The sequence below is a fragment of the Roseococcus sp. SDR genome (assembly GCF_019083995.1).
Taxonomy (GTDB): Bacteria; Pseudomonadota; Alphaproteobacteria; order Acetobacterales; family Acetobacteraceae; genus Roseococcus.
The window spans coordinates 55,333-110,295 of sequence record NZ_JAHRCU010000006.1 but is presented as its reverse complement, the minus strand read 5'-3'; the positions used below and the strand labels follow the sequence as shown (position 1 = coordinate 110,295).

Sequence of the window (54,963 nt, the reverse complement as noted above, 5' to 3'; positions counted from 1 at the left end):
GAGGATCGAGACTGTCCTTGACCACGCTCATGCCCTGAAATGGCGTCAGGGGGAGAATCCTGCCCGCTGGCGGGGGCATCTATCCGAGTTGCTGCCCAACCCCTCGAAGCTCGCCCCAGTACAGCGTCAGCCCGCCCTCCCCTGGCCCCAGGTCCCCGAGTTCCTAGTGGCGTTGAGGGGGCGGCGTGGCATGGCAGCCTTGGCGCTGGAGTTTGCCATCCTCACGGCAGCGCGCACCGGGGAGGTCCGGGGTGCGACCTGGGGTGAAATCGACATGGCGGCCCGCGTCTGGACGGTGCCAGCGGCGCGCATGAAGGCGGGGGAGATGCACCGCGTACCGCTGTCCGACGCTGCCATGGATGTGCTGAACAGGGCGACTGTCGAGAAGCCGCGCGCGAAAGACGTGATCTTTCCGAACACCCAGAATAATCCCTTGTCCGACATGGCGCTGACGATGCTGGTGCGCGGCATGGCGACGGATGGGCTGGATGAGGACGAACCGCCTCGCTGGCGCGACCTGGCGGGGCGGGTGATCGTCCCCCATGGCTTTCGTAGCGCGTTCCGCGACTGGTGCGGCGAGACCCGCCCGGAGGGGCGAGAGGTGGCCGAGCGCGCATTGGCACATGTCGTCCGTGGCGTCGAAGCCGCCTACGCGCGCTCTGACCTGCTGGAGCGTCGCCGGCCGTTGATGCAAGCTTGGGGAGCGTTCTGCGCCGCGCCCGCCGCTGACATTGTGAGCCTGGACCAAGCCCGCTCCCGGCAGGCAGGCTGAGGCATCTTCGGTGGGGCAGGGCGTACCAGGAGTCACGGTGGCCGCAAACTGCTGGCCCGCGCGCTTTTTTGCGATGCGTTGGGGGGAGGCGCGATCAGATGAACGAAGCCATTCCGAGTTGGGTGTCTCTGCCAAAGGCTATGAACCTGCTACGCGAACTCCTGGGAGGCCCCGATTTTCCCCGCGAGGGATTGGATAGTATCTGCCGGCAGCTTCAATACGCCGTTGAACGCCATGCGGTGGTACACCGCATTGCCGGTTGGAACATGAGGCGGAGCCGGTGGGACTTCCTGGGCATCCCCGCGTCATCTGCTGACCCTGCTAAAAGGCGATTTCCGGCGAGCATGGAAGAGCGTGGCGGCCGCGTCTCCGTTCACGATTGGGTTCTAGCCAAGGTCGATTGGACGGACGGAACCGTCATGAATATTGGCGGCCATCGCAGCGCCATTGAGGTTCGTTGGGGCGAGGTTGAACGATGGGCACAGAAAGCAATACGCGGCCTCCCGGAGCACTTGCGCACAACCCAACAGGAAGCTGTCGCCACTGGCGGGCCAACTACCCCAACCGCGAATCCTGCGCTCGCCCCATCCGATATCGCCGGCATTCCCCAACAGGCATCTGAGCAAAAGGAAACGCCTGTCGAGCACAGCGCTTCGACCCTCCCTTCGCGTCCTGGGGCACAACTCGGCGCGGAGCCTAGGCCCGAGCCGACTGAGCGGAACGTGCGGGCTTGGTTCAAGCTACGCGAGGGCACATGGCCCGGTGACGCAAAGACTCCGAGCGAGGCTGTAGACCTCAAAGCTGCGCGGGAACATTTCGCAGGAGAAATCTCGCGAGACAAGCTCCGCAAAATCCGTCGAGAGGCCACATCGAAAAAATGGCACAGGCGCGGGGCAAAGCGAGAGCCGCGCATTGCGCCGACCGCGAAATAGACCGCGAAATAGACCGCGAATTTCTGATGGCTCCTTTTGAGGGTACGCGGCGCAGGGTGCGTCGCGGTCCTTCAAGCGCTCCCAGCAGGGGGCAGGAGCATCCGCCATGCAAGCCAACCCCGCGAAGAATCGCGGCAATAAACCGGAAAAGCGACCGGCCGAGCCGCCCACCAACGCTTTGGCCTACTCCTGGGCGCAAGGTGCGCATATCACCGGCCTGAGCGTTTCCTCCCTTCGCCGCCGCGCGAACGAGGGCAAACTCAAGGTGGTCCGTATCGCCGGCCGTACGCTGATCCCCGCCGCCGATCTTAAGCGCCTCGTCGGCGCGGAGGCCGCGCAATGAGCAAGATCACCGCTCCGCGCCCCGCGCCCCGTCCCGTGGACAACTACCCGGACGATCTCCCGTTCCCCGTCTGCCACGACTGCGGCGCGCTCGACCCGGTCATGTCGGGCCGCACGACCGAGTGCTTGATGTGCGGCTACGTGCCGGGTGTCGGCCACGTCTCGTCGAAGCCCGATGTTACTAGCGCCGAGACCGAGCCGAAGTCGCGCATCGAGGTGCCGGGCCGCATTCCGCCCTGGAAGCGCGACCGCGCCTAAACAAAACGCCGGAGCCTTGCGGCCCCGGCGGAAAGCATCGCGGTCTAGTAGTTGGTGTTGTTGACACCCGCCTTCTACCAGACCTGCCGCGCTGAACGCTACGGCCAATCGCTCCGGCTCCATCTCATTGGAGTCGGAAAATGAATAACACTGTTGTCCCCACGCCGGGGTCGAATTTTGACATCGAGGCGCGTGATCTGGCGGGCGCCACCGTGGCGGCCTGCTGGCTTGGCATGGCGCCCGAGTGCTCCTTTGACTATGACCATGAGGACGCTGGCTGGGTCGGGCGCCTGCGCTTGCCCGCCCAGCGCAGCCCGGCCCGCAGCGTGCTGAATGCTGCGGCGGTGCTGGCGGGCTTTATGGCTCGCCCTGCCCTGCCGGCGGGGCACTTCTGGCTCCGCGAGCGCGATGTGCACGCCCTGGCGAATGCGCGGGCGGATGTGCTCAAAGCGACGCAGGCGGCAGCCGGCGATGCCACGGCGGCAGTGGCCATGCACGACCGCTTGCTGGCCGAGGTGACGATCCTGACGACGAAGGAGAGTGATCGCATCGCCGCCGTCGCCGCGCGGCTTTTCCGCGAGGGCCACCTCGCGCAGCGCGACCTGCGCCCGCTTATGCGCGGGTTGCGCCGGACCTCGCCCCAAGGGCTGTTCGACAGCCTTCGCCGCGGGCTCCCGCTTGGCCCGCTGCCTCCCGCTTTCCGCGAGGATTAGCGGTGATGGACATGCAGGGTGGCGCCTCGCCCTCCGAGCATCCGGACGTCGCGAGCACGATGAATGCCGTGGCGCCCCTTGCCGTTGATAGCGCTGAGATTGCGCACTTTGTGGACGCGCTGTTTCGCTATGCCGACTCTGGGACCTTCGTCTCCCTGCGGGCATTCCGTGACGATGTCGGCGGGGTGTTCGAGATCAGCGCTCACTCGATCAACCCGCATCTCAACACCCTGATCCAGGCCGCAACCCAGGCCGCTCACCGAGCGGCGAATGCGCCTTTTCCGGTGACCTTCTGCCCGCCCCCGGCCACCTTCAACAACCCTGACAAGGCGGATGAGGCCAGCCTCGCCAACGGCCTCGTGCTCTCCGTCGAATGCGATTCCAACCCGCGGGTAGCGCGCACCCGGCTGGAAGGCCTGCTGGGTCCGGCAACGTTGGTGGTGGCGAGTGGAGGCGAGTGGCTCGATCCCGAGAAGGGCGAGATGCAGCCCAAGCTGCACCTCCACTGGCGGCTGACAGAACCGACGCGCGAAGCGGCGGATCACGGGCGGCTGAAGCAGGCGAGGCAGGTGGCGCAACGGCTGGTGGGCGCGGATGCCTCGAACACGCCGATTGTTCATCCGCTCCGGTGGCCTGGTAGCTGGCACCGAAAAGGCTCGCCCCGCCTTGCGCGCATCGTTGCCATGGACGACGCCCGGGAGATCGAGCTTCAGGACGCGCTGGACAGGCTCCAGGAGGCCGCTGCTGCCGCTGGGCTGCACGATCACCCCAAGAGCGGTGAAGGGGCCTCTATGGGCGCGGGAGAGGAGCGGGAAACCGACGAGCTGATCCGGGTCGTGCTGACGGCGGAGGACTATCACGCGCCGCTGGCTGCGCTGGCTATGCGGTATCTGAAGGGCGGCATGGCCGATGCCCAGGCAGTCCTGACCCTGCGTGGACTCATGAATGCCGTCCCGCCCGAAAGCCGCGACCTGAAGGACGGCAGTTTCCAGGCGGGCCGCTGGCAGGCCCGCTATGATGATATCCCGCGCGCTGTCTCCAGTGCTCGAGCAAAGCTTGGGGAGCGCACTGAGGCAAGCGCCGCTGCTCCCGGCGGGGATTGGCCTGACCCGGTCGACTTCCTCGGCGATACCGAGTTAACCGGCGCGCCCGTGCTGCGGCCGCATCATTTGCCCGACGCCCTCGCGCCTTTCGTCTTCGACACCGCTGCGCGCATGGGCGTTGACCCGGCAGCGGTGGCTCTCTGCGCCGTGGTGGCCGCCGCCTCCGTCATCCCCGATGACTGGCGCATTCAGCCCCGCGTGCATGACGACACCTGGATGGAAAGCCCCCGGCTGTGGGGCGCGGTGGTGGGTGATCCGTCCATCATGAAGACCCCCGTTCTCAAGACCGCCACCTCGCCCATTGAGCGCCTGGACGCCGAGGCGCGGGATCGGCACGCCGAAGCTATGCGGAAGTGGCGGGAGGAAATGGCCGCAATCAAGGCGGACAGGGCCCCGCCAGGTATCGGGCCGCTGCCGCCGAAGCTGGACCGGTACCTGATCGAGGGCACGACCGTTGAAGCGCTGACGGAAGTGCTCCGCCGAGACGACGACGCGAAGCAGCGCGCCCCCTCGGGCAAGGTGCTGTGCCGCCAGGATGAGATGAGCGGTTGGCTGGCCGGCATGGATCAATACAAGGCCGGGGGCAAAGGCGGCGCGGATCGAGCGCACTATCTCACGCTCTTCAACGGTGGCCGCTACGTGGTGGATCGCATCGGGCGTGGAACCTTCGCCATCCCGAACTGGTCCGCCTGCGTTCTCGGCGGCATCCAGCCTGAGCCCATCCAGCGCATCGCGAAGGATGCGGCGGATGACGGGCTGCTGCAACGCTTCCTCTACTGCCTGCCGTGCGGACAAGGCGACGGGGAGGACCGACGCCCCGACGCGGCGGCCCTCGCGCGGTATCGCGACCTGTTCCCTGCGCTGGCCACCCTGAGGCCCTCCACAGGCTTCGTCGAACTCGCGCCCGAGGTGAAGCATCGACCGGTGGTCTTCCACGCCGAAGCGCATCGGCATCGGGAAGACATCAACGCCTTGCTCAAAGCGCAAGGCGCCATGCCGGATAGCTCGGCCCGACTCAAGGCTGCGCTGGCGAAGTGGCCCGGCACCTTCGCCCGACTGGCATTGACCTTCCACCTGATCAACATCGCGGATGCCAATGCGCGAGGCGAGCACCCGCCCGTCGCGGCGGTGCTGAGCGAGGACACCGCGCGCCGCGCCGCCGCCTACATGCGTGAGGTGCTGCTGCCCCATCTGCTGCGGGCCGATGCCCTGCTGTTCCTGACGCGGCAGACGGGGCACGCGCGATGGATCGCGGGATTCATCCTCGCGAGCGACGAAGCCCGCGAAAAGGGCCGGGTCACGCTCCGGGATATCATGCGTGCATATCAACCCTTGCGGGCGACCGAGCATCGGCGAGAACTGGTTGAAGTGCTGACAACGCTTGAACTGATGGGCTGGCTTCGCGCGGAGCCGGTGAAGAATGCCGCCAAGCATCCGTCCGGCTGGCACGTGAACCCGAAGCTGCACACCACCTTTGCGATGGCAGCACAGGCCGAACGGGAACGGCGGCAGCGCGCGCAGGAAGAAATGCGCGAAGCGATCCTCCGCTACCGCGCCGAGCGCGGGCAGTGAGGGCGCACATGTCACCAATGTCGCTACGCGCGCGTGAGACATCGAAGCCATTCTCAGATGATTTTTCATATATCCCGAGCAAGGCTTCTTCGCGCGCGCGCGCGTGTAGCGACAATGGTGACAAAGTCGGCCCGCCCCCGCCCATCGCTTCCCGGAGCGGCCTCCATCCACCGGCCGCCCAGCTCCGCGCGGCGCGGCTGCTGCCGAAGGCGGTGGACGTTTGATAGCGACGCCCCCTTTCCGCTTGCTTCGCGCGCCGAGGCGCGTTTCTATCGGGCGGCGCTCCCGGCGCCCGTCTCCATCGCCCGCCTTCCAAGCGGGGAGGATCGAGGCGAGCATCGGAGCCAACTGATGCCGGAGGACACAGCCCCAGCCTTCCACGCTGGATCGCTCCCGCCTCCAGCAGGCCGGGCGCCATCTCCTTCACCTGCCTTCCAAGCAGGACCGTTGGAGGTGGCACCCCGCCCTTTCCTACTGCTATCCGGAACAGGCTTCTGCGGCCGTTCTGTATAGGCACTCACCCGCCGCGCATGAGTGCGGTCCAGTCCGATCGATCCGGAGGGACCCCACGATGGCGCAGCGCAAGACAACGAAGCCGATCAAGGACCGCACCAAGCAGCAGGCAGCGCGCGAGCGCCGCCCGATAGGGCGCCCGCCCGTCAAGCCTTCACCCGATGATCCCCAGGCCGTCGATCGGCTGTGCCAGCTTCTCATTGGCGGGATGAGCATGACCGAGGCGTGCGCGCAGGATGACTGCCCCGCCCGCACAGCGGTCTATGCAAAGATGGCCGCGGACGAGGGGTTCCGAGCGACTATCGCGCGCGCGCGCGAAGCCCAGCAGCACGCGATGATTGATGAGACCATCGAGATGGCCGACGCCGCCACGCCGGAGAACTGGCAGGTGGTGAAGCTGCGCATTTGGGCGCGGCAATGGCGAGCGGCAAAGCTGGCGCCGAGGGTCTATGGGGAGAAGGTCGAGGTCGGAGGCAGCGCCGAGAACCCGCTGACCTTGCTCATCCAAGAAGTGCAGGGTCGCGCCCTGAAGCCCGTGCAGATCGTGGACGGGGAGGCGGAGGAAGCGCGATAGAGATCTGCGGGAGCGCCTCGTCTTCGGTCTTCCGTAGCCTTGATTCGAATCCCTTTTCCCCCGCCAGTTTCAATACGAGACGTGCTCTCCGCCCCACGGCGCGCCGCGCTGAGTGGCAGGTTTCCTGGGGTTTTCGAGGCGGACCTGTTGACTGACCTGGCCTGGGGATGCCCGAATTTCGCTCTCCGGAGGCCAATTCTCTCCGGACCTCCTGACTTGGCCGATTTAGTACGGATCTCGGAAGTCCGGCTAAAAGGCCGGCTTCTGCGCGAGCGGGACTTCCTCTGGTTCGCATATCACTCGCCCGAAATCCGTACCTTTTGGGCGAAATGATCAATCTCGTAAGTGCGGATCGCCTCAATAACCGAGGACATTTGCCATCTGGCCATCACCAGCCCTGTCTCATCCACTCGTCGATGTCTCGCGAGGATAGGACTTTTTCCGTGTACTCCCAGTCCAACCCCTGATCGTCAGCCACGTCCCGAAGGTATCTCAGTTCCATCGGGGGCTTCGTCGTCTCGATTCGCTGCGAGAAGTTCTGCAGCGCAGATCTGTCGCGGAGCACCGCCGCGATCCAATCGTCCTCGAAGGCATCAGGCAGCTGGCCGAGGACAGAGAAGATGTCGCCGAAACGCTGCGACAGCGCCGCATACACCTGGTCCTCCACGGTCCCAGCGTATCGGAGATTGAGGACGTGGACGTTGTCGCGGATCTGCCCGATGCGCTGGACGCGCCCCTTCCGCTGCTCAAGCCGTGACGGATTCCAGGGCATGTCGACGTTCACCTGAGCGCCTAATCGCTGCAGGTTCAGCCCCTCGCAGGCGGCGTCGGTCGCGCAGACGAGGCGTATCTCACCGTCCTGGATCCGCTTCTTGATCTGTTCGCGGGCGGCGGTCCGTCGCTCCTGCCCGCGCTGCACGAAGGACGCCGCCCCGCCTGCGTAGAGCGCCACGGGCTCGTCTGGGAACGCCTCGCAAAGCGCCTCGAGGACCCACTCCGCGGTGGTGCGGTACTGGCTGAAGATGATGGCGCCATTGTCTTCCAGCCACCGCCGCTCGCGCAGAAAGTGAAGGACGACCTGCACCTTCGGATCCACATCCGAGCCCGCCACCACGGCCGCCAGGTTTCGCTCCACCTCGCGGAGGAACTGGATCTCCTGCGGGTCGGGAGGGAGGACGGCGCTGGGGATGTTCTCGTCCCCCGCCTCATCCTCGGGCACCAACGGCGTGTCCAAACGCCCCAGGAGATGTCGGGCTGTCTCAAGGCCGGCCCTGGCAGACGAGCCGATCCGCCGTAGCAGGATCGTCTTCAAGAAGCCGGCTGCCGGGAAGCGCTGCGCATAGAGCCGACTGAAGGCCTCCGCTGCCTCATACGCCGCCTTGAAGGCGAGGCTCATCTCCAAGCCTTCACCACTAAACAGCGACCCAGGGAGCCCGTCATCGGGACGCGCATGCGTCACCACGCCGATCCGCTTCAGGAGCCCGCGCTCTTCCAGCATCGGCCTGGTCCGGCGAATGACCCGGCGTACGATCGGGTTGTGGCGTTCGGCCAGCACCTCGAAATCGCCGAGGAAGTCGTTGCGGATGTCGGAGCTCAGGTCGTCATACCGTGGGCCCAAGACGATACGTGAGGCGAGCCCCGCGTCGTTTCGGATATCTCGGAACACCGGATGCTCTGCGGCGGGGGGCAAGGGGTTCCGAAACAGGCCCCATCGGTTGGTCTCGTTCCGCGGCCAGGCCTTCTCGCCGGTCAGATACTGGATCGACTCTTCGCGCATCCATTCGCCGCCGTCGAACGGTCGCCCAAGCACCTGGTCGGCTCCCTGACCAAGAGCGTGCAGAAGGTCCCAGAGCTCCACGGCGTCGAGCTGGATCGGCGTCGCCGTCCCGAGGATCACGTTGGTGGCCTTGCTCGCCGCACCGCGTAGGAAGCGCAGAAGCTGATTAGGTTCCGGCATCTGCCGGCCACTCTGCCCGCGTGAAGCGCGCGCCTTATGCGCCTCGTCGAGGACGATCACCCCGAAGGACTTCTTCGCCAGCGCCCCACGCTCGGCAGCATCATCACCATTGACGATCAGGCCGGTGGACATGATGCCGATGCGCCACGGGCACTTCGCCACCAGCGTCGGGTCGCCCTTCTGCGTCAGGGGCCGCCGCTCGCCATCCAGCCAGCACTTCTTCTGCGTGGACCAGACGGCCGCGGGGACGCCAAGCTTGTCCTCCAGCTCCTCCTGCCACTGCCAGATGAGGGTTGCCGGCGCCAGGATCAGCACCGGCTTGTCGTCCAGCAGCGACAGGACGAGGGCGGCGGCGGCCATGGACAGCGTCTTGCCGAGGCCGACATCGTCCGCGATCAGGAACCGCGCCGATCCATGCAGACGGCGGTCCTCGACGCAGGTCTGCACGAATCGCTTCTGCCAGGAGCGCAGGATCTGGCCGCCCTTGTAGATGGGCCGCTCCGCCAGGACGGATTCGGTCGGGACGCCCCCTTCCGCGTCTCGCGCATCTTCGATCGAGCGATACTCGATCCGCTGCGCCATGGCCGCGACGTGCTTCACCACCGCGTCCGGCAGGTCCACGCCCTGCCGCCAGAAATGCTCGAACTCGTCGCGCACCCATGTCGCGGCGCCCGGATCCTCATCGCCCCACAGGATCTCGTAGGCGTGGCGGAAGCCGGATGCGCTGTCGTTCACGCTGCCTACGAAGGAATAGACGCGGCCATCGGCATGCTCGATCACGCCGGCCTTGCCGTGCACGAATACGTTGTTCGTGTCGCGCGGTACCACGCGGACCTTGAGGCGCCCTGAGACCAGGAACTCGTGCAGGCGACGGTAGCGTTCCCGCGCCAGCAGCAGGTCGAGCCCGTCCTCGGTCGCCTGCCAGGAGGAGACGAGGGTGCGTGCCAGCGCGGCCTGGCCGTCCCGCGCGGCGCGAGCGACCTTCACGTCATGAGGGTCCAGGTCTCCGTTGCAGACGACGCGGATCTCGCCGACCGTCTCCAGCGCCTCGCCAACCACTTCCAGCAGCGACGATCGAAAGTAGCCGGCGATGCGGAGATAGCGTGAAGCCCCGGTGAGCCTCGCCGTCAGGACGGGACCGAGCGCTTCACGGCGCGACGAGAAGCGCTCTACAGCCATCCTGCCTGCCCCCTTCGCCGGCCGCGCCCTACACCCTGTCGAGCTTCAGCGCTTCCGCGAGCTCCTGCGCGGCCGCGCTCTCGTCCGGACGGGTTCGCGCCGTCTTCTTCTCGACATACTCGGCGAGCGCGATGAGCTTCTGCCGGCGCTGCCAGTAGTCGGCGGTGTACTCCGCCTTCAGCAGGGTCACGCCGCGCTTCGGGTCGCGCTCCTTCCCCTCCATGGTTTTCCAGATCGCGAAGAGGACCTGGCGGAGCGGCGTCGCGGCGAAGCCGTCGCCGTCCAGCATGCGGCCCTTGAGGTCCGAGGCGCCGGCGAGCGAGGCGGCATTGGCCGTGGTGGAGGCCATGAGCTCCGCGTAATCAGCGAAGGCAAAGCTCTTCGCGAAGTTCTGGAAGTCGGCGACCTTGGCGGAGCCTTTCGCTTCCATGTCCAGCATGCGGACATAGAAGCGCTCCGGTGCGGTCAGGTCGCGCCACATCTCGCGGGGGAAGCCTTCGGGGACGAGCAGACTGTTCGCCACCTGGGCGGCGTAGTCCACCAAGTCCCGCAGCATCGTGCGCTCGCCCTTGCCGAGCTTGCGGTAGAGGTCGCGGTCGAGGGGTTGGCGGTCGATGCTGGAATAGGCCGTGACGACCTGCAGCGCGGCGGCATAGGCCGCCAGGGTGAGATCGCCGTCGGTGTACAGGGTCTCGGCGTTGGCGCGCTCATGCCAGGCATCGTCGAGGGCATTCAGGCGCGCGAGCTGCGCCGCCACGGCCTCCTCGATCTCGGCTTCGATCTCCATGCGACGGGCATTGGTGGCGCCGAGGCGTTTGCGCAGCACGAGGCAGACTGTGCCCTGGACGTAATTGCCTTCCTTGAGCGCGCTTTCCGTCTCGGTGACGATGTTCCACGCTGCGGTGACACGCAGACCAGCGGCCCAAAGGATACTGGCGAGATCGGCCCAGACGCCGGCATCCTGGTGGGTGAACATCACCACCTGCATGCCGTTGTCGGGCATGTGTCGAGTCATGGCAGCGTAGGCAGCGACCATGTCGCGGCGGAAATCTTCGCCCGTGCCCTTAATGGCCTTGGTCCGCTGGGAATCCCAGGTCCACCCGTCGAAGGGCACAGGCGGATACTTCCTGAGCCATGCGATGAAGAATTCGGTAATCTCGTGATAGTTTACGGCGTCAGCATAGGGCGGATCTGTCACGTAAATATCAGAAATAAACTTGCAATCAACCGCGGCACGAGGCTCTACGCTGACACTTGCCGGAATCTTGTATGTCTTTTTGACGCTAATTAATAGTGTATCGATGGTCTCGAATGAACGGGATGTATAGTTCCAAAGCGTGTTGAGTGCCTGATTAAGAAATACATGTGCGTTGTTTTCTTTTCCCGCCGGGCCGCGCCATCCACAAAGCCGGGAATTCCAGTCAAGAGCACGGCACAACGTCAAGTCGAGTACATTTGCGAACTCGGTCTTGTGCGCCTCTGCATTAAAGAGCGCAAATTGAAGAAGCTCCCTTTTTCCAAATAGATGATGCCAATGCGTCCAGCCACGCGTGCGGATCGGCTCGTCCGTCTTGTCTCCTGGTGCGATCGCCATGTCCGGCACCAAGCCGGTGTCCTGCCAGTCGGCCAGGTTGTCCCGAACGATGGCCTCAACCTGTCGCTCCCGCGCCTCATCCTCTGGGAGCACCTCCCGAAAGAAGGTTTCTTGGCGCCCCTTGTTCAGGCTCTCCTTCGTGATCCATTGGATACAGTAGAGGCGCTCCTGGAAGATGTCGTCCCGGTGGGGAACAAAATCACCCTTTTCCCACAGTCGCAGCCGATTGCGCGACACGCCGTCGGCGTCACGATAGTCGCCGCGGATCGTCCGGATTTCTACACCCGACCGCTCCGGGTTCATCGGATGCACCAGACGGCCGCCCTGCACCGTGCCCTGTTCGGCCAAGGCCATCGTGTCGGCGTCAACGCCGCTAACGACTTCGATGCGGTAGCGCTTCGCCGCCTGTTCGGGCACGAGCTTTGCGACCACATTCCGCGTCTTGGATATGACCCAAGAGGGCGCCATCGGCACCATCCAGCCGGTGCGTGGGCAGCGGGTTTCGAGGCAGTAGAGGAACGCCTTGGCGCGGTTCCCCTCTTTGTCGTGCTCGATACCGAGCCGCGTGATCTCGGCATCCACCGCCGCGGCCACGCGCTTCTGCGCCGCCTCGATCTCGGCCCGCCTCTCCTTGCTCGCACCGATAATGTTAAAGGCGCCCCAGGTCAGCATTGCTGCGATCGGGTTCAGGTCCGAAGCATGAACGTCGCAGCCCATCCGCGCCGCCTCGAACGGAATGGAACCCCCGCCGCAGAAGGTGTCTGCGAGGCGCGGACGGTCGCCGAAGCGAGCGGTACCAAGTTGTTCAACCAACTGCGCTACGCTGAAAGCGCGCGAGCCGAGATGCCCGTTCACGGCAGGCCATATTGAAGCAAGCAGCTCTACCTCATCGCACTCTTCGGGTCGGCGCACATGGCGTAACCGCTCCGCGTAGGGCATCGTTGCGAACGCTTCAGCGATACGAGCCGCTCGATCGGCTGGCGACAAATCATCGCGCCACACAATACGCCGGCCATGCACCTCGGTGAGTAAGCCCGAGAAGCTCGGGAACAGCCGGCTGAATTCCGCGGCGCTTCCGCCGAAACGCCTGCCGAAAGCCCCGTCATCCATCCCCATCAGCTTGAGGAAGATATCGAGATCGGACGCGGGATCCTCGGTCGCAGGTAGCAGACATCCGAGCACCGTAGCTCGGACCATGATCAAGGGCTTACGTCCCTTCCAATACGAGCTGAGCGGCGTCAGTGTCTGGCTTTGGGCCGCCGTGCGCTCCTCATAAGCCTCCGCCGACAGTCGCCCAACCGGGAACTGACGCTCAATGAACGCAGGCGCGTCCTTCAGCGAGAAGGGCGCTAGGCCAACCTTGGCAGAGCTTTCCACTACGCCTGTCATGCTCGTCCTATCACTCCGCCGGCAGCGGCGGGGCGAAGAATAGCCCCGTGTCGTCCGCCTTCTTTCGGCTGGCCTTTCGCTTCGGCTGCACGAACCGCTCGTTCACCCGCGGCTCGAGCGTGCCGCGCCCGGTCACGGCCCCCAGGTGAAAGGCATCATGGCGCGTACCGAAGCACAGCGCCTGGCGCAGCGCGCCACGCCAGCCCATCCCTGCCTGGTGAGCGAGACCAGTGCCCGCCGCCGTCATGGTGTAGAGCCACCAGCGCTCCTCCGGCTTCAGGCCAAGCCAGTTGCGGATGGCAACGCCGATCTCCTCCGGCTTCACGTCAGGCAGTTCGATCGCCCAGAGCAGGACCAGAAGCTCCTTGCCGAACAGCCTCTGCACAGCCGTTTCGTCCGCCCCCCAGCGCCCAGCCAGCTTGTGCTCAGCCTTTAGCCGCCGGTTGAACTCGGCACGGGCTTCGGGCGCGGCCACGTCCCACACGTCGCGCGCGGCCTCGCAGCGCAGAATGGTCTCAGGCGCCCATTGCGGCTCCCGCTCCGTGGGCGGTCGGCCAAAGACCTCGAACACCTGGACCTTGGCCTCTCGCCCCTTGGTCAGGCGCACCAGATAGGCATGCTCCTGGTAGATGTCGGCGCAGTCGAAGTTCGCAGCGGCCGTGCTCATGGCGATCCATCCTGTTTCCAGGCGACGCGATCGAAATCCTCGCCCGCCGCGTCGCAGAAGGCCATGAGGTCCCTTCCGGACGGAAAGGCAATGCCGTCGAGGCGGAGCTTCACCGTGGGCGCATCCGCCGCGAGCAGGGCCAGGAGCTCCTTCACCTTCTGATCCAGCGCGGCCGCGGGGATCGGCACGTCTCGGCCGAGGCGCAGCGTCAGGAAGTCGTTCTCGGACCTGGTCCCGTTCAGGTCCACGGCACCGCCGAGCACCTTGGCGTCCGGCATCTTTGCCAGTCGTTCCAGAGCCGAGAAGGCCGCAGCCGTGTCCTTCGGCTCGAAGCGGGAGGTCATGGTCACCGGCGCATCGGGCTTGAGCTGTGCCTTCTGCGCTCCGCCGTTCCAACCGCCCGCGTCGTCCATGCCGGTGGCGAGCGGCGCCGACTGCTCCTCGCTGAAGCGCCCGGCCAGTTCGGCGATGACGCGCAGCTTCTTCGCCTTGGCCGGGACGTCGATCTCGGCATGCGGGACCTCGGGACCCTGCCGCGGATCGGTGTCGTCGAAGGTCGCGCGAATGGTCGCCGCGCGCGGAATGGCCAGCAGCGCGACGCGGTACCCGCCGGACACGCGACGGACGTCGGGCTTCACGCGTAGCGGTGCACGCCACTCGAACGGCTCGCCCGTCTTCGCGACGCCTTTCGAGTCGACGGCAACGAACCACACCGCTGGGGCCGCGGTCTCATAAACGCGTCCGTCGAGTTTCGTCGCCTTGGCCGGATCAGGCGGACCGCTCTCGGAGACGTAGACGATGTCCGCGTCCTCCGGCGTGACATTCAGCTGGAAGCGCCCTGTGGCAATCGGGTCCTGGGCGAAGTCGTCCTGCCGGGCTGAGACGCGGGTGACGCGCTCCCATTTCTTGGCGACCAGGCCTTCCTTCTCGCGCCAGAAGCCTCGCTGGCATGCCGTGCGGATGAGGTGATCCAGGCCGGCCTTGGGCAGCCAGAACCATCCGGATCGGACAGCGGCATTACGGCGAAGCGAGGAGGCCTGGACGGCGTCGGCGTCGAACAGCAGGTCCTCGGCTTCCAGTCGGATGTTCTCGAACTGCGCGTCGAACTGGTCGCCCGGGATGAACTTGCCGCGCTTGGTCAGCGTATCGATGATCTGCTGTTCGCCTGAGTAGTCGTTGCGGTCGAACTCCATCCGGAAGTCGTCAACGCGGCGCAGCGTCTTGCTGACGGGGAAGACGATGGTCTTGAACGTCTCCCGCAGGGCGCTGGTGAAGTTGGCGGCCTCTCGATCGCGGACGCCATCGAGTTCCGCCATCTGTGGTGAGCCTTGGCCGTGCTGCGCCTTGATCCTCTCCTCGACTTTGCCGATGGCGCGCATGCGCCGCGCACTGTGACGCAGCGTCGTGACCGCGTTCGGATCAGCGGTGAGGACCAGGACGCGGTTCCGGAGATCCTGCTTGTCCCACCAGTCCACGAAATCCTGTGGCAGGCGATCGGCGGGCCGTTCGAGGATGATCAGCGTTGGCCGATCGTCGTCGAGCTGGATTTCGTCCAGCGCCGGTAGAATCGCCATCTTCTCGGAGTAGAGAAGGCCCGAACGTGGCTTGAAGACCTCCCGCAACTTCTCCCGCAGCGTCTGGTCAACCTGCTCTTCGGCGATGTTCGCCGAGATCTCGGTGATCTCGGCGGTGACGTTCGCCGTCTGCCCGAAGAAAACGCGCTGGTCGATCCCCTGGAAGAGGTACCAGGCCTGCCCCTGAAGGCGGCTCAGCGCCGTCTTGATCTCCGAGACCTCGAGGAGGGGATCGACCAACGTCTCGATCAGCTCGCCGTCCGTGAGACCACGCAGCGGGGACTCCGCCGCCGACAGCGAGGACATGAGGAGCTGCTTCGCAACGGCGGTTGCCGTGGCATTGCCGTCAGCCGCGTCGATCTTCTCGGCCAGCGCGTTGCCGCGGTCCGAGATGTCGCGGGAGATAGCATTGCCGTAGGCGGGATTGATCTTCCGGATTTCCTCGATCGTCGCCTGATCGTTGAAGTTCAGGTGCTGAAGGCCGACGAGGAAGACGTTGCCGTCGCTGTTGAGCGCTCCGCGGACGGCAAGGCGCAGAAGTCGGATCAGGGCGCGAGTCTTCTGATATCCTCGGTTCTCGGCGAAGCGCGCGACGATGTCGCGAATTGACGGATGGAACGGATAGGTCTCCCTGATCCGCTCGATGAAGGTCTCTGGCGTCGTGGGGATCGTATCGACTCGCTTCGCCTTCTGCAGCGCCGCCACATAGGCCTGGGCGATCTCGTCGATCCGGTCCGCGTTCGGGAGGCCGTCGAACAGGCGCTTGCGAACGATGGCGAAGACCTCGCCCGTGTTCTGCTGCACCGGCGTGATCGCCTGGGCATTGCGGTCGTAATGCTTGGTCAGGCTCTCGATGAGGGTGCGCAGCTGCCCCGAGCCTTCGAGATAGACGTCATCCTTCAGGTTAGTGACGACGACGCATGCCCTTGGGCACTGCGGGAGCGCGTTGAAGAGCCGCTCCAGGGCACCGATGGTGAGGTCGCCCAGGGTGCTGTTGCCGACCTTCTCGCCCTGCGCCATCTGAAGGTAGCTCGGCAGCTCGTCGAGAAGGACCAGGGCGGGCTCGTTGCCCAGAATCTGCACCCACTCGTTTACCCCGGGTGTCTTCGCCCCGTTCCGCCAGAATGGGGCCATAACGTCTGATCGGCCGAGCTGGTCGGCGATATAGCCCCAAAGGAGGGTCTCAGGGTTCTGGTGACCGTTGAAGATCACCACCTTCGCGGCGCCGAAGTCGTTCCCGCTGCTGATCCTGGGCACTATCTCACGGCGCAGGGCGGGGTCGGCGGCCAGCAGGCCGAACGCTATCAGGCTGTGCGTCTTGCCGCCACCCATTGCCTGGGTCAAGTAGAAAGCACCGTCCTCGGACTTGCCGGCGAGACGCTCGAAGCCCCTCCTGACAAGCAGTTCTAAGCCGGCGGTGAAATGATTGCGGCGAAAGAATTCACGGCCGTCAATCTTTCCCTTCGCTAGGTCTTCGACCTGGGCCACCTGCTCAACCAAGCTTTCGCTGGTTACCACCGCATTGGCAGTACAGAGCTGCTTTATCGTGCCGATTGCCATGAGCCTACTTTACCAATCCTCATCGGGAGGGAGCGCAGCCTTCGGATTGTCACCCCTTTTCCAGGCGGTATGCTACCCTGCGGATAGCGATTCGTTGAAGTGTCTCCACGGTGGAATAACGTCAGCTGAGTTCAAGGGCCTTGCCTGGGCAGCGGAATTCCGGTTCCAGCCTCTCCAGGTGTAATGCGGGGCGGAATGGAGACCTTCAACCTAGACGCTCGCCAGCTCGCTCGGATTGAAGCTGTTCATCGTGGCTTCCTCTACCAGCATCTCTATGCGGCGGCCTGCTTGTTCCGCGCCGCACGTTCGGGCGTCACGCATATCGTCGTCGAGAACGACGAAGACGTTGAAGTGGTGCTGCCCGACAGGCGCATCTACGCTCAGGTTAAAACCCGCGGGTCACGCCTCATGTTCAGTGATGTCGAGGGCGCGCTCACGCGATTCAATGAAATTCGCGCAGAACACGTCGCGGGCCGGCGAAGCGGCGCTTGCCAGTTCGTTATCGTCTCAAATACGGCACTGGGCCCCGACCTGGCCAAGCGCGCCAAGAATTCCGCGTGGCCCGCCGACGTTACTCTCGTGCATCCGGGGTGTGCCTCCCCAGACGCCGCGCTTCCCGAACCGTGGGAAACCATTGGCGAGGCCTTCGAAGCATGCCGAGCAGCGGCAGAGACGCTCCCGTTCTCGGTCTTGGCTCCGGAGACGCTCGTTTGGAAGCTCGCGGGCCGGATCTTAGCGGCTTCTGCGGGAATCGAGCCAAACCCAAACCACACATTCGTGGTCGGCGCCCTTCCTGACCTCTTCGAACAGCTTGTCGTGCAACTTCACGACTTCCCCGCGCCGCCTCTGCGATACCGGCCCCAGGAGCAGGAGCCGGCGCTCGCCAGCGTGCACCACGTGCGACTCGTTGTCGGCTTCTCTGGCGCTGGCAAGACGTCATGGGTGTCGCAAATGGCTCTGCATGCCACCGACAGGCTGGCCTATTACGACGTTGCGGACATATCAGGTCCTGCGCTGGCGAGCGCTGTCGCGCGCGAGTTGGCCGCCCGAATGTTCGGTTCGCGCGGCGGCACCCTCGGGGAAATTCTCCTGCCTGGAGCTAGCGGAACGGAGGTCCTATTCGCAATTGGTCGCCACCTCGCAGATGACGGTCTCACCGCGACCGTCGTCCTCGACAACGCCCACCGTGTCGCCCCTGGCGACATCGCATCCCTCGTTGGAGCGTCCCAGCAACTGCGCTTCGTCCTGCTCGCTCAACCGAGCCCCTCGATCGCGCAACTTGAAGCCACGCTCGGCATATCAGCAGAGCGACTGCTCGGTTGGTCAAACGAAACTGCGGCGGCAGAAGGCGCATCGCTCGGATGTCGCGGCAACTTTGCAGACTATGAGCGATTGTTGAAGCTCACCGCGGGTCTGCCACTCTATGTTCAGAATGCGCTGAAGATTGCCGCTGCTTCCTATGACGGAAGCGTCGACCGTTTGTGCACGGCGCTTGAAGAGCGGACGCACATTGTCGAGACGGCGCAGGAACTCATCCTCGCGGACGTGTTCGACACCTTCAATGAAAATGAGCGGCGTGCTGTTGCGGCGCTTAGCCTAAGTGATGTCCCACTCGCCCAGGCCGAAGCCACCACCGTACTACAGCGGACGTTCGGTACAGCGCCCGCCGACGCGGCGGCAGCATATCGCCGGCTGCGCTCTAGCGGCTCGATCCAGATCTTCGGTGTCGACCGCTTCAAGATCCACGACGCTATCCGGCCGCTTGGACGCGCGTTCCTCAACGCTTGCGGGTCTGCCGCGGTCAAGACAGCGCAGGAGGCCATCCGTGACCTCTTGATGGTCGCGCTACCCAAAGAGCACGATCGTCAGCGAGTATTCCTATTGCTGCGCATGTTTGTGGCATTGGGCAATGTGAAGCCGTTGGTCGAAATGGCAACAGACGAGCTGTTCCACGAGCTCGGCTACATGAATGAGATTTCCACCTTTCTGACCGAGGCGGCTGCGTGTCCCGACATTGCGGCCGAAGATCGGTTTTGGGCCCTCGACGGGCTCGTCTTCGCGCATTTCAAGGCCGGCGACGATACGGAAATCCGTAGCAAGCTCGATCGCATGGATGAACTGATCAAGGCCAACAATCTCGGCCAGTCCGAACGCCTCGCCGTCGCCATGAAACGAATGGTCTTTGCGGCGCGCGACAAGGACGTCGCAACCGTGAAGAGAATTATGATCGAGCTGCGCCACGTGCTGCCGCAAACACCACAACACCTCAGGGTCGCAAAGTACAATTATGCACACGCCCTTTTCGAACTCGGCATGATGGACGAGTGCGTCTCTGCAACCCTTGATCTGATCGCCGAATACTATGATCTGCTTGGACTCAGGTTAGCCGACGTGATGGGAAAAAACCCCGACAAGATTTTCCCGCTGCTCAAGGGCGAGAACCACACCGACGACTTGAAACATCTCGCTGACTCGCTCGATCTCCAATCTAAGGCGGTGAAGGCGACCGGAAACAATCCGGGCCTAGCCCCAATCCACGCGATGAAATTCTACTCGATGGCTCAATCGCTAGATTCGTTCGCGAGAGTCGGCCAGGAGCTCGTCGACGACTTCATCGGTCGAAACGACTACGTCGGTGCCCGCGACGTCATCGAGCGAAACCTTATGCCGACCATTATGGGTTTGAAGCTCGCCGGCCGGGTTATTCCTCTGCGCAGCCAATACGCCGTCGTCCTCGCTTATTGCGGCGCGTTCGATGCGGCCGATGCTGAGATGGCCCGGCTAGTGCCCTATGAGAGCGGGTTGGACGCTCGTGGCCAATGGGAATTACGAAATCAACGAGCGCTAGTCGCCCATCTAAAGGATAATCCCCCGCCGCCGCAGTGGCAGATGCCGCCCAAACTCGGCGGGCCATCCACATAGGTTAGGTTCACTAGGATGCGATCCATCGCCGCAAAAAGTAGTCGGTCTCTTTCCGGCTTTTGCAATGATAGGTCTTTCGGATCATCTTCCGAAGCGTTTCCCCTTGTGGCCCTTGTCGCTCCTCGCCTTGGGCAAGGTCTACCGCAGCCAACTCCTCCGGGGAAAAGCCGTCCATCGGCATCGGGTTGACCGTCCAGATCTCCCCCAGGCTTGCGACGACGCCGTTTGAAAACTCAATACGGTTGAGTAAGCGTGGCAAGTGGCTTTCGAGCCCATAGAGCTTCGCAGCGCCGATCTTCGTGCTGATTTTAACGTCTATAAGTGGCCTTCGCTTGTAGAAGGTAACGTCTGCTGGCTGCCCGGATATCGAAAGCATCGTCAGCGTGTGGGTTAGCATTCCCTCGCGGGAGCCAAAGTGCTGCTCGAGCCGCTTGATCGCCTCTCGTGGGGTGATGTCCTGCATCATCAGCTCGAATATCCACGGCGTCCAAAAATGCGCCAAGCGAGCTTGGGCACTGCTGAGCCGCCCTTCAGTAGGGATGCACGGGCTACGAGAGACTTAGCCCGGGATTCAGCTTGGCCGTCTGGCCCCGCCGGCGCTGAGCGTAGGCTGGGCCAGACGGCCAGCGCAACAGCGCTTCCGGCGCGGGCGGTGGGTAGCCCAGCGCACCTTGCGGCCTGATCGTCTTGTAGTGCCGCCGCCAGTGCTCCGTCAGAGCCTCGACGCTAGGCGCTGCGCCGCCCATTCTGCATTTACGCTCCCCATCAGCGCCGGCAACGTCATGCCCTCCGGCTGACGCCCGTCCAGGATCGCCTCGACCACGTCCAGCGCCAGCAGCGTCAGCCGCAGCACGCGCGAGAGGTAGGACGAGTTGATCTTCTCGGCCGCCGCGATGTCGTCGATCGTGGCGAAGCGGCCCGCCTCCATCATCCGTCGCCAGCGGGACGCCCGAGCGACCGCCTTGATGGGGGTGACGTCCTGCCGCCGCTCCAGCGCCAGAACGCCGGAGGTGACCATCGCCTTCCGCCCACCCCGGGGCTTCGCCCGGAGCGGAATGACCACGGTCAGGGTCTGCGCTGTATCGCTCATGCTGCTGCCCTCCCAGCCTCGGGCGCCTGGGCGGCGAGGTCTCGGACCGGGCTGCCGAGCCCATCCAGACGCAGCCGCACCGCCGCACCCTCGGCCCCTATCTTCACCCGGCGGACCAGCAGGCGGATGATCCGCACATGCTCCGCGGGCCAAGGCGTCCTGCTCGCAACACTCGGATCGCGGCGCCTACGGAGAATTAGGTTCCTGAGCCGCTCAAGATGTGCATGAACTACGAGACAGGGGCTCTCCGAGAAAAGGCAGCGCCCAAACAGAGGACCTGGGGGCACTAGGAGCCGTAGCGGGGAACTCAAGGCAACCTACCCGTTGGGAACAACGTTGGGTCGGCCCCCAGCCTCGGGAGAAGTTATCTTATAAAAACAATTGATTGCAATTCGGGGGGTGGTGGAGCTGAGGGGAATCGAACCCCTGACCTCGTCATTGCGAACGACGCGCTCTACCAACTGAGCTACAGCCCCGCACCACATGACCGGCGCCATCGCACCGATTGCGGGGCGCGTCATGCGGGATGGGCGCCAGGGTGTCAAGCGCCCCCCGGACCGATCTCCTTCCCCCTTGCCGGTTCAGCGACCTTCCGCGACAAGGAAGCCCTCACGCCGACCTTTTCGGAGCGCCGCCGACATGATCCTCGACGCCTTGTTCTTCCTGATCCAGGCGGGGCTCACCCTGTTCTTCTGGGCCATCCTGATCGCGGCCGTGCTTTCGCTGCTCATCGGCTTCAACGTGCTCGACACGCGCAACCGCCTGGTCTGGACCATCTCGGACTTCTTCTACCGCGTGACCGAGCCCGCCATGCGCCCGGTGCGGAACAGGCTTCCGAATCTGGGCGGCATCGACATCTCGCCCCTCATCGTCATGCTGCTGGTCCAGGCCGCCATGCTGCTGGTGGGCGCCGTGCGGTCCTACATGATCGAATTCGGGCTGTATTTCTGAGCCATGACGCAGATCCTCGACGGCAAGGCGGTCGCTGAGCGGCTGCGCGGGCAGCTCGCCACCCGCATCGCGGCGCTGGACTTCAAGCCCGGCCTGGTCGTGCTCCGTGTGGGAGAGGACCCGGCAAGCGGCGTCTATGTCCGCAACAAGGACAAGGCGGCGACGGCGGCGGGCTTCGCCTCCCGCACGCGGCACTTGCCGGAGAGCACCACCGAGGCCGAGCTGCTGGCCGAGATCGCGGCACTCAACGCCGACCCTTCGGTGGATGGCATCCTGGTCCAGCTGCCCCTGCCCGCGCATATCCGCGCCGAGGCGGCGATCGCGGCGGTGGATCCGGCGAAGGATGTGGACGGTTTCCACCCGATCAATGCCGGGCGGCTGGCGTCGGGGCTGCCCGGCCTCGTGCCCTGCACGCCGCGCGGCGCGATGCACCTGCTGGCCGAGGCCAAGGCCACGCTGCGCGGCGCGCGGGCCGTGGTGGTGGGCCGCAGCCAGATCGTCGGCCGGCCCATGGCGCAGCTTCTCCTGGCGGCCGACTGCACGGTCACCATCGCCCATTCCCGCACGCGGGACCTGCCGGAGGAATGCCGGCGCGCGGATATCCTGATCGCCGCCGTCGGCCGGCCCGAGATGATCCGCGGCGACTGGGTGCGTGAGGGCGCCATCGTGATCGACGTGGGGATCAACCGCCTGCCGGATGGCAAGCTGGTGGGTGACGTGGCCTATGCCGAGGCGCTGCCGCGGGCGGCCGCCATCACCCCGGTGCCGGGCGGCGTGGGGCCGATGACCATCGCCTGCCTGCTGGAGAACACGCTCGAGGCCGCGCTGGCGCGCCGCGCATGATTCTCCACCGCGCGCTTCAGGTCTTCGGCGGGCTCGCCCTGCTGTCTTGCCTGCATCTCGCCTGGGGCGCCACGCCCTGGGGGGGTGAGGGCTGGTCCCGCGCGCGGATGCTCTATGCGGGGGCGGGGGGCGTTTCGTCCCTGGCGCTGATCGCCATCGGCGGGCTCGGCATCGCGCTCCGGCGCCAGCAGCAGGCGCTGGCGCGGATCGAGGCGCTGCTGCGCGAGCGCCAGGGCTAGGCGCGCATCAACCTCCTTCTCGCCACGCTCTACGTGCTCATGTGGGGCTCCGCCTTCAATGCGGCGCGGCTCGTGGCGCTGGAATGGCCGCCGCTCTGGGCCTTGGCCATCCGCTTCGTGGCGGTGGTCCCGCTGCTGTGGCTGATCTGGCGCTGGCGGCGTGCGCCCTTCCCGGCGGGCGAGGATCGCTGGCGGCTCGCGCTGATGGGCGCCTTCGGCATGGGCGGCTACCTCGCCTGCGCCTGGGTCGCCTCGGCGCATGTGCCCTCGGGGCTGGTGGCCCTGCTTTCCGCCTGCACCCCGCTGTTCGTGGCGCTGGGTGAGGCCTGGCGCGGCCGCGCGCTGAACCGCCTGGGCTGGGCGGGGCTGGGCCTGGGCTGGCTGGGCGTCGCCACGCTCGGGCTGCTGCGCTCGGCAGATGGGCTGGCGGCGGCGGAGGCCTGGGGGCTTGGCCTCGCGCTGCTGGGCGCCTTCTCCCAGGCGCTGGGCGTGCTGGCCTATGCGCCGGCGCGGGGGCGCGTGGACCCCTGGGCCGCCAATCTCGGCCAGACGGCGGTGGCGGGGCTGGTGCTGGTGGCGCTGGCCGGCCTGCTGGGCGGCCCGCCGCCGGAGACCGCCAGCGCCACACTCATCCTCGGCATGATCTATTCCTGCCTGGTGGTCGGCATCCTGGGCTATGGGCTGTTCTTCGTGGTGATCGGGCGTTTCGGGGCGGCCAATGCGGCGGCGCTGCAGCTCATGGCGCCGCCGGTCGCGGCCATGCTGGGCTGGGCCTTCATGGGGGAGCGCCTGGCCTGGGGCGACCTGCTGGGCGGGACGATCACGCTCACCGGGCTCCTGCTCATGTTCAGGGCCCGATGATCGGGCGCGGTGACTTCCGGCCGCGCCCGGCTTAACCTCCACGCCATGCTCCAAGGCCGAAAAATCCTTCTGATCGTCTCGGGCAGCGTCGCCGCCTTCAAGGCGCTCATGCTGGTGCGCCTGCTGCGGGCCGAGGGCGCCACGGTGCGCGCGGTGCTGACGGCGGGTGGCGCCCGCTTCGTGACGAAGGAATCGCTGGCCGCGATCACGGGCGAGGCGGTGCAGGACGACCTCTGGGCCGCCGAGGCCGAGATCGGCCATATCCGGCTGGCGCGCTGGGCGGATGCGGTGGTCGTCGCGCCCGCTTCCGCCAACCGGCTGGCGCAGATGGCGCATGGCCTGGCGGAGGATCTGGCCGGCTGCATCCTGCTCGCCACCCGCGCGCCGGTGCTGGTGGCGCCGGCCATGAACCCGGCCATGTGGGCGCACCCCGCGACGCGGGCGAACATCGCGACACTGGCCGCGCGGGACGTGCATTTCATCGGCCCCGAGGATGGCCCGATGGCCGAGCCGGAATCCGGCCCCGGCCGCCTCTCCGAGCCCGAGGCCATCGCCTATGCCATCCGCACCCTGCTCGCCTCCGGCCCGCTCTCGGGGCGGCATGCGCTGGTGACGAGCGGGCCGACGCATGAGCCGATCGATCCGGTGCGCTACATCGCCAATCGCAGCAGCGGGAAGCAGGGGCATGCCATCGCGGCGGCGCTGGCGGCACTCGGCGCGCGCGTCACGCTGGTCAGCGGCCCGGTGGCCCTGCCTGATCCGCCGGGTGTCACCGTCCGGCGCGTGGAGACGGCGCGGGAGATGCTGGCCGCCTGCGAGGCCGCGCTGCCGGCGGATATCGCCATCTTCGCCGCCGCCGTCGCCGATTGGCGCGTGGCGCGGGAGGCCGGGCAGAAGCTGAAGAAGCAGCCGGGGGCCGAGGCGCCTACGCTCGACATGGCGCTGAACCCGGACATCCTGGCCACGATCTCGCGCCATGCGTCGCGGCCCGCCCTCGTGGTGGGTTTCGCGGCCGAGACCGAGAAGGTCGTCGAGCACGCGCGAGACAAGCTCGCGCGGAAGGGCTGCGACTGGATCGTCGCGAATGACGTTTCGGGCGACGTGATGGGCGGTGCGGAGAATGCCGTGCATCTCGTCACCGGGAGCGGTGTGGAGGATTGGCCGAGAATGCCCAAGGAAGAGGTCGCGGCGCGGCTCGCCGCCCGTATCGCGGAGCATGTCGCATGAAGGTGCTGGTGCAACGCCTGCCGCATGCCGAGGGGCTGCCGCTGCCGGCCTATGCCACCGAGGGCGCGGCCGGGATGGATTTGCTGGCGGCGCGCGAGATGGTGATCCCGCCCGGCGGGCGTGCTTTGGTGCCGACGGGGTTGGCCGTCGCCATCCCGGATGGCTTCGAGATGCAGGTGCGGCCGCGCTCGGGCCTCGCGCTGAAGCATGGCGTGACGGTGCTGAACGCGCCCGGCACGGTGGACAGCGATTATCGCGGCGAGGTGGGCGTGATCCTGCTGAACACGGGCGCCGAGCCCTTTTCCATCGCGCGGGGCGATCGCATCGCCCAGGCGGTCTTCGCGCCGGTGACCCGCGCCACCTGGGAAGAGGTGGTGGTGCTGCCCGAGACGCAGCGCGGCACGGGCGGCTTCGGCAGCACCGGTCGCGGCTAGAGCCATTTCACCGCAAGCAAAGACGGTGAAACGGCTCCAGCACATTGTTTTCACGCATTTTCCGAGTCGCCAAGCAAAGCTGCCTGGCTTGAAAATACTCTAGGGTCCGATCGCCAAAGGCGTGAATCGGCCCCTCAGCGAAGCCTAACGCCGCCGCGGGATCATCCGCTCCAGCAGCCCGTCCCGCAGCACATATTGGTGAAAGATCGCCGCCGCCGCGTGCAGCAGCGCGAGGAGGACCAGCGCGTTGGAGGCCAGTTCATGCAGGCCCTTCAGCGTGCGGGAGAAGGCGCGATCCGGCGTCATGGGCGAGGGCAGGGCGACGAGGCCGAGGAAGGACATCTCCGTCCCCCGCGCCCAGAGGGCGGCGAGGCCCAGCAGCGGGGCCAGCAGCATCGTCGCATAGAGCGCCACATGGGCGAGGCGCGCGGCCCGCGCCATCCAGGCGCCCATCGGCACCGGCGTGGGGTGCGGCGCGAAGCCACGCCAGAGGATGCGGATCAGGCTCAGCCCGAAGACGGCGAGGCCGAGCGAGCCGTGCAGATTGGTGCCCGGGCCCCCGCGCCCCTGGGCGAGTTCGCTCGTCGCATAGGCGCCCAGGATCAGCAGGGCGATCAGCCAATGCAGGCCAAGGGTCAGCGGGTCGTGGCGGGTCTTGGGCATGGTGCCTCACCTCATGCCACGGCTGCGGCCCTCATGCCTTGATCGGCCGCAAGGCGGATGGCTTGCCGAAGCGGGCGCGGCGGGCCACTTCTCGGGCATCATGCGCCCGAACCGCCCCATCTATCTCGACCACCACGCCACCACGCCGCTCGATCCGCGGGTGCTGGCCGCCATGCGCCCCTGGTGGGAGGAGAATTTCGCCAACCCGCATTCCGTCGAGCACGCGCTCGGCCGCGCGGCGGAGGAGGCAGTGGAGGAAGCGCGCGGGCATGTGGCGGAGCTGATCGGCGCCGATGCGCGGGAGATCGTCTTCACCTCGGGTGCCACCGAAGCCAACAACATCGCCATCAAGGGCGCGGCCCGGTTTGCGGGGACGGACGGCCCGCGCCGCATCATCACCCTCGCCACCGAGCATAAATGCGTCCTCGAATCCGTGCGCGACCTGGCGCCCGAGGGCTTCGAGCCTGTGATCCTGCCGGTGCGGCCGGATGGGCTGCTCGATCTCGACGTGCTGCGGGCGGCGCTGGAGACGCCCACGCTGCTCGTCTCCGTCATGGCGGTGAACAATGAGACGGGGGTGGTGCAGGACCTGGCCGCCATCGGCGCCGTGGTGAAGGAGGCCGGCGCGCTCTTCCACACCGATGCCGCCCAGGCTGCCGGGCGCATCCCCCTCGACGTGGAGGAGATCCGGGCCGACCTGCTCTCGCTCTCCGGCCATAAGATGTATGGGCCGAAAGGGGTGGGCGCGCTCTATGTCCGCCGCCGGCCGCGCGTGCGTCTCGCGCCCCTCTTCAGCGGTGGCGGGCAGGAGCGAGGCTTGCGCAGCGGCACGCTGCCGGCGCCGCTGCTGGTCGGCCTGGGGGAGGCGGCGCGGATCGCGGCCGCCGAGGGCATGCTGGACTCCGGCCGCATCACCGGCCAGCGCCAACGCCTGCTGGATGGGCTGATGGCCGCCATTCCGGGGCTGCGCATCAACGGCACGATGGAGAGCCGGGTCGCCGGCAATCTCAACCTGACCTTCCCGGGGGTGGAGGCCCAGGCGCTGCTGGCGGCCTTGCCGGATGTATGCCTTTCAACCGGTTCCGCCTGCTCCTCGGCCGAGATCACCCCCTCCTATGTGCTGGGGGCGATGGGAATTCCTGATTCCGAGGCTCGGGCCACCTTGCGGATTGGGCTGGGGCGTTTTACCTCGCCCGCCGAGATGGACCGGGCGGCCGCCCTGATCGGCGCCGCCTGGCAGCGCCTGTCCTCAACGCTCATTCGTTCTTCAACCCCGGACGCCGCGGAGTAGTATCGAACCATGCCGAAGATGACCTTCATCGAGCGCGACGGCACGCGCCGCGAAGTGGAAGCGGCGCTCGGCCTCTCCGTGCTGGAGATCGCGCATCGCCATGGCGTGGACATCGAGGGCGCCTGCGAGGGCAGCCTCGCCTGCTCCACCTGCCATGTGATCGTGGATGCGGAATGGTTCGGCAAGCTGGCGGAGCCGACCGAGGATGAGGAAGACATGCTCGACCTCGCCTTCGACCTGCAGGAGACCTCGCGCCTCGGCTGCCAGCTCATCATGACCGAGGCGCTGGACGGGCTGGTGGTCAAGCTGCCCGCCGGCAGCCGCAATGCCGGCTGACCTGACCACGGCCGATCCCCTGGCCTTCGGCGCGGAGGGCGGGTTGTTCCGCCGGCTGCGCGACGCCGCGGGCGCGGATTGGACGGGCTACACCTGGCATCCCTTCGTGCGGCAGCTCTCGGCCGGCACGCTGCCGCTGAAGGCGTTCCAGCATTACCTGATCCAGGACTACCTCTTCCTCATCCATTTCGCGCGCGCCAAGGCGCTGGCGGTGGTGAAGGGCGAGAGCCTTGCCGCCATGCGCGACAAGGCGGCGGCCGTGCTCGCCATCCTGGATGAGACGCTGCTGCACCTGAAATATTGCGCCGAATGGGGCCTCTCCGAGGCGCAGGTCACGCAGATTCCGGAGACGCTGGAGACCGTGTCCTACACCCGCTGGGTGCTGGACCGTGGGCTTGCGGGCGACATCCTGGACCTCGAGATCGCGCTGGTGCCCTGCACCGTGGGCTATGCCGAGGTGGCGCGGCGCATCATGGCCGATCCGCAGCGGATGGCCGCGGGCAACCCCTACCAGTCCTGGATCGAGAGCTATGCGGGTGCGGGCTACCAGAGCATGGCCGAGGCGGCGGCGCGGCGGATTGACGCGCTGGGCGAAAGCCATGGCGGCGAGGCGCGCTTCGCGACCCTGCTGCGCGACTTCTCGATGGCGGCGCGGCTGGAGCAGGGATTCTGGCAGCAGGGGCTGGATGCCGCAGGGCTTCCCAAGGCCCCATGAAAATCCTCGTCGCCATGTCGGGCGGCGTGGACTCCTCGGTCGTCGCGGCCTTGCTGCACGAACAGGGGCACGAGGTCGTCGGCGCCACGCTGCAGCTCTATGACCATGGCGCCGCCGTGCAGAAGAAGGGCGCCTGCTGCGCGGGGCAGGACATTCATGACGCGCGCAATGTGGCCGAGCACCTTGGCATCCCGCATTACGTGCTGGACCGCGAGCAGCGCTTCCGCGACGCGGTGATCCAGGATTTCGCCGACAGCTACGCGCGCGGCGAGACGCCCATCCCCTGCATCCGCTGCAACCAGACGGTGAAGTTCCACGACCTCACGGAACTCGCCGCCGATCTCGGCTGCGAGATGCTGGCGACGGGCCATTACGCGCGGCGGCTGGATGGGCCGGAGGGCGCCGAACTGCACCAGGCGGTGGATCCGGTGCGGGACCAGAGCTACTTCCTCGCCCACACCACCCGCGCGCAGTTGGAACGCACGCTGTTTCCGCTCGGCGGCTTCGCCAGCAAGGCGGAGGTGCGGGCACATGCGGCGCGGCTCGGCGTCGCGGTGGCCGAGAAGCCGGACAGCCAGGACATCTGCTTCGTGCCGACCGGCAGCTATGCCGATGTGGTGCAGAAATTCCGCCCCGAGGCGCTGGAGCCGGGCGAGATCGTGGACACGGAAGGCCGCGTGCTGGGCCAGCATCGCGGCCTCGCGCGCTACACGGTGGGGCAGGGGCGGGGGCTTGGGCTTTCGCGGCGCGAGGATGAGGAGGCGCTCTATGTGGCGCAACTCGATGCGCCGCGCCGCCGGGTGGTGGTGGCGCACCGGCCCGCGCTGGCCCGCGCGCGGATTTCCGTGGGCGAGGTGAACTGGCTGATCGCGCCGCCCGAGGGCGAATTCCGCTGCGAGGCGAAGCTGCGCGGGCGCGAGCAGCCGGCGGCGATGCGCGCCGCATGGGATGGCGGAACGCTGACCCTGATGCCCGATGAGCCGGCCATCGCCGCACCCGGCCAGGCGGCGGTGCTGTATGACGGCGCGCGCGTGCTGGCGGGCGGCTTCATCCGCGGCTGATCGCCGCTCTTCCGTTCACGGTTTCGCAACCAGCACCATCGCATCCTGGCTGTGCGGGGGTCCGTCCCCTCGTGCTGGCGCAGGGTGTTCCTGGCCGGCTTCGCGGTGTGTCAGGAAAGGATTTCCGGCATGAACCTGGCCAATATGGCCGCCGGCCGTGTGCCCTGGATCGGGGCCGGCCCGCTGATGCCCGGTGCGGATCTCTCGTTGCAGCTGGGCTTCGCGCTGGAGCCCCCCATGGAGCCCCCTCGCGAACCCCTCGGTGCCCCCTTCGGCGCCTGGTCCTGGACGAGCGAGCCGCGGGACAGCGCACGCCATGGGGCTGAGCTCGCGGCGGTGCTCGTCAGCCTGCAGCCGGTCGAAAGCGGCTTTCTCCCCCTGCTGGATGTGATCGCGCCGCCCCCCCTCGAGGATCTGCCGGCCGCGCCGCCGATGCCCGATCCCGAGCGGGAGGGGTGGCTGGCACCCATGCCCGCCCGCCTGCCGCCACCTGAGTGGCTGATGTTCTGACACGGCGTCCCATGCCGGGAGTTCAGGGGGATTTCCTGGACAAGCGGCCTGTAAATAGCTTAATTCATGACGTGTTCTGCATCACCTCAAGGCTGTCCCAAGGGACATTCCCCGCGCGATGGCGGGGCGTGATCGCGCCCTCCGGGAGCTCTGGCGTGTTCCCGTGGGGCCGGGCGGCGCGGCCGGCGGACCCTCGAGGGCGGGCGGCGTTGCAGGTCGCTGAATTGTCATGGCCCAAGGGCTTTCGGTTCCACGGCTGGTGGAAGAAGGTGCGGAAGTGATGTCTCGTCTGGAACCGAAGGCCAAGATGCCGGGCCTGTCGGCATGAGCGGCACCCAGGCCGCCCGCGGCGCGGTGCCGCTGGCCGAGACGCCCCTCGGCAAGGCGCTCGCCGTCTGCCGCAAGCAGTTCTGGCTGGTCGCCGCCTTCTCGGGCGTGGTGAACCTGCTCCAGCTCACCGTCTCGATCTACATGATGCAGGTGTTTGACCGCGTGCTGGCCACGCGCAACACCGACACGCTGCTCTACCTGACGCTGGTCGCGATCTTCGCGCTGATGATCCTCGCCATGCTGGAGGCGGTGCGCAGCGTCATCATGCAGCGCGTGGCCGCCTGGGTGGAGCACCGCGTGGCGCCCGAGGGCTTCATGCGCGCGGTGGAAGGCCAGCTGCGTGGCGGCAATTACCGCATGGAGGCGCTGCGCGACCTCGGCGTCTGCCGGGCCTTCCTGGGCTCGCCCGGCATGCTGGCGCTCTTCGACCTGCCCTGGGTGCCGGTCTATATCGGCCTCGTTTTCCTGCTGCACCCGATGCTGGGCTGGCTGGCGCTGGGTGGCGCCATCATCCTCTTCATCCTCACGCTGACGAATGAGGCGATCACGGCCAAGGCGCTGCAGACGGCCGGCGTCGCCGCGATGCAGGGCCATCGCCGGGCCGAGGCCATCGCGCGCAACGCCGAGGTGATCGACAGCATGGGCATGATGCCCGCCGTGCTGCGGCGCTGGCGCGGCGTGCTGGCCAATGCCCAGGCGCCGCAGGAAACGGCGGCGGATCGCGCGGCCATCATCCTGGCGCTCATCAAGTTTTTCCGCCTGGCCGTGCAGCTCGCCGTTCTGGGCCTCGGCGCCTGGCTGGTGCTGCAGCAGGAGCTGACCTCGGGCGCTTCCATCGCCGCCTCCATCGTGATGGGCCGCGCGCTGGCGCCGGTCGAGCAGGTGGTCGGCTCCTGGAAGCAGCTGGTGCAGGCGCGCGCGGCGCTGCGGCGCCTCAAGCTCTTCCTCACCATGCCCCGCCTGCGCCCGGCCGGCATGCCGCTGCCCGCGCCGCGCGGCAACCTCGCGGTGGAGCGCGTCAGCTACAATTTCCCCGGCCAGGCCGTCTCGATGATCAAGGGCGTGACCTTCGGGCTGGCGGCGGGCGAGAGCCTCGCCATCATCGGCCCCTCGGCGGCGGGCAAGACCACACTGGTGCGCATGCTGATCGGCACGCTGCCGCCGACCGCGGGCGCGGTGCGGCTGGACGGCGCCGATGTCTTCCTCTGGCAGCGCGAGGATTTCGGCCGCTACCTCGGCTACCTGCCGCAGGATGTGGAGCTGTTCGAGGGCACGGTCTTCGACAATATCGCCCGCCTTTCCGAGGCCGAGCCCGAGGCGGTGTTCGAGGCCGCGAAGCTCGCCGGCTGCCACGAGATGATCCTGCGCCTGCCGGGCGGCTATGAGACCGAGATCGGTGAGGCTGGCCAGCATCTCTCGGGCGGGCAGCGGCAGCTCGTGGGCCTTGCGCGCGCGCTGTTCGGCGGGCCGCGCCTCGTCGTGCTGGATGAGCCCAACAGCAACCTCGATGGCGACAGCGAGGCCGCGCTGGGCCGCGCCCTGCAGCAGCTGAAGGCCCGCGGCGTCACCGTCGTCCTCGTCTCGCACCGGCCCGCCTTGGTGCAGGAGGTGGACAAGGTGCTGGTGATGAAGGATGGCGCGGCGGAGCTCTTCGGGCCGCGTGCCGAGGTGCTGAAGCGCCTCGCCGGCCCGCCGCGCCCGGTGCAGCTCGCCTCCGCCGCCGGGGGTGCCACCTGATGCTGGACACGACCGACCGCAGCGTCCCCGCGCCGCGCCCCGCCGTCCTGCCCGAGCGGCCGCCGCCGGTGATCGAGGCCGAGGCGCCGCGCACGCGGGGCGTCATGCTCTTCGGCCTGCTGGTGATGTTCGGCTTCTTCGGCGGCTTCATGGCCTGGGCCGTCTTCGCCCCCCTCTCCGAGGCGGCGATCGCGCCGGGCATGATCAAGGTGGAGGGAACGCGCCGCACCTTGCAGCACCTCGAAGGCGGCATGGTGCGCGAGATCATGGTGCGCGATGGCGACCAGGTGCGCGAGGGCCAGGTGCTGATGCGCCTCGATGACGTGCAGTCGGGCTCGGCCGTGGCCGGGCTCGTCGCGCAGCGGGATGCGCTCATGGCGCAGCAGGCGCGGCTGACGGCCGAGCTGGAGCGCGCGGAGAACATCAATTTCCCGCCGGCGCTGCTCGCCTCGCGCGATCCGCGCGCGGCCGAGGCGGTGGCGGGCCAGCGCGCCCTGTTCCAGGCGCGGCAGGCGAGCCTGTCGAGCCAGCTCAGCGTGCTGACGAACCGGCGCGACCAGGCGCGGGGCACCATCGCCTCGGCCGAGGGGCAGATCGAGGCGGCGCGCCGCCAGCTCACGCTGCTGGTGCAGGAGGAGGCGATGCGCCGGGGCCTGGTGCAGCAGGGCCTGGCCCGCCTGCCCGAACTGCTCGCGCTGCAGCGTCAGCTCGCCGCGACCGAGGGTCTGATCGCCGACCTGACCGGCCAGATCCGCCGCGCCAATGCCGCGGTGGAGGAGGCCGAGAGCCAGACGCGCCAGACGGTGGACCAGCGCCTGCAGGAGGTCGGCACCGAGATGCGCGAGGTGGTGGGCCGCCTCGCCGAGGTGGAGGAGCGGCTGCGCGCCGCGGCCGACATCTCGACGCGGCGCGACATCGTCGCCCCCGAGGACGGCACCATCGTGAATCTCCGCGTCTTCAACCTGGGCGCCGTGCTCCGCCCCGGCGACCCGGCGATGGAGCTGGTCCCCGTGCGGGACCGGCTGATCGCCGAGGTGCAGGTGCAGCCCATGGACATCGACGTGGTCTTCACCGGGCTGCCGGCGGAGATCCGTCTGCCGGCCTTCAAGCAGCGCCTCGTGCCCTTCCTGCATGGCGAGGTGAGCTTCGTGGCACCCGACATCACCATCGATCCGCAGACGCGCGCCAGCCATTACCGCGCGCATATCCGCATCGATGCCGAGCAGCTGGCGCGGCTGCCGGCCGTGTTCCTCACGCCCGGCATGCCGGTGGAGGCGCATATCCAGCTCGGCAGCCGGACCTTCTGGCGCTACATCACGCAGCCCGTGGTGGACAGCTTCCACCGCGCCTTCCAGGAGCCGTAACGCCGCCCCCGGGGGCGCGGTTCAGGGCCGCCGGGCCGCCAGGATGGCCAGCCCGGACAGCAGCAGGCCGAGGGCGAAGACCAGGGCGTGGCTCTCACCGCTCCAGCCGAAGACCGCCGCCAGGGCGAAGGCGGCGCCCGCCTGGGCCAGGGCATAGGCGATGGTGGCCTTGACCCAGAGGCCGCCGGCCGCGCTGCCCGCCGCCTCCCGCGCCCAGGCCAGTGTCACGGCCGAAACGCCGACGCCTGCGAAGCCGCCCAGCGCGGCGGCGAGGATCAGCACGGGCCACCAGGGGAGCAGCGCCAGGGCCAGCGCGGCCACCTGCACAGCGAGCCAGAGCCGCGCCGCCCGCGCGCCGCCCAGCCGGTCGGCCAGGCGGCCGCCGAGCAGCGTGCCGCAGAGCGCGCCGAGCCCGAAGACCAGCCACATCCCGCTGCCCGCGAAGACGCCGAGGCCGAAGCCGCGCGCCGCGAGATCCGCCAGATAGACCATGTGCGGCACCATCCCCGCGCCGGAGAGCGCATAGGCGAGCATGAGCCCCGGCACGCGCGGCACCGGTCCTGGCGCCGCCTGCCCGCCCGGATCGGCCGGGAAGCGCGGCTGCGCGAAGGCCCAGAGCAGCGCGGTGAGGGCGGCCAGGCCGAGCCAGCCGGCACTCGGCCCCCAGGCCAGCAAGGGCGGCAGCAGCGCCGCCCCCAGCGCGATGCCGCCGCCCACCCCGCTGACGACGATGCCTGAGGCGGCACCCCGCCGCTCGGGCGGGACGGCGCGCTGGATGGCGGGGCCGGCCAGCGACATCAGCACCCCGCCGGCGAGGCCCGCGAGCAGCCGCCAGGGCAGCAGCCAGGCCAGCCCACCGGGCAGGGCCGAGGCCAGCAGGGAGACAAGCGCTCCCGCCATGCCGAGGGCGAGCGCCGGGCGCGTGCCGATGCGCCGGCCCAGCGCCTGCGCGCCCATGGCGCCGCCGACATAGCCCGCCAGCGCCGCCGCGCCGAGCAGCCCGGCCTCCGCCCCCGTCACCCAGCCGGCCTTCACCAGAGCGGGAAAAAGCGGCACGAAGGCGAAGCGCGCCAGCCCGATGCCGACGCAGGTGGCCGCGGCGCCGGCCAGCGCGAGGGGCAGGAAGCCCCGGTTCACCCTGCGGCCCCTCGCCAGCGGCTCGGCGAGATCGCCGCGGGGCCGCATCTCCTATTCGGTGCGCGCCTCGGCCCGCGTGGCGCGCAGCGCGCGGCGCAGCTTGGCGATGCCGGTCCGCACATGGCCGGAGGCGCAGAGGCGCTGGCCCTCCTCGGCCAGTTCGCGCGGGGCGGCGCTGACGGGCGTGGGGCTGGCGGCGAGGCGGGCGGCCAGCGCCTCGCAATATTCGGCATTGTCGGTGGTGGTGCGCGACGGCCCCTCATCGGCCCGGGCGGGGCCGGGCGCGGAGCTGAACAGCGGCAGGATCACGGCCAGGGCGGCGAGGCGGCGCATGGGCCATAGATGCGCTGGGCTGCGTCTCAGGGCGATGGGCCGGCCGTGAAGCCTTGGTCATGACCTGCGCATCACTCGGCCGCGGCCTCCAGCCCGGCCCCGGGCAGAAGCAGCGCCACCTTGAGGCCGGGCGGGCTGGCGCCGGGCATGGCATCGCCCAGCATCACCTCGCCCGCATGCAATTGCGCCACCGCCCGCACCAGCGCGAGGCCGAGGCCGGAGCCGGGCAGGTTGCGGGAGGCATCGGCGCGGAAGAAGCGGTCCATCGCGCGCGCCCGGTCCTCGGGCGAGAGGCCGGGGCCGGAATCACTCACCGCGATCTCGATGCCCTGCTCATCCTGCCGGGCGGTGAGGCGCACGACACCGCCCTGGGGCGTGAACTTGATGGCATTGTCCAGCAGGTTCGCGACCGCCTGCAGCAGCAGGTCGCGGTCGCCGAGCAGGGGCAGGTGATCGGGCATCTCGGTCTCGAGCGTCTGCTCGCGCGCCTCGGCCATCGCCTCGTAGAACTCGGCCGCGTCGCGCAGCACCTCGGGCAGGTCGAGCGGCGCGAAGGCGGCGCGGCGGGCGCCGGCCTCGGCCTCGGCGATGCGCAGCAGGGCCTGGAAGATGCGGGTGATGTTGTCGAGGTCGGCGATGCCTTCCTCCACCGCCGCGCGCAGCTCCTCCTCCGTCGCGGCGGTGGCGAGGCTTCCTTCCAGCTTGCCACGGGCGCGGGCGATGGGGGTGCGCAGGTCATGCGCGATGGCATCCGCCACGCCGCGCATGCCGGCCATCAGCGCCGCGATGCGGTCCAGCATCGCGTTCATCGTCGCGCCCAGCCGGTCGAACTCATCGCCTTGCGGGGAGATCGGCACGCGCTGGGAGAAATCCCCCGCCGCGATGCCCTGCGCGGTGGCGACGGCGGGGCGCATGCGGTTCTGCAGCGCGCGGCGGATCACCGCCGCGCCCATGACGGCAAAGAGCAGCACGGCGCCGAGCGACCAGGCGACGCCCTCGGTCAGCAGCAGGCGGAGCTGCACGCGCTCGCTCTCGTCACGGCCCACCAGCAGGCGCAGCCCCGGCAGGTCGCGGCGGTGCACGCGCGCCTCGGCCGTCGCGCCATCATGCAGGATGCGGGTGCGGAACCAGACGCCTTCCTCGCCGATGGCGGTGGGCCAGCTGGTCAGGTTGCCGGCGAGCTTCACACCCTGGGCGTTCACCAGCAGGTAGATGGTCTCGGCCTCGGCATCGAGGGCGAGGCGCTCCTCGATCGCCTCGATCAGGCCCTGGGCGCCGGCGTCGCGGTAGCGTTCCACCAGGGCGGAGGCATCGGTGCGGATGGCGGCGATGGTCTGCCGGTCCAGCGCGCCGGCGGTCGCCCACCAGAGCACCGCCACCAGGAAGGCGGCGGCGACGGAGAAGATGCCGACGAAGAGCAGCGCGAAGCGGAAGCCGGCCGATTGCAGCAGGCGCGGTGCTTGTGCCGTGCGCGGCATTGGACGGTCCCTGGCCGGGACGCTCAGGCCTCGGCCCGGATCATGTAGCCGGCGTTGCGCACCGTGTGGATCAGCGGCTTGTCGAAGCCCTTGTCGAGCTTCTGGCGCAGGCGGCTGACATGCACGTCGATCACGTTGGTCTGCGGGTCGAAATGGTAGTCCCAGACCTTCTCGAGCAGCATGGTGCGCGTCACCACCTGGCCGGCATGGCGCATCAGGTGCTCCAGCAGGCGGAATTCGCGCGGCTGGACGTCGATCTTGCGGCTGCCGCGCATCACGGTGCGGCTCAGCAGGTCGAGTTCGAGATCGGCCACGCGCAGCTTGGTGACCGGCGCCTCGGAGGAGGGGCGGCGGCCCAGCGCCTCGACGCGGGCCAGCAGCTCGGCGAAGGCGAAGGGCTTGACCAGGTAGTCGTCGCCACCGGCCTTGAGGCCCTTCACCCGCTCATCCACGCCCGAGAGGGCGGAGAGGAAGAGCACCGGCGTGCGGTTGCCCTGCTGGCGCAGGGTTTCGACAAGGCGGACGCCGTCCACCCCGCCAGGGAGCATGCGGTCCAGCACCAGCATGTCGAAGGATTCCGAGGCGGCGAGGAACAGGCCATCCCGCCCGTTCGCCGCGTGCTCGACGGTGTGGCCGGCCTCCTGGAGGCCCTTCTTCACGAAACGGGCGACCTCGACATCGTCTTCCACCAGAAGGATGCGCATCATCTGTTCTTGTCCTTCGTTCTGGCCCGGGCTTCCTCACCCCGGACCGGGGGGCCGGCGCCCCACCTGCAATGTGACGTCCTGCGTGCGGCCATCGCGCAGCACCGTCAAGCGGACATTCTGCCCGGGCGGCACGGCGGCGACGCTGCGGATCAGCCCCCGCGAGGTTTCGGTGCGCTCGCCATTGATGGCCAGCACCACATCGCCCACGCGCAGCCCGCCGCGGCCGGCGGGGCCGGTGCGTTCCACGCCCGCGATCAGCACGGCGCGGCGGCTGGCGCGCGGGTCTTCCGCGACCAGGTCCTGCACGGAGACGCCGAGCCAGCCGCGCTCGACGCGGCCTTCGCGGCGCAGCGTCTCGATCACCGGGCGCGCGAGGTCCGACGGCGTGGCGAAGCCGATGCCGGCGCTGGCGCCGGAGGGCGAGTAGATGGCCGTGTTGATGCCGATCACCTCGCCCGCCATGTTGAAGAGCGGGCCGCCGGAATTGCCGGGGTTGATGGCGGCGTCGGTCTGGATGAAGTCGTCGAAGGGGCCGGCGCCGATGTCGCGGCCGCGGGCGGAGACGATGCCCGAGGTGACGCTGCCGCCAAGGCCGAAGGGATTGCCGGCGGCCAGCACCCATTGGCCGATGCGCAGGGAGGCGCTGCTGCCGAAGGCCACGGCCACCAGCGGCGTGCGGCTCTCGACACGCAGCAGGGCGAGGTCGGTCAGCTCGTCGCCGCCGATGACGCGGGCGTTCAGCTCCTGCCCGCCCTGCACGCCGACCGTGACGCGCTGCGCCTGGCCGACCACGTGGTTGTTGGTGACGACGAGGCCGGAAGGGTCAATCACGAAGCCCGAGCCCGCACCCTGCACGCGCTCGCGCCGGCCGCGGAAATAGCGCTCGAAGGGCGTGCCGCGGAATTCGGGCGGCGCGGTCACGGTCTGCTCGCCGCTGACGGCGATATTGACCACGGCGGGCAGCACGCGCTCGGCGAGGTCGGCGAAATCGGGCAGGAGGCCGCGTTGCGCCACGGCCGGCCCGCTGCCGCAGCCCGCGAGCGCGGGCGGCAGCAGCAGCGCGCCCAGCACGGCCCGGCGGCGGCTCAGGAAGGGGGTGGACAGCGGCGGCATCGGCGGGTCCGGCGGTTCCTTGGCCAGAGGCCGCCTGCGAATCGGGGCGGGCGGCAAGATGACATGCCGCATCATCTGGCCAGAGCGGCGCCGGATGCAAGCATGCCCCCGGCCTTTCGGGGCCTCAGAGGTCCTTCAGCACGGCCCAGAGGTCGTTCTTCACCTCGAAGCCGATCCCCGGCACGTCCGGCATGGCGACCCGGCTGTCCACCACCGGCACGCCGCTGGCGAAGCCGCCGAAGGGCGCGAAGACCTCCGGGTAGCTTTCATTGCCGCCGAGGCCGAGGCCGGTCGCGATATTCAGCGCGAATTGGTGGCCGCCATGCGGCACGCAGCGGCGGGGGGACCAGCCGTGTTCGCGCAGCATGGTCAGCGTGCGGAGATATTCGACCAGGCCGTAGGAGAGGGCCGGGTCGAATTGCAGGATGTCGCGGTCCGGGCGCAGGCCGCCATGGCGGATCAGGTTGCGCGCATCCAGCATGCTGAACAGGTTCTCGCCGGTGGCGAGCGGCGGCTGGTAATGCTCGGCCAGCGTCGCGTGGGTGGCGTAATCCAGCGGGTCCAGCGGCTCCTCATACCAGCGCAGGCCGAAATTCTGGATGGCGGCGCCGTAGCTCAGCGCCGCATGCAGCCCGAAGCGGCCATTCACATCCACGCAGAGGCGCGAGCCGTCGCCATCCAGCAGCTTCAGCACCGCCTCGATGCGGCTGAGATCGAGCAGCAGGGCCTCGCGCAGCGGCATGCCGGGCGAGCCGCCGATCTTCATCTTCACGACCGAATAGCCCTGGCCCAGGTAGCGCTTCATCTCCTCGACCAGGCCATCCACATCCTTGCCGGGATGGTAGTAGCCGCCCGCCGCATAGACCCAGGCGGTGGCGTCATGCCGGCCGCCATTGAAGCGGTTGGAGAGCAGCTTCCACAGCGGCAGGCCCGCGAGCTTGGCCGCCGCATCCCAGAGCGCCATGTCGAGCACGCCGACGGCCACCGAGCGGTCGCCATGGCCGCCCGGCTTCTCGTTCTTCATCATCGCCGTCCAGGCCGGCGTGGGGTCGAAGCCGCCATCCTCATGGGCGGGGAGTTCGCCGGCCTCTTCCAGGCGGGGGATGAAGCGCTCGGTCAGCAGGCCGGGCTGGGCGTAGCGGCCATTGCTGTTGAAGCCATAGCCGGTGGCCTTGCGGCCATCGCCGGATTCGACGGTGACGGCGACGACGCTCGCCGTCATCTTCGAGAAGTCGATATAGGCATTGGCGATGGCGCTCATGATGGGCACCACGCCCTGGCGGATGGAGGTGATCTTCACGGGTCAGATCGCCTTCTGCGCGCGCAGCGTCGCGATCTCCTCGGCGGAGAAGCCGAATTCCGCCAGCACCTCATCCGTGTGCTGGCCCTGCTCCGGCGTCGGGCGGCGGGCGCATTGCACGCCCTCGATCTGCATGGGCGCGCGCACCGTGTTGATGGTGCCGAGGACCGGATGCTCGACGGCCATCTCCATGCCGAGATGCTGCACCTGGCGGTCGGCGAAGACCTGGTCCATCGAATAGACGGGGCCGCAGGGCACGCCGGCCTCGTTGAAGCGCGTCACCCAGTATTCGCTGGTGTTGGTGCCGATCACGGCCTGGAGCATGGCGTTGGTCTTGGCGCGGTTCTTGGTGCGCAGCTTGTCATTCGCCACGTCCGGGTCCTTCGCCTGCTCCTCGATGCCGAGGACGGCGACGATGCGCTCCCACATGTTCTGGCCGCCGCCGGCGAGATTCACCACGCCATCCGTGGTGGTGAACAGGCCGGTCGGGGTGGTGGTGGGGTGGTCATTGCCGGCCTGCTTCGGCACCTCGCCCTTCATGGTCCAGCGGGTGGCCTGGAAATCCATCATGCCGATCATGGCTTCCAGCAGGCTGACATGGACCCAGCGGCCCTTGCCCGTCACCTCGCGCTCCAGCAGCGCGACCATGATGCCGAGCGCGCAATAAAGGCCGGAGGTGAGGTCCGCCACCGGGATGCCGACGCGCACCGGGCCCTGGCCGGGCAGGCCGGTGACGGACATCAGCCCGCCCATGCCCTGGGCGATCTGGTCGAAGCCGGGGCGCTTGGCATAGGGGCCTGTCTGACCGAAGCCGGAGATGGAGCCCAGCACGATGCGCGGGTTGATCTTCGACAGCGTCTCGTAGTCGAGGCCGAGGCGGTTCTTCACGTCGGGGCGATAGTTTTCCACCACCACATCCGCCTTCTCGACCATGCGGTGGAAGGTGGCGCGGCCCTCGGCGGATTTCAGGTTCAGCGTCATGCCGCGCTTGTTGCGATGGACCAGCTGGAAATCGGGGCCATGGCGCTCGCCGCCCATGCCCTTGCTGGTGTCCACCTCGTCCGTCGCCTCGATCTTGATGACGTTCGCCCCCCAATCGGCCAGCTGCCGCACGCAGGTGGGGCCGGAGCGCACGCGGGTGAGGTCGAGGACGGTGAAGCGGCTGAGCGGCATCATGGCGGGAGGTCTCCGAATTTTGGAGGGCATCTTCCACCGGAGCGGTTTCGCTGCAACCCTCCCCGGGACAGGAACTTGAGGGGGGGAACCGCCATGTCCGATGAACTTCTGATCGAGCGCCGGGACGGCATCGTCTTCGTCACGCTCAACCGCCCGCAGGCGCGCAATGCGCTGACCTTCCCGATGTATGAGGGGCTGGCGAAGCTCGCCACCGAGGCGAACACGGATGACAGCGTGAAGGTCATCGTCATCACTGGCGCCGGCGAGAAAGCCTTCGCGGCGGGCACCGACATCAGCCAGTTCACCAATTTCCGCACGGCCGCGGATGCGCTGGCCTATGAGGAAAAGATCGACCGGATCATGACCGCGCTCGAGACCTGCGTGAAGCCGACCATCGCGGCCATCGCGGGCGCCTGCACGGGCGGGGGCGCGGGCATCGCCTCGGTCTGTGACCTGCGCATCGGCGCGGCCAATGCGCGCTTCGGCTTCCCCATCGCGAAGACGCTGGGGAACTGCCTCTCCATGGCGAATTACGCGCGGCTGGCGACGATGATGGGGCCGACGCGGGTGATGGACCTGGTCTACACCGCGCGGCTGCTGGACGCGCAGGAGATGAAGGCGGTGGGCCTGCTCAGCGAAATCCTGCCGGACCACGCGGCGCTGCAGGCGCGCGCGGCGGAGCTGGCCGAGACGCTGACGCGCCACGCGCCGCTGACCATGCGCGCGACGAAGGAGGCGATGCGCCGCCTGCGCGCGCCGCTGCGCGAGATCCATGGCGATGACCTGGTGGAGATGTGCTTCACCAGCGCCGATTTCGCGGAGGGCGTGTCGAGCTTTCTGGCGAAGCGGCCGGCCCAATGGGCCGGCAAGTGATTTTGCCGCCCTCAGACGCCGGGCGGGCCGCGTCCGCGGCCCTTGGCTTCGCGGCATAAGCCGCGGCGGCCATTTGGCCGCTCGGCCCTGCGGGCCGCTGGGGGGGCGCTCCGAGCGCCCCCTTGATGGTCAGAAGGCGACCTGGTCGCCGCCCTTGAGCTGGAGCATCTCGCGCGCCTCGTCCGGGCTCGCGATTTCCAGGCCCAGGCCCTCGATGATCTGGCGCACCAGGCGCACCTGCTCGGCATTGCTGGTGGCGAGCCGCCCCGGCCCGGCCCAGAGGCTGTCCTCCAACCCCACGCGGACATTGCCGCCCATCGCCGCCGCCATGGCCGCGATCTTGAGCTGGTTGGCACCCGCGCCCAGCACCGACCACTGGTAGTTGTCGCCGAAGAGGCGATCCGCCGTGCGCTTCATGTGCATCACGTCGTCCGGATGCGCGCCGATGCCGCCCTGCAGGCCGAACACCGTCTGGATGAAGAGCGGCGCGCGCACGAGGCCCTGATCGAAGAAATACTTCAGGTTGTAGAGGTGCGAGGTGTCGTAGCACTCGAACTCGAAGCGCGTGTTGTTCCCGGCGCAGGTGGTCAGGATGTACTCGATGTCCTGGAAGGAATTGCGGAAGATGATGTCCTTGTTCGCCAGATAGGCGGGCTCCCAGTCATGCTTGAAGCTCTTGAAGCGGTTGAGCATGCCGAAGAGGCCGAAATTCATCGAACCCAGGTTGAGCGAGGCCACTTCCGGCTTGTGCAGGGCGGCGGGGCGCACGCGCTCCTCGATGGTCATGGTCGGCGCGCCGCCGGTGGTGATGTTCACCACGCAATTGCTCGCCTGCTTGATGATGCCGAGGAAGGGCGCGAAGGCCTCGGGCGACTGGTCGGGGCGACCATCCTCGGGGTTGCGGGCGTGCAGGTGGACGATGGCGGCCCCGGCCTCGGCCGCGCCGATGGCGGCCTCCGCGATCTCGGCCGCGGTGATCGGCAGATGCGGCGACATGCTGGGCGTGTGGATGGCGCCCGTGACGGCGCAGGTGATGATGACGCGGCGCGGCTTGGCCATGATGCGTTTCCCCTTTGGATGTCGGTCGAGTTTGGGCGAAGCGGCCCTAATCGGAAATAGGGCCGGAGCGCAGTTTCTTGGTGGCGCCGCGCTTGGTCTTGCTGTCCATGCGGCGGATCTGCGAGCCGCGCGTGGGCTTGGTCTTGCGGCGCTTGGGCGGTGGCGGCTTGGCGGCCTCGGCCAGGAGTTCGCGCATGCGGGCCAGCGCGTCCTCGCGGTTGCGTTCGCGCGTGCGGTGGGCCTGGGCCGCGATGATGACCACGCCCTCCTTCGTCATGCGCCGCCCGGCCAGCGCTTTCAGCCGGGCGAAGACGCGCTCATCCAGGCCCGCTTCCGCGGCGCGCCAGCGGAGCTGCACGGCCGTCTCCAGCTTGTTGACGTTCTGCCCGCCCGGGCCCGAGGCGCGGAGGAAATCCTCCTCCAGCAGCGCGGGGTCGAGCGGGTCGCCGCTCATTGCCGTTGGATGCCGAGATCGGCGAGGAGGGCGCGGTTCACCTGGGCTTCGGCGAGGAAGCGGGCGCGGAATTCGGCGCCTGTCTGGAAGCTGGGCACGGCGTTCAGGCGTTCGGCGATGGTGCGGAAGCCCTCGCTGGTGACGGCGGTGCGGCAGGCGCGCTCGATGGTCTCGGCAATGGCGTCGGGCAGGTCGCGCGGCGCGAGCAGCCCGCCATAGGTGGTGCCGGCCATGGGGTAGCCGAGCTCGCCGGTGCTGGGCACGTCGGGGAGCGCGGCCATGCGCTGGCTGCCGAGGACGGCCAGCACGGGAAGGCCGGTGGAGGCGGGGATGGAGGCGGCCTCGACAAAGGCCATGATCTGGCCGGCGAGTGCCGCCTGAGACATGGGGCCGGCGCCGGTGAAGGGCACGTTGAGGCCATCCACGCCAGCGGCGCGCAGCAGTTGCGCGATCAGGATGTGCTGCGTGCTGCCCACGCCGGGCGAGCCGAAGACCAGCGCCTCCCGCCCCGTGCGCGCATGGGCGATCATGCCGGCGAAGTCGCGGAAGGGCGCGTTCCGGCCGAGGATGAGCACCTGCGGGTTGTCATAGACCAGGCAGAGATAGCGGAAGCTCTCGGGCGTATAGGTCACGCTCTGCAGGAAGGGCTGCGTGGTGATGGCGTTGTTGGGCGAGATGCCGATGGTGTAGCCATCCGGCCGTGCGCGGGCGAGCTCCGCATTGCCGATGGCGCCGGCCGCGCCGCCGCGATTGACGGCCACCACCTGCTGGCCCAGCGCCTTGGAAAGCTCGGCCTGGAGGGCGCGAGCCATGAGGTCCGTGTTGCCGCCGGGCGGGAAGGGGATGATGAGCTGGATGGCGCGGTTCGGGTAGTCTTGCGCGGTGGCCGGCAGCGCCAGCAAGGCCGCCAGCATGAGGGTGATCCAGCGCATTCGTGCCTCCCGTATGGTTCTTTGCGGAGAGGCTAGCGCAGAAGCGGCGCGCTCGTCATGTCGTCCTTCAGTGCGACGCCGGTGGCGCCCAGCGCGCGGGCGCCGCGCAGCAGCCAATGCACCTTGGCCGCCGCGTCCTGCAGGCTGATGCCCTCGGGGCGGACATTGCTGATGCAATTCCGCTCGGCATCAGTGCGGCCGCGGCGGGGCTGCCAGGTGAGGTAGATGCCCATGCTGTCCTGCGCGGAAAGCCCCGGCCGCTCGCCGATCAGCACCACCACGGCCTCCGCGCCCATCGCCTCGCCGATATCGTCGCCGATGGCCACGCGGGCCTGTTCCACGATCACCACGGGCCAGCCCGCGTTGAGCGCGCGCACCATGGCCGCGGCCTGGCGCTGCACGCCGGAAGCACAGAGGCCGTCCGCCACCACGATCACCGTGCCGCCGGTCCTGGGCAGCGAATCCCGGTCGGTGGCGCGGAGGCGGCGGCCGAGATCGGGGCGCAGCAGGTAGGTCTTGCGGTCCGCGGCCTCGCTGTGCAGCACGGGCACGGGGCCGAGTTCGGCGCGCAGCGCCTCGACGTCGAGCGCGGACCAGACGGCGTCGCGCGCCGCCGCGTGCGCCTCCTGGAAGTCGAGATGCGCGCCGGTCGGCACCGCATTGCCGGAGCGGCCGAGGCCGACGCGGGCCTGGGTGAAGCGGCGGAGATCGGACCACTTGGTGATGCTCATGTCAGGCCGATCAGCGCGGGCGCCATGCTGGCCGGAATCGCCTCGCCAGGGCCGATGCCCATGCGCTCCAGCCAGGCGGCGAATTCGGGCGCGGGCGTCTTGCCGAGGGCCGCGCGGGCATAGAGCCCGTCATGGAAGGAGGTGGATTGATAGGCCAGCATCACATCATCGGCACCCGGCACGCCCATGATGTAGGTGACGCCCGCCACGCCCAGGCTGGTGAGCAGCGTGTCCATGTCGTCCTGGTCGGCTTCGGCGTGGTTGGTGTAGCAAATGTCCACCCCCATCGGCAGGCCGAGCAGCTTGCCGCAGAAATGGTCCTCGAGCCCGGCGCGGATGATCTGCTTGCCGTCGAAGAGATATTCCGGGCCGATGAAGCCGACCACGGAATTCACCAAAAGCGGCGCGAAGGCGCGCGCCACGCCATAGGCCCGCGCCTCGATGGTTTGCTGGTCCACGCCGTGATGCGCCTCGGCACTCAGCGCGCTGCCTTGGCCGGTTTCGAAATACATCACGTCCTCGCCGAGCGTGCCGCGCTTCAGCGACAGCGCCGCATCCTCCGCCTCGCGCAGCAAGGCTTGCGTCACGCCGAAGCTTTCATTCACGCCCTGGGTGCCGCCGATGGACTGGAACACCAGGTCCACCGGCGCGCCGCGCTCCATCGCCAGCAGCGCGGTGGTGACGTGGCACAGGACGCAGCTTTGCGTCGGGATGTCGAAGCGCGTGCGGACCTCGTCCAGCATGGTGAGCAGGCCCAGCACCTGCTCGATATTGTCGGTGGCCGGATTCACGCCGATCACGGCATCGCCCGCGCCCATCAGCAGCCCATCCAGCGTGCTGGCGGCCACGCCGCGCAAATCATCCGTCGGGTGGTTGGGCTGCAGGCGGATGGACAGCGTCCCTGGAAGCCCGATCGTGTTGCGGAAGCGCGTCACCACGCGGCATTTCTGCGCCACCGCGATCAGGTCGCTGATGCGCATGATCTTGGAGACGGCGGCCACCATCTCGGGCGTCAGGCCGCGGCGCAGCGGGGCCAGAGCCTCGGGCTCGGCGGCCAGCAGCCAGTCGCGGAAGCCGCCGACGGTGAGGTGCGAGACGGGCGCGAAGGCGGCGGCGTCGTGGCTGTCCTGGATCAGGCGCGTCACGTCATCCGCCTCGTAGGGGATGACCGTCTCGTTCAGGAAGTGCTTGAGCGGCAGGTCGGCGAGGGCCCGTTGGGCAGCCACGCGCTCGGCCGCGCTGGTGGCGGCGACGCCGGCCAGGGCATCGCCCGAGCGGAAGGGGGTGGCGCGGGCCAGCAGCGTCCTGAGATCCGCGAAGACGTGGGTGGTGCCGGCGATGGCGTGGCGGAAGGGCATGCGCCTTTCCATCACGGGGGATGCGCGGAAATCAAGGGTGCATCTCTTGTCAGACGCGGGATCGCGGCGGAAACTTCCCGCAACGGAGGATGTTCATGGCTCAGCACCAAGTGGAAAGCGCGCCGGATGCGGCGGCCGATTGGCCGGATCGCATCTATGACCTGTTGAAGCAGTACAATGTTCGTCAGGTCGCACTCGTCCCCGATGCGGGGCATTCGCGCCTCATCAAGCGCTGCCTCGCCGACAACACGCTGCGCGTGGTGACGCTGACGACGGAGGAGGAGGGCATCGCCCTCATGCAGGGCGCCTGGCTGGGCGGCGACCGCTCCATCCTGCTCATGCAGTCCTCGGGCGTGGGCAATTGCATCAACATGCTCTCGCTCTCGGGCATTCATCGCACGCCGATGCCGATGATCATCACGATGCGCGGCGATTATGGCGAGTTCAATCCGGCGCAGATCCCGATGGGCCAGGCGACCCAGGCGGTGCTGGAGGCGATGGGCACCATCGTCCATCGCGCCGACGCGGCGGAAGACGTGGCTTCCACCGTGGAAGCCACGCTCAAGCTCGCCTTCAACACGTTCCGGCCGACTGCGACGCTGCTCGGCCAGCGCCTGCTCGGCGCCAAGACCTTCGGGAAGGATTGATCGCCATGGTGGGTGTGGGCGCTTCCGGGAAGATTGATCGCCGGGATCTGGCGCGCGTGCTGCTGGAGGATCGCGGCGGCATGCTGGTGGTGGCGGGGCTGGGTGCCCCCGCCTGGGACATCACGGCGGTGGGCGACGGGCCGCAGAATTTCCCGCTCTGGGGCGGCATGGGGGGTGCGGCCATGATCGGCCTCGGCCTCGCCATCGCGCAGCCGGAGCGGCAGGTGCTGGTGCTGACCGGCGATGGCGAGATGCTGATGGGCGTGGGCAGCCTCGCCACCGTGGCGCACCAGGCGCCGAAGAACCTCGCCATCGTCGTGCAGGACAATGAGCATTACGGCGAGACCGGCATGCAGGAGACGGCGACGCGGCACGGCACGGATCTCGTGAAGATGGCCGAGGGCGCCGGCATCAGGCGCACCATGCTGGTGACGGAGCCGGGTCAGGTGGCGGCGCTGAAGGCCGCGATCCACAAGGGCGAGGGGCCCTTCTTCGCGGTGGTGAAGATCGACCCGGCCAGCAAGCCGCTGGTGCTGCCGCCGCGCGAGGGCGCGATCCTGCAGGCGCGGATGCGCGAGCATCTGATGGGGCCGGCGGCGCATCTCGCTTGAGTGGCGAGGGGCTTTGCCCCTCGCGCTCCCCAGCAGGGAACAGGTTCCCTGCACCCCTATTTGATCGAAGGTGCAGGAAACTGAGTTTCCTGCCGGGGTGAAGGGGCGGAGCCCCTTCGAGAAAGGAAAACAAAATGCCACACGTCGTCCTGCTGCGCTCCCTCCATCCCGACGCCGAAGCGGCGTTGAGGGCCGAGCCCGGCTTCACCGTCGAGACGGTGCATGACACCAGCCGCGAGAATCTGGTGAAGGCGATGGAGCGCGGCGAGGCGATCATCGTCCGCGCCACGCCGATCAACGCGGATTTCCTCAGCTTCTCGCCCAAGCTCGCCATCGTGGCGCGGCATGGCGTGGGCTATGATCAGGTGGACGTGCCGGAGCTGACCAAGCGCGGCATTCCGCTGACCGTCACGGCCGATGCGAATGCGCTGAGCGTCGCCGAGCACGCGATGATGCTGATGCTGACCATCGCACGCCAGGTGCAGACCTATGACGCGAACACCCGCGCCTTCAAATGGAGCAGCGTGGATGCGCCGGTGACGTTTGATCTGGCCGGGATGACGCTGCTGGTGGTGGGCTTCGGCCGCATCGGCGGGCGCGTCGCGCGCTTGGCCGCGGCCTTCGGCATGGATGTGGTGGTGCACGATCCGTACGTCGCCATGAACACGGTGAAGGGCGCCGGCTTCCGCTACGCCAAGACCATGCAGGAAGGCCTGGCGCAGGCGGATTGGGTGACGATGCATTGCCCCTCCAATGCCGAGAATCGCGGCATGGTGAATGCGGAATTCCTCGCCGCCATGAAGCCCGGCGCGCGCTTCGTGAACACCGCCCGCGGCACGCTGGTGCAGGAGCAGGCGCTGGCCGCGGCACTCCGCAGCGGGCATGTGGCGGCGGCGGGCCTGGATGTGTTCTGGGATGAGCCCGTGGTGAAGGACAACCCGCTGCTCGGCGTGCCCAATGTGGTGATGACGCCGCACACGGCGGCGGCCACCGTGCAGGGGATGCGGCGCATGGGGCTTTCCTGCGTCGATTCCATCATCCGCCACTTCAAGGGCGAGATCGATGTGGACATGGTGATCAACAAGGAAGTGCTGCGGAGCAATCGTTGAACCCACTGCCCATCCTGGCCGGGCACGCGGCCTCCTGGCGGACGGCGCCGCTCACGCCCGAGGTGGAGCATGCGGCGCGCCGCGCGCTGATCGACTGGTTCGCGGCCCTGCTGCCTGGCTGCCGCCTGCCGCCCGCCACGCTGATGGCCCGCGCGCTGGCCGATGAGCGGGGTTCGGGCCGCGCCGTCTCCTATGTGGATGGTGCGCGGACAGGGCTGCGCCATGCGGCGCTGATCAACGGCACGGCGAGCCATATCGTCGAGTTCGACGACATCTGGCGCTGGGGCGTCTATCACCCGGGCTGCCCGACGGTGGCGGCCGCACTCGCCGCCGCACAGGCGCGCGGGCGGGACATGGCGGCGCTGCTGCGCGCGCTGGTGGCGGGCTATGAGGTCTCCTGCCGGATCGCGCAGGCGGTGCAGCCTTCGCATTACGATTACTGGCACACCACGGGCACGGTCGGCACCTTCGGCGCGGCGGCGGCCGTCGCCGTGCTGCTGGATTGCGACGCGGATCAGACCGCGCATGCCATCGCGACCGCCGCCACCATGGCGGGTGGCTTGCAGCAGGCCTTTCGCGGCGATGGGATGAGCAAGCCGCTGCATCCCGGTCATGCGGCCGAGGCCGGCGCCCTGGCCGCCATGGCCGCGCGCGAGGGGATGACCGGCGCGCTGGATGTGCTGCACGGCCCGGCCGGCTTCGCGGCGGCGACGAGCGAGGACACGGGGAAGTGGGAGAAGGCGATCGCCGCCATCGGCCAGCCGCTCGCCATCACGCAGATGACGGTGAAGAATCACGGCTGCTGCGGGCATATCTTCGCGGCGCTGGACGCCACGCGCGATCTGCAGCGCGAGCACGGCTTCACCGCCGATGACGTGGCGAGCCTGCATGTCGGCGGCTATGCGGCCACCAAGAATGTCTGTGACCGCCCGCATGCGCAGACGGAGCAGGAGGCGCGCTTCTCCACGCAATTCACCATCGCCAGCATCATGCTTTACGGTGGCGTGCGGCTCGATGCCTTCCAGCCCGCGCGGCTCGCGGACCCCGCGATCCGCGCCGTGATGCCGCGCATCAGCGTCAGCCTGGATGAGGAATGCGAGGCGGCCTTCCCGGGCCGGCGCAGCGCGAAGGTGACGATCAGGCTGCGGGACGGGCGGGAGCTGTATCGCCACCAGCCGACGCGCAAGGGCGATCCGGACGCGCCGCTTTCGGATGTGGAACTGGACGAGAAGTTTCTGGAGCTGACCGGCCCGGTCCTGGGCGCGGCCGAGGCCAAGGCCTTCCTGGCGCAACTGCGCGGCAGCGCGACGCTGCCGGGCGAGCTGGCGCTGAAGTAACCCTTACTGCCGTGCCTGCATCTGCTGGAGCTGGCCGCGCATCGCGGTCAGCAGGGCGGAGACCTGGTTGCCGCCGCGCTGCACCACCGCGCTGTATTCGCTGCGCTGGGTGAGGCGCAGCGAGGTGCCCTCCGCCACCAGATCCACCACGCGGGGCTGGCCGTTCACATCGGCCACGCGCCAGTCGAGATTGACCGTGGGCGTGCCCGGGCGCTCGACGATGGTCGTCACCAGCACGTCCTCCTCGGTGCGCTGCTGGCTGCGGCCCAGCGTGAAGCGCACGCCCTGATACTCGCCCAGGCGGGTGGCCAGGTTGCGGATCAGCGTCTCCTCGAAGAGGCGGAGATATTCCTGCTGCTCGGCCGGGGTGGCGACGCGCCACCAGCGGCCGAGGATGAAGCGGCCCGTGCCCTCCATGTCCACCGCCTGGCGCAGGACATTCGCCACGCGCTCGCGCCGCTGGGCGGGGCTCATCGTGGTGCTGTTCAGCGCCTCCACCAGCGCATTGCCGGTGGTCTGGATGAAGGCCACGGCGCGCGTGGCATCCATCTGCGCGGCGGCCTCGCGCGGCAGGGCGAGGGGCAGGGCGAGCGAGAGGCCGGCCAGGAGGGCGGCGCGGCGGGCCGCGGGAAACGTCATCATCGAGGGATCACTCAGCGGGGGGGTTGGGGCGTGGTCGTGGGCGGCAGCGTCACGCCGATACCCACGCCGAAGCCCGTGCTGCCGGCGGCGTCGGGCGCCACCTGGCCGGTGTTGCTGATCTCGTTCTGTCGCCGCTGGCGATAGGCGCTGCGCAGCGTCGAATAGGGATCGAGAGAGGTGGCATAGAGCGTGTCCAGCGTGTCGAGCACGCCTTCGCGCGCATCCAGGATCGTCATGCCCGCGCGCACCCAGCGCAGCGCCTCGACGATCTCGCCCTGGCCGAACCAGAACCAGGGGCTGGAGACGGCATCCACGCCCGCGCCCGTCAGATCCCGGAAATTGGAAGGGCCGAGGACGGGGATGAAGAGGTAGGGGCCCTCACCCACGCCCCAGGTCGCCAGCGTCTGGCCGAAATCCTCGCCATGGCCGGGGATGCCGAACTGCCAGGCGGCGACATCCACGAGGCCGCCGATGCCGAGGGTGGAGTTGATGAGGAACCGCGCGGCGGTGCGCCCGGCGCGGTCCATCTCGCCCTGCAGGATGTCGTTCATCAGGATGGTGGGGCCGCGCAGGTTGCCCAGGACATTGCGCACGCCCTCACGCACCGGCGGCGGCACGGCGGCGCGATAGACCACGGCGGCCGGGCGCAGCACGGCCGCGTCGATGACGTTGTTCACGTCATACATGCCGCGGTTCAGCGGCTCCAGCGGGTCGTTGTTCGCCTCGTATTCGGCCAGGGCCTCGGGATCGGAGGCGTCGGGGCGGGTCGCGCAACCCGAAAGCCCGATCACGATCAGGGCAGTAGCCAGGAGAGGGCCGAAGCGCATGGGTGGAACCGGACCTTTCACGTCGGGGCCAAGCGGGCGACGGCGCATGCCGCAGCGCAAGATAGCCGCCCCTGTGAAGCACAACCTACCCGCTTCGGGCAAGTTCCTGGCGTGTCACGAAAAGTCACCAGGGGTGCGGCGAGACCCTTGCGAAAACCGCCGGGCGACGCCAAACCCTGCCCCATGGACACCGCCCCGAACAACACGCTGGAACGCTGGCTGACCGGCCCGCGCGTCGGTACGCTCCCTTCACCGAGCAGCATGCCGGCGCCGAAGCTCTCTTTCGAGTTCTTCCCACCGAAGAACGAGAAGCTGGAGGCGGACCTCTGGACCTGCATCCGCCGGCTGGAGCCGCTGGGCCCGCGCTTCGTCTCCGTCACCTATGGCGCGGGCGGCTCCACCCGGGCCCGCACGCATGACACGGTGGCCCGCCTGGTGCGCGAGACGAGCCTCACGCCCGCCGCCCACCTGACCTGCGTGGGTGCCACGCGTGAGGAGGTGGACGAGGTGGCCCGGGCCTATTGGGAGGCCGGGGTGCGCCACATCGTGGCCCTGCGCGGCGACCCGCCGGCTGGGGCCAGCCAGTACACGCCGCATCCGGGCGGCTATGCCCAGGCGGAGGATCTGGTGCGCGGCCTCCGGAAGATCGCCGATTTCGACATCAGCGTGGGCGCCTATCCCGAGGTGCACCCGGCCGCGCTCTCGGCCGATGCGGACCTCGATTTCTTCAAGCGCAAGATGGATGCGGGCGCCAACCGCGCCATCACGCAGTATTTCTTCGACACCGACGTCTATCTGCGCTTCCTGGACCGCTGCCACGCGGCGGGGATCACGCTGCCCATCGTGCCCGGCATCATGCCGGTGACGAATTTCGCCAGCGTGAAGCGCTTCTCGGCCATGTGCGGCGCCTCGGTGCCGGCCTGGCTGGAAAAGCTCTTCGAGGGGCTGGACGAGGATGAGGGCACGCGGCGCATGGTGGCCGCGACGGTGGCGGCCGAGCAGGTGCGGATCCTGCAGGCCAATGGCGTGGACGAGTTCCACTTCTACACGCTGAACCGGCCGGACCTGACCTACGCCATCGCGCATATCCTGGGCGCGCGGCCGGTCGCCGCGGCCTGATCCGTCCGGCCCGCGGCATTCTGTGTGCCGCGGGGGTGACGGGGCCGGCTCAGAACTTCAGGCCGGCCAGCCAGAAGACGAACATCAGGAAGCTCAGGCAGGCGATGCCCGTGCCCCAGTAGGAGAGCGCCGATTGCGGCTCATCCTGGTTGCGGTTGCGGCGGGGGGCGACGTAGCTCTGGGACATGATCGAACTCCTGTTTCGTTCGGTTCGTGTCCAGTTCTTTGCAGCCGCCGTGCCAGCCGATGATCAGCCCCGGGCAGCGGCGATCAGCCCCTTCATGCGGGCGATGGCAGCCGGCAGACCCTCGAACACCGACGCCGAAATCAGGAAATGGCCGATCGAGACCTCGCTGATTTCAGGGATGGCGGCGATGGGCGTGATGGTCTCATAGCTCAGGCCATGCCCGGCATGGCATTGAAGATTCAGGGTTTTGGCGTAACGCGCGGCCTCGGCCAGCTTCGCCGCCAGCGCTGCGCGCGCCGCGGCCGGGGCATCGGCATAGGTGCCGGTGTGCAGCTCGATCGCCTGGGCGCCCAGCTCGGCGATCCTTGCAATTTGCAATGCATCGGGTTCGACAAAAAGCGAGACCTCGATGCCGAGGCCGGCCAGGCGCCGTATCGCCTCGGCCAGGAAGGGGCCGGCGCGCAGCACATCGAGCCCGCCCTCGGTGGTGAGTTCGGCGCGCTTCTCGGGGACGATGCAGACGGCGGGCGGGCGCAGGCGCTCGGCCAGGGCCACCATCTCCTCCGTCGCGGCCATTTCGAAGTTCAGGCGGGTCTCGACCTCGGTCGCCACGCGCTCCAGGTCCCGGTCGCGGATGTGGCGGCGATCCTCGCGCAGATGCATGGTCACGCCATCGGCGCCGGCGGCCATGGCCACGCGCGCCGCCTCGACCGGGCAGGGGAAGTGGCCGCCGCGGGCGTTCCGCAGCGTCGCCACATGGTCCACGTTCACGGAGAGGCGCATCAGTGGCGGTTCCTTCGATGATCGGCGAGTTGGGCGGCGAGGCGGATCGCCGCGATCAGGCTGTCCGCGCTGGCCACGCCCTGCCCCGCGATGTCGAGCGCGGTGCCGTGGTCGGGGCTGGTGCGGATGATGGAGAGGCCGAGGGTGACGTTCACGCCGCCCGCCATGTCCAGCGTCTTGATCGGGATGAGGGCCTGGTCGTGGTAGAGGCAGATGGCGGCATCGTAGCGCGGCCGGGCCTGGGCCGTGAACATCGTGTCCGGCGGCCAGGGGCCGGTGGCGGCGATGCCTTGTGCCTTCAGTTGGGCCACGGCGGGCGCCACGATCGCGTCATCCTCATGGCCGAGCGTGCCGGCCTCCCCCGCATGGGGGTTCAGGCCGGCGATGGCGAGGCGGGGTGCCGCGATGCCGAAATCCCGCCGCAGCGCGTCATGCGTGATGCGCGCGTGTTCGACGATGAGTTCGGGCGTGAGGCGTGCGATGGCGTGGGCCAGCGGCTCATGCACCGTGACGGGCACCACGCGCAGTTCCGGGCAGGCCAGCATCATCACGGGCGGCACGCCGGTGCCCGCCAGCTCGCCCAGGAATTCGGTGTGGCCCGGATGGGCGAATCCCGCGGCGGTGAGGACGGATTTCTGGATCGGGTTGGTGACGATGCCCTCCACCGCGCCGGACTGTGCCAGTGCCACCGCCTCGCGGATCGCGGCGATGACGGCGGGCGCGGTGGCGGTGCCGGGCCGGCCGGGCGTGGCCGGCACGGGCAGCGGGCGGTGCAGGACCGGCAGGGCGTCGGCGAAGCGCGCCTCGCCCGCATCTGTGATGCGCTGGACGGGGGCACCCGTGATGCGATCGGCGTCGTCGATCAGCAGGAAGGCGGGGCCGGTGGCGCGCAGCGCGTGCCAGGCCTTCACGGCGATCTCGGCGCCGATGCCGGCGGGTTCGCCCATGGTGAGTGCGAGCATGGCGACGCTGTAGCAGAGGGCCGCGCTGGGCACGAGGGGCGCGGCTGCCGCATGATGGGCTTGCGGCGGCGCAAGGCCGCGAATCAGCGCAGGGGATAGAAGGGCGCGTGCTCGCCAATTGCCTTCATGATCTGGCCGCGCTCGGTCCGGCCGGGCTTCCCGCGCTGATGGGCGCGCTCTTCCTCGCGGGGCTCGCGGGGGGGCTCGCGCATTGCGCGGTGATGTGCGGGCCCTTCGTGCTGGCCCAGGCGGCGGCGACGGCGGATCAGAGCCTCGGCGGCGGCATGCTGCGGCGGCTCGGGGGCGCGGCGCTGGTGCCCTATCACCTGGGGCGCGCGCTTGGCTACGCGGCTCTGGGCGCGGTGGCGGGCGGCGCGGGGGCGCTGCTGGCGCAGGCGAGCGGGCTGCGCTGGCTGGCGGCCATCCTGCTGGGGCTGGCGGCGCTGCTCATGCTGGCCCAGGCCTCCACGCGCCTCGCGGCATGGCTGCCCAAGCTGCCCGCGCCGCGCCTGCCGCGCGCGCTGGAGGCGCAGCTGGGCGGGCTGCTGGCGGCGCCCACCGGCTGGCGCGGCGTGCGGCTCGGCCTGCTGCTCTCGGCGCTGCCCTGCGGGCTGCTCTATGCGGCGCTGGCGGCGGCGGCGGGCTCGGGCAGCGCGCTCGCGGGCGGGCTCGCCATGCTGGCCTTCGTGCTCGGCACCGTGCCGGCGCTGGCGGGCGTGGCCCTGCTCGGCCGCTTCTTCGGGCATGCCATCGGGCCGCGCTGGCGCGCGCTGGGCGGGGTGCTCTTCCTGCTGAATGCGGCCGTGCTGATGGGC

Annotated in this window: 52 protein-coding genes and 1 tRNA gene (2 of these 53 cut by a window edge); 27 read left to right on the top strand and 26 right to left on the bottom strand. The window is 68.5% G+C overall.

The window, feature by feature from the left end; translation table 11 throughout:
* The 6 genes from KTR66_RS08775 to KTR66_RS08750 all read left to right on the top strand — a co-directional run.
* On the top strand, positions 1-772 hold the 3' portion of the coding sequence (locus tag KTR66_RS08775; protein ID WP_213612201.1) for a site-specific integrase. 524 nt of this gene lie to the left of the window's left edge; 772 of the gene's 1,296 nt are visible here — the last part of the coding sequence; its start codon lies off the left edge, out of view; the stop codon is at positions 770-772.
* A 1,038-nt stretch (positions 773-1,810) separates the two neighbouring features.
* Positions 1,811-2,047 carry a hypothetical protein gene (locus KTR66_RS08770; protein WP_213612200.1) on the top strand — a complete coding sequence of 79 codons (237 nt, stop codon included), beginning with the start codon at positions 1,811-1,813 and terminating at the stop codon, positions 2,045-2,047.
* Entirely contained in the window at positions 2,044-2,304 is a 261-nt protein-coding gene (locus tag KTR66_RS08765) for a hypothetical protein (protein WP_213612199.1), read from the top strand. The genes KTR66_RS08770 and KTR66_RS08765 overlap by 4 nt, the downstream gene beginning before the upstream one ends.
* Positions 2,305-2,444: 140 nt before the next feature.
* On the top strand, positions 2,445-3,017 hold the full coding sequence (locus KTR66_RS08760) for a hypothetical protein (protein ID WP_213612198.1): 573 nt from the start codon (positions 2,445-2,447) through the stop codon (positions 3,015-3,017).
* 5 nt (positions 3,018-3,022) lie between these two features.
* The gene (locus KTR66_RS08755) at positions 3,023-5,692 is read left to right on the top strand and encodes a DUF3987 domain-containing protein (RefSeq protein ID WP_213612197.1); all 2,670 of its coding nucleotides are present in this window, start codon (positions 3,023-3,025) and stop codon (positions 5,690-5,692) included.
* A 571-nt stretch (positions 5,693-6,263) separates the two neighbouring features.
* Positions 6,264-6,779 (top strand): hypothetical protein, encoded by a 516-nt coding sequence (locus KTR66_RS08750; protein ID WP_213612196.1) that lies wholly within the window; start codon positions 6,264-6,266, stop codon positions 6,777-6,779.
* 388 nt (positions 6,780-7,167) lie between these two features.
* Here the strand turns inward: KTR66_RS08750 and KTR66_RS08745 are convergent, their stop codons facing one another.
* Genes KTR66_RS08745 through KTR66_RS08730 form a run of 4 tightly spaced genes read right to left on the bottom strand, consistent with a single transcriptional unit; the run spans position 7,168 to position 16,699 of the window.
* Positions 7,168-9,915 carry a helicase-related protein gene (locus KTR66_RS08745; protein ID WP_213612195.1) on the bottom strand — a complete coding sequence of 916 codons (2,748 nt, stop codon included), beginning with the start codon at positions 9,913-9,915 and terminating at the stop codon, positions 7,168-7,170.
* 28 nt (positions 9,916-9,943) lie between these two features.
* Positions 9,944-12,886 (bottom strand): anti-phage-associated DUF1156 domain-containing protein, encoded by a 2,943-nt coding sequence (locus tag KTR66_RS08740; protein ID WP_371819062.1) that lies wholly within the window; start codon positions 12,884-12,886, stop codon positions 9,944-9,946.
* Between the two features lie 22 nt (positions 12,887-12,908).
* Positions 12,909-13,565 (bottom strand): DUF3780 domain-containing protein, encoded by a 657-nt coding sequence (locus KTR66_RS08735; protein WP_213612193.1) that lies wholly within the window; start codon positions 13,563-13,565, stop codon positions 12,909-12,911.
* Positions 13,562-16,699 (bottom strand): DUF499 domain-containing protein, encoded by a 3,138-nt coding sequence (locus KTR66_RS08730; RefSeq protein WP_213612192.1) that lies wholly within the window; start codon positions 16,697-16,699, stop codon positions 13,562-13,564. Before KTR66_RS08730 ends, KTR66_RS08735 begins: the two co-directional genes overlap by 4 nt.
* Before the next feature lie 195 nt (positions 16,700-16,894).
* Here KTR66_RS08730 and KTR66_RS08725 point away from each other — a divergent pair, with 195 nt between their 5' ends.
* On the top strand, positions 16,895-19,621 hold the full coding sequence (locus KTR66_RS08725) for an ATP-binding protein (RefSeq protein WP_213612191.1): 2,727 nt from the start codon (positions 16,895-16,897) through the stop codon (positions 19,619-19,621).
* Positions 19,622-19,631: 10 nt separating this feature from the next.
* On the opposite strand, the gene KTR66_RS08720 is transcribed toward KTR66_RS08725, so the two are convergent.
* From KTR66_RS08720 to KTR66_RS08705, 4 genes are all read right to left on the bottom strand, one after another.
* The gene (locus tag KTR66_RS08720; RefSeq protein WP_213612190.1) at positions 19,632-20,087 is read right to left on the bottom strand and encodes a hypothetical protein; all 456 of its coding nucleotides are present in this window, start codon (positions 20,085-20,087) and stop codon (positions 19,632-19,634) included.
* A gap of 246 nt (positions 20,088-20,333) precedes the next feature.
* On the bottom strand, positions 20,334-20,711 hold the full coding sequence (locus KTR66_RS08715; protein WP_213612189.1) for a hypothetical protein: 378 nt from the start codon (positions 20,709-20,711) through the stop codon (positions 20,334-20,336).
* Positions 20,708-20,848 (bottom strand): hypothetical protein, encoded by a 141-nt coding sequence (locus KTR66_RS08710; RefSeq protein ID WP_213612188.1) that lies wholly within the window; start codon positions 20,846-20,848, stop codon positions 20,708-20,710. Before KTR66_RS08710 ends, KTR66_RS08715 begins: the two co-directional genes overlap by 4 nt.
* Before the next feature lie 263 nt (positions 20,849-21,111).
* Positions 21,112-21,187, bottom strand: a tRNA-Ala gene (locus tag KTR66_RS08705).
* Between the two features lie 163 nt (positions 21,188-21,350).
* Here KTR66_RS08705 and KTR66_RS08700 point away from each other — a divergent pair.
* From KTR66_RS08700 to dut, 6 genes are read left to right on the top strand one after another with little or no spacing between them, the layout of a single operon-like run.
* Entirely contained in the window at positions 21,351-21,662 is a 312-nt protein-coding gene (locus KTR66_RS08700; RefSeq protein ID WP_213612187.1) for a YggT family protein, read from the top strand.
* 3 nt (positions 21,663-21,665) lie between these two features.
* Positions 21,666-22,505 (top strand): bifunctional methylenetetrahydrofolate dehydrogenase/methenyltetrahydrofolate cyclohydrolase FolD, encoded by an 840-nt coding sequence (gene folD, locus KTR66_RS08695; protein ID WP_213612186.1) that lies wholly within the window; start codon positions 21,666-21,668, stop codon positions 22,503-22,505.
* Positions 22,502-22,744: a hypothetical protein gene (locus tag KTR66_RS08690; RefSeq protein WP_213612185.1), complete on the top strand. Its 243-nt coding sequence runs from the start codon at positions 22,502-22,504 to the stop codon at positions 22,742-22,744. Before folD ends, KTR66_RS08690 begins: the two co-directional genes overlap by 4 nt.
* A 6-nt stretch (positions 22,745-22,750) precedes the next feature.
* On the top strand, positions 22,751-23,605 hold the full coding sequence (locus tag KTR66_RS25260) for a DMT family transporter (RefSeq protein WP_371819072.1): 855 nt from the start codon (positions 22,751-22,753) through the stop codon (positions 23,603-23,605).
* Between the two features lie 45 nt (positions 23,606-23,650).
* Positions 23,651-24,832 carry a bifunctional phosphopantothenoylcysteine decarboxylase/phosphopantothenate--cysteine ligase CoaBC gene (gene coaBC / locus KTR66_RS08680; protein ID WP_213612323.1) on the top strand — a complete coding sequence of 394 codons (1,182 nt, stop codon included), beginning with the start codon at positions 23,651-23,653 and terminating at the stop codon, positions 24,830-24,832.
* On the top strand, positions 24,829-25,266 hold the full coding sequence (dut, locus tag KTR66_RS08675) for a dUTP diphosphatase (protein WP_213612183.1): 438 nt from the start codon (positions 24,829-24,831) through the stop codon (positions 25,264-25,266). The genes coaBC and dut overlap by 4 nt, the downstream gene beginning before the upstream one ends.
* Positions 25,267-25,410: 144 nt before the next feature.
* On the opposite strand, the gene KTR66_RS08670 is transcribed toward dut, so the two are convergent.
* On the bottom strand, positions 25,411-25,929 hold the full coding sequence (locus tag KTR66_RS08670; protein ID WP_213612182.1) for a cytochrome b: 519 nt from the start codon (positions 25,927-25,929) through the stop codon (positions 25,411-25,413).
* A 100-nt stretch (positions 25,930-26,029) separates the two neighbouring features.
* Between KTR66_RS08670 and KTR66_RS08665 the strand changes: the two genes are divergently transcribed.
* The 7 genes from KTR66_RS08665 (at position 26,030) to KTR66_RS08635 (ending at position 33,273) form a co-directional block, all read left to right on the top strand.
* Positions 26,030-27,220 (top strand): cysteine desulfurase family protein, encoded by a 1,191-nt coding sequence (locus tag KTR66_RS08665; protein ID WP_213612181.1) that lies wholly within the window; start codon positions 26,030-26,032, stop codon positions 27,218-27,220.
* Positions 27,221-27,229: 9 nt separating this feature from the next.
* Positions 27,230-27,556 (top strand): ferredoxin family 2Fe-2S iron-sulfur cluster binding protein, encoded by a 327-nt coding sequence (locus KTR66_RS08660; protein ID WP_213612180.1) that lies wholly within the window; start codon positions 27,230-27,232, stop codon positions 27,554-27,556.
* Positions 27,546-28,271, top strand: a complete 726-nt coding sequence (locus KTR66_RS08655) for a TenA family protein (RefSeq protein WP_213612179.1) — start codon at positions 27,546-27,548, stop codon at positions 28,269-28,271. Before KTR66_RS08660 ends, KTR66_RS08655 begins: the two co-directional genes overlap by 11 nt.
* Positions 28,268-29,332, top strand: a complete 1,065-nt coding sequence (mnmA, locus tag KTR66_RS08650) for a tRNA 2-thiouridine(34) synthase MnmA (protein ID WP_213612178.1) — start codon at positions 28,268-28,270, stop codon at positions 29,330-29,332. Before KTR66_RS08655 ends, mnmA begins: the two co-directional genes overlap by 4 nt.
* Positions 29,333-29,461: 129 nt before the next feature.
* Positions 29,462-29,842, top strand: coding sequence for a hypothetical protein (locus KTR66_RS08645; RefSeq protein ID WP_213612177.1), 381 nt, complete (start codon positions 29,462-29,464; stop codon positions 29,840-29,842).
* 324 nt (positions 29,843-30,166) lie between these two features.
* A complete protein-coding gene (locus tag KTR66_RS08640) occupies positions 30,167-31,909 on the top strand; it encodes a type I secretion system permease/ATPase (RefSeq protein WP_213612176.1) in 1,743 nt (580 codons plus the stop codon).
* Positions 31,909-33,273: an HlyD family type I secretion periplasmic adaptor subunit gene (locus KTR66_RS08635; RefSeq protein ID WP_213612175.1), complete on the top strand. Its 1,365-nt coding sequence runs from the start codon at positions 31,909-31,911 to the stop codon at positions 33,271-33,273. Before KTR66_RS08640 ends, KTR66_RS08635 begins: the two co-directional genes overlap by 1 nt.
* Positions 33,274-33,294: 21 nt before the next feature.
* Here the strand turns inward: KTR66_RS08635 and KTR66_RS08630 are convergent, their stop codons facing one another.
* The 7 genes from KTR66_RS08630 to KTR66_RS08600 all read right to left on the bottom strand — a co-directional run bounded on the left by KTR66_RS08630 (position 33,295) and on the right by KTR66_RS08600 (position 40,517).
* Positions 33,295-34,410 (bottom strand): YbfB/YjiJ family MFS transporter, encoded by a 1,116-nt coding sequence (locus KTR66_RS08630; protein ID WP_213612174.1) that lies wholly within the window; start codon positions 34,408-34,410, stop codon positions 33,295-33,297.
* Between the two features lie 51 nt (positions 34,411-34,461).
* Positions 34,462-34,743 (bottom strand): hypothetical protein, encoded by a 282-nt coding sequence (locus KTR66_RS08625; protein ID WP_213612173.1) that lies wholly within the window; start codon positions 34,741-34,743, stop codon positions 34,462-34,464.
* A 71-nt stretch (positions 34,744-34,814) separates the two neighbouring features.
* Entirely contained in the window at positions 34,815-36,221 is a 1,407-nt protein-coding gene (locus KTR66_RS08620; protein ID WP_213612172.1) for an ATP-binding protein, read from the bottom strand.
* Between the two features lie 23 nt (positions 36,222-36,244).
* A complete protein-coding gene (locus KTR66_RS08615) occupies positions 36,245-36,925 on the bottom strand; it encodes a response regulator transcription factor (RefSeq protein ID WP_213612322.1) in 681 nt (226 codons plus the stop codon).
* A 36-nt stretch (positions 36,926-36,961) separates the two neighbouring features.
* Complete coding sequence (locus KTR66_RS08610) at positions 36,962-38,041, bottom strand: trypsin-like peptidase domain-containing protein (RefSeq protein WP_213612171.1); 1,080 nt, start codon at positions 38,039-38,041, stop codon at positions 36,962-36,964.
* A gap of 124 nt (positions 38,042-38,165) precedes the next feature.
* A complete protein-coding gene (locus tag KTR66_RS08605; protein ID WP_371819060.1) occupies positions 38,166-39,341 on the bottom strand; it encodes an enolase C-terminal domain-like protein in 1,176 nt (391 codons plus the stop codon).
* Between the two features lie 3 nt (positions 39,342-39,344).
* Complete coding sequence (locus KTR66_RS08600; RefSeq protein ID WP_213612170.1) at positions 39,345-40,517, bottom strand: CaiB/BaiF CoA-transferase family protein; 1,173 nt, start codon at positions 40,515-40,517, stop codon at positions 39,345-39,347.
* Positions 40,518-40,610: 93 nt separating this feature from the next.
* Between KTR66_RS08600 and KTR66_RS08595 the strand changes: the two genes are divergently transcribed.
* Positions 40,611-41,390 (top strand): enoyl-CoA hydratase, encoded by a 780-nt coding sequence (locus KTR66_RS08595; RefSeq protein ID WP_213612169.1) that lies wholly within the window; start codon positions 40,611-40,613, stop codon positions 41,388-41,390.
* Between the two features lie 129 nt (positions 41,391-41,519).
* On the opposite strand, the gene KTR66_RS08590 is transcribed toward KTR66_RS08595, so the two are convergent.
* Genes KTR66_RS08590 through KTR66_RS08570 form a run of 5 tightly spaced genes read right to left on the bottom strand, consistent with a single transcriptional unit; the run spans position 41,520 to position 45,924 of the window.
* On the bottom strand, positions 41,520-42,449 hold the full coding sequence (locus tag KTR66_RS08590) for a 3-keto-5-aminohexanoate cleavage protein (protein ID WP_213612168.1): 930 nt from the start codon (positions 42,447-42,449) through the stop codon (positions 41,520-41,522).
* A gap of 46 nt (positions 42,450-42,495) precedes the next feature.
* The gene (gene arfB, locus KTR66_RS08585; protein ID WP_213612167.1) at positions 42,496-42,903 is read right to left on the bottom strand and encodes an alternative ribosome rescue aminoacyl-tRNA hydrolase ArfB; all 408 of its coding nucleotides are present in this window, start codon (positions 42,901-42,903) and stop codon (positions 42,496-42,498) included.
* Complete coding sequence (locus KTR66_RS08580; protein ID WP_213612166.1) at positions 42,900-43,835, bottom strand: tripartite tricarboxylate transporter substrate binding protein; 936 nt, start codon at positions 43,833-43,835, stop codon at positions 42,900-42,902. Before KTR66_RS08580 ends, arfB begins: the two co-directional genes overlap by 4 nt.
* A gap of 32 nt (positions 43,836-43,867) precedes the next feature.
* Positions 43,868-44,566: an ethanolamine ammonia-lyase subunit EutC gene (gene eutC, locus KTR66_RS08575; RefSeq protein ID WP_213612165.1), complete on the bottom strand. Its 699-nt coding sequence runs from the start codon at positions 44,564-44,566 to the stop codon at positions 43,868-43,870.
* Positions 44,563-45,924 carry an ethanolamine ammonia-lyase subunit EutB gene (locus tag KTR66_RS08570; protein WP_213612164.1) on the bottom strand — a complete coding sequence of 454 codons (1,362 nt, stop codon included), beginning with the start codon at positions 45,922-45,924 and terminating at the stop codon, positions 44,563-44,565. The genes eutC and KTR66_RS08570 overlap by 4 nt, the downstream gene beginning before the upstream one ends.
* A gap of 95 nt (positions 45,925-46,019) precedes the next feature.
* Here KTR66_RS08570 and KTR66_RS08565 point away from each other — a divergent pair, with 95 nt between their 5' ends.
* The 4 genes from KTR66_RS08565 to KTR66_RS08550 all read left to right on the top strand — a co-directional run bounded on the left by KTR66_RS08565 (position 46,020) and on the right by KTR66_RS08550 (position 49,628).
* The gene (locus tag KTR66_RS08565; protein WP_213612163.1) at positions 46,020-46,571 is read left to right on the top strand and encodes a phosphonopyruvate decarboxylase; all 552 of its coding nucleotides are present in this window, start codon (positions 46,020-46,022) and stop codon (positions 46,569-46,571) included.
* Between the two features lie 5 nt (positions 46,572-46,576).
* Complete coding sequence (locus KTR66_RS08560; protein WP_249731963.1) at positions 46,577-47,182, top strand: thiamine pyrophosphate-dependent enzyme; 606 nt, start codon at positions 46,577-46,579, stop codon at positions 47,180-47,182.
* A 134-nt stretch (positions 47,183-47,316) separates the two neighbouring features.
* Positions 47,317-48,291, top strand: coding sequence for a D-isomer specific 2-hydroxyacid dehydrogenase family protein (locus tag KTR66_RS08555; RefSeq protein WP_213612162.1), 975 nt, complete (start codon positions 47,317-47,319; stop codon positions 48,289-48,291).
* Positions 48,288-49,628 (top strand): MmgE/PrpD family protein, encoded by a 1,341-nt coding sequence (locus tag KTR66_RS08550; protein ID WP_213612161.1) that lies wholly within the window; start codon positions 48,288-48,290, stop codon positions 49,626-49,628. The genes KTR66_RS08555 and KTR66_RS08550 overlap by 4 nt, the downstream gene beginning before the upstream one ends.
* 3 nt (positions 49,629-49,631) lie before the next feature.
* Here the strand turns inward: KTR66_RS08550 and KTR66_RS08545 are convergent, their stop codons facing one another.
* The gene (locus tag KTR66_RS08545; RefSeq protein ID WP_213612160.1) at positions 49,632-50,270 is read right to left on the bottom strand and encodes a phospholipid-binding protein MlaC; all 639 of its coding nucleotides are present in this window, start codon (positions 50,268-50,270) and stop codon (positions 49,632-49,634) included.
* Between the two features lie 11 nt (positions 50,271-50,281).
* The gene (locus tag KTR66_RS08540) at positions 50,282-51,097 is read right to left on the bottom strand and encodes a VacJ family lipoprotein (RefSeq protein ID WP_213612159.1); all 816 of its coding nucleotides are present in this window, start codon (positions 51,095-51,097) and stop codon (positions 50,282-50,284) included.
* Between the two features lie 183 nt (positions 51,098-51,280).
* Here KTR66_RS08540 and metF point away from each other — a divergent pair, with 183 nt between their 5' ends.
* Positions 51,281-52,216: a methylenetetrahydrofolate reductase [NAD(P)H] gene (metF, locus tag KTR66_RS08535; protein ID WP_213612158.1), complete on the top strand. Its 936-nt coding sequence runs from the start codon at positions 51,281-51,283 to the stop codon at positions 52,214-52,216.
* A gap of 49 nt (positions 52,217-52,265) precedes the next feature.
* Here the strand turns inward: metF and KTR66_RS08530 are convergent, their stop codons facing one another.
* The 3 genes from KTR66_RS08530 to pdxA all read right to left on the bottom strand — a co-directional run bounded on the left by KTR66_RS08530 (position 52,266) and on the right by pdxA (position 54,148).
* Positions 52,266-52,403 carry a hypothetical protein gene (locus KTR66_RS08530; RefSeq protein ID WP_213612157.1) on the bottom strand — a complete coding sequence of 46 codons (138 nt, stop codon included), beginning with the start codon at positions 52,401-52,403 and terminating at the stop codon, positions 52,266-52,268.
* A gap of 63 nt (positions 52,404-52,466) precedes the next feature.
* Positions 52,467-53,186, bottom strand: a complete 720-nt coding sequence (locus tag KTR66_RS08525) for a pyridoxine 5'-phosphate synthase (protein ID WP_213612156.1) — start codon at positions 53,184-53,186, stop codon at positions 52,467-52,469.
* Positions 53,186-54,148, bottom strand: coding sequence for a 4-hydroxythreonine-4-phosphate dehydrogenase PdxA (pdxA, locus tag KTR66_RS08520; protein WP_213612319.1), 963 nt, complete (start codon positions 54,146-54,148; stop codon positions 53,186-53,188). Before pdxA ends, KTR66_RS08525 begins: the two co-directional genes overlap by 1 nt.
* Before the next feature lie 107 nt (positions 54,149-54,255).
* Between pdxA and KTR66_RS08515 the strand changes: the two genes are divergently transcribed.
* Positions 54,256-54,963, top strand: the 5' portion of a protein-coding gene (locus tag KTR66_RS08515) for a sulfite exporter TauE/SafE family protein (RefSeq protein WP_213612155.1). Its footprint extends 24 nt past the window's final position; 708 of the gene's 732 nt are visible here — the first part of the coding sequence; it begins with the start codon at positions 54,256-54,258; its stop codon lies beyond the right edge, outside the window.

What these genes read in the sequence shown, in the direction of transcription:
- KTR66_RS08625 (WP_213612173.1), bottom strand. Translation starts at nt 34,743, where the DNA reads ATGCGCCGCCTCGCCGCCCTGGCCGTGATCCTGCCGCTGTTCAGCTCC.
- KTR66_RS08540 (WP_213612159.1), bottom strand. Translation starts at nt 51,097, where the DNA reads ATGCGCTTCGGCCCTCTCCTGGCTACTGCCCTGATCGTGATCGGGCTT.
- KTR66_RS08655 (WP_213612179.1), top strand. Translation starts at nt 27,546, where the DNA reads ATGCCGGCTGACCTGACCACGGCCGATCCCCTGGCCTTCGGCGCGGAG.
- KTR66_RS08555 (WP_213612162.1), top strand. Translation starts at nt 47,317, where the DNA reads ATGCCACACGTCGTCCTGCTGCGCTCCCTCCATCCCGACGCCGAAGCG.
- KTR66_RS08765 (WP_213612199.1), top strand. Translation starts at nt 2,044, where the DNA reads ATGAGCAAGATCACCGCTCCGCGCCCCGCGCCCCGTCCCGTGGACAAC.
- KTR66_RS08690 (WP_213612185.1), top strand. Translation starts at nt 22,502, where the DNA reads ATGATTCTCCACCGCGCGCTTCAGGTCTTCGGCGGGCTCGCCCTGCTG.
- KTR66_RS08570 (WP_213612164.1), bottom strand. Translation starts at nt 45,924, where the DNA reads ATGCCCTTCCGCCACGCCATCGCCGGCACCACCCACGTCTTCGCGGAT.
- KTR66_RS08565 (WP_213612163.1), top strand. Translation starts at nt 46,020, where the DNA reads ATGGCTCAGCACCAAGTGGAAAGCGCGCCGGATGCGGCGGCCGATTGG.
- KTR66_RS08720 (WP_213612190.1), bottom strand. Translation starts at nt 20,087, where the DNA reads ATGATGCAGGACATCACCCCACGAGAGGCGATCAAGCGGCTCGAGCAG.
- KTR66_RS08615 (WP_213612322.1), bottom strand. Translation starts at nt 36,925, where the DNA reads ATGCGCATCCTTCTGGTGGAAGACGATGTCGAGGTCGCCCGTTTCGTG.
- KTR66_RS08545 (WP_213612160.1), bottom strand. Translation starts at nt 50,270, where the DNA reads ATGATGACGTTTCCCGCGGCCCGCCGCGCCGCCCTCCTGGCCGGCCTC.
- KTR66_RS08760 (WP_213612198.1), top strand. Translation starts at nt 2,445, where the DNA reads ATGAATAACACTGTTGTCCCCACGCCGGGGTCGAATTTTGACATCGAG.
- KTR66_RS08670 (WP_213612182.1), bottom strand. Translation starts at nt 25,929, where the DNA reads ATGCCCAAGACCCGCCACGACCCGCTGACCCTTGGCCTGCATTGGCTG.
- KTR66_RS08600 (WP_213612170.1), bottom strand. Translation starts at nt 40,517, where the DNA reads ATGATGCCGCTCAGCCGCTTCACCGTCCTCGACCTCACCCGCGTGCGC.
- KTR66_RS08580 (WP_213612166.1), bottom strand. Translation starts at nt 43,835, where the DNA reads ATGCGCTGGATCACCCTCATGCTGGCGGCCTTGCTGGCGCTGCCGGCC.
- KTR66_RS08750 (WP_213612196.1), top strand. Translation starts at nt 6,264, where the DNA reads ATGGCGCAGCGCAAGACAACGAAGCCGATCAAGGACCGCACCAAGCAG.
- KTR66_RS08715 (WP_213612189.1), bottom strand. Translation starts at nt 20,711, where the DNA reads ATGAGCGATACAGCGCAGACCCTGACCGTGGTCATTCCGCTCCGGGCG.
- KTR66_RS08725 (WP_213612191.1), top strand. Translation starts at nt 16,895, where the DNA reads ATGGAGACCTTCAACCTAGACGCTCGCCAGCTCGCTCGGATTGAAGCT.
- dut (WP_213612183.1), top strand. Translation starts at nt 24,829, where the DNA reads ATGAAGGTGCTGGTGCAACGCCTGCCGCATGCCGAGGGGCTGCCGCTG.
- arfB (WP_213612167.1), bottom strand. Translation starts at nt 42,903, where the DNA reads ATGAGCGGCGACCCGCTCGACCCCGCGCTGCTGGAGGAGGATTTCCTC.
- KTR66_RS08640 (WP_213612176.1), top strand. Translation starts at nt 30,167, where the DNA reads ATGAGCGGCACCCAGGCCGCCCGCGGCGCGGTGCCGCTGGCCGAGACG.
- KTR66_RS08700 (WP_213612187.1), top strand. Translation starts at nt 21,351, where the DNA reads ATGATCCTCGACGCCTTGTTCTTCCTGATCCAGGCGGGGCTCACCCTG.
- KTR66_RS08645 (WP_213612177.1), top strand. Translation starts at nt 29,462, where the DNA reads ATGAACCTGGCCAATATGGCCGCCGGCCGTGTGCCCTGGATCGGGGCC.
- KTR66_RS08755 (WP_213612197.1), top strand. Translation starts at nt 3,023, where the DNA reads ATGGACATGCAGGGTGGCGCCTCGCCCTCCGAGCATCCGGACGTCGCG.
- metF (WP_213612158.1), top strand. Translation starts at nt 51,281, where the DNA reads ATGGACACCGCCCCGAACAACACGCTGGAACGCTGGCTGACCGGCCCG.
- KTR66_RS08590 (WP_213612168.1), bottom strand. Translation starts at nt 42,449, where the DNA reads ATGGCCAAGCCGCGCCGCGTCATCATCACCTGCGCCGTCACGGGCGCC.
- KTR66_RS08665 (WP_213612181.1), top strand. Translation starts at nt 26,030, where the DNA reads ATGCGCCCGAACCGCCCCATCTATCTCGACCACCACGCCACCACGCCG.
- KTR66_RS08525 (WP_213612156.1), bottom strand. Translation starts at nt 53,186, where the DNA reads ATGCGCCTCTCCGTGAACGTGGACCATGTGGCGACGCTGCGGAACGCC.
- KTR66_RS08660 (WP_213612180.1), top strand. Translation starts at nt 27,230, where the DNA reads ATGCCGAAGATGACCTTCATCGAGCGCGACGGCACGCGCCGCGAAGTG.
- eutC (WP_213612165.1), bottom strand. Translation starts at nt 44,566, where the DNA reads ATGAGCATCACCAAGTGGTCCGATCTCCGCCGCTTCACCCAGGCCCGC.
- pdxA (WP_213612319.1), bottom strand. Translation starts at nt 54,148, where the DNA reads ATGCTCGCACTCACCATGGGCGAACCCGCCGGCATCGGCGCCGAGATC.
- KTR66_RS08635 (WP_213612175.1), top strand. Translation starts at nt 31,909, where the DNA reads ATGCTGGACACGACCGACCGCAGCGTCCCCGCGCCGCGCCCCGCCGTC.
- KTR66_RS08610 (WP_213612171.1), bottom strand. Translation starts at nt 38,041, where the DNA reads ATGCCGCCGCTGTCCACCCCCTTCCTGAGCCGCCGCCGGGCCGTGCTG.
- coaBC (WP_213612323.1), top strand. Translation starts at nt 23,651, where the DNA reads ATGCTCCAAGGCCGAAAAATCCTTCTGATCGTCTCGGGCAGCGTCGCC.
- KTR66_RS08770 (WP_213612200.1), top strand. Translation starts at nt 1,811, where the DNA reads ATGCAAGCCAACCCCGCGAAGAATCGCGGCAATAAACCGGAAAAGCGA.
- KTR66_RS08745 (WP_213612195.1), bottom strand. Translation starts at nt 9,915, where the DNA reads ATGGCTGTAGAGCGCTTCTCGTCGCGCCGTGAAGCGCTCGGTCCCGTC.
- KTR66_RS08735 (WP_213612193.1), bottom strand. Translation starts at nt 13,565, where the DNA reads ATGAGCACGGCCGCTGCGAACTTCGACTGCGCCGACATCTACCAGGAG.
- KTR66_RS08730 (WP_213612192.1), bottom strand. Translation starts at nt 16,699, where the DNA reads ATGGCAATCGGCACGATAAAGCAGCTCTGTACTGCCAATGCGGTGGTA.
- KTR66_RS08620 (WP_213612172.1), bottom strand. Translation starts at nt 36,221, where the DNA reads ATGCCGCGCACGGCACAAGCACCGCGCCTGCTGCAATCGGCCGGCTTC.
- mnmA (WP_213612178.1), top strand. Translation starts at nt 28,268, where the DNA reads ATGAAAATCCTCGTCGCCATGTCGGGCGGCGTGGACTCCTCGGTCGTC.
- folD (WP_213612186.1), top strand. Translation starts at nt 21,666, where the DNA reads ATGACGCAGATCCTCGACGGCAAGGCGGTCGCTGAGCGGCTGCGCGGG.
- KTR66_RS08560 (WP_249731963.1), top strand. Translation starts at nt 46,577, where the DNA reads ATGGTGGGTGTGGGCGCTTCCGGGAAGATTGATCGCCGGGATCTGGCG.
- KTR66_RS08595 (WP_213612169.1), top strand. Translation starts at nt 40,611, where the DNA reads ATGTCCGATGAACTTCTGATCGAGCGCCGGGACGGCATCGTCTTCGTC.
- KTR66_RS08530 (WP_213612157.1), bottom strand. Translation starts at nt 52,403, where the DNA reads ATGTCCCAGAGCTACGTCGCCCCCCGCCGCAACCGCAACCAGGATGAG.